Here is a 57,671-nt window from a genome sequence, read left to right on the forward strand (position 1 = left end):
CCGATGTAGTACAGGCCGTTTAGCTCAAACCGCGAGCCCATCAAGAGCAAGCCAAGCACCACCAATACTTGCAAGCTAGCGGTAATCACGCGGTCTTGATCGCCAAACAACACGGCGGTGGATTTAATGCCGATGCGCAGGTCGTCGTCGCGATCGACCATGGCGTAAAACGTGTCGTAGACGATGGTCCAGAGCACCACGGTAAAGTAAATCAGCCATGCCTGTTCGGGCACTTCACCTTGCACGCTGGCAAATGCCATGGGTATGCCCCAGGCAAAGGCTGCCCCCAGTACCACTTGTGGCAAATGGGTGTAGCGCTTCATAAAGGGGTAGCTACAGGCCAGTGCCAGCCCGCCAAAGGCCAAATACAGCGTTAGGGTGTTGGTAAACAGCACCAGAATAAAAGCCAGTAGCACTAACGCGGCAAACACCGCCCACGCCTCTTTGACGCTGACTTTGCCGGTAGCGAGCACGCGGTCTTTGGTGCGCTCAACGTGGCCGTCAAAGTTGCGGTCGGCGTAGTCGTTGATCACGCAGCCGGCCGAGCGCATAGCGATAGCGCCCACGCTGTAAATGATCACCAGATGCACCGGCGGCTTACCATCAGCGGCGAGCCACAGCCCCCACAGCGTGGGCCAGAACACCAGCAGCCAGCCAATCGGGCGGTTTAAGCGGGTGAGTTGTGCGTACAGCGTTAGGCGATGGCAGATGGTATCAATCATGTTGTCTCGTCCGGGAGTCGATCAGCGCGGGCAGAAACACTTCGCTAACCAGTAAGGTTTTACCGAATAGAAAAAATTTTGAGCGTCGGCCCCAGAGCATATCATCTCCCTGTACCACGGGGGGCACAAGCCGCTCGTGAGGTGGTAGCTGGGCGATTTGCATGGGTGAGCGCCCCAGTTGCCGATGGCTAAATAAAAAGCCTCCCAGGGGGCGGTTGGAGAGCTTGCGTAAATGGCGCAAGCGGCCGGTTAGGCTGTCGGCGGGGAATACACTGCGCGCATACACCCACGGAATGGCATCCGGCCCCAGCAATAACACCTCGCGAATCAGGGCGGTGCTGCGGCTTTGTTTAAGGGTGCAGCGCTCCGATAAGGTCGGCAGCCCCCAGTATTGGCGCAATACCTGTACTTGTAGTTGCCCGGCACTGCGCTTGCGTAACTTGGCGGTCAGCGAGCTGTCATCAAACAACCAGTGCCGTAACGGTTGGGGCACGCTAATGGTGTGGGCCGCCGGCTGCCAAAGCCCTAGCCCGCGCCGGGCAAACCGGCCAGGCGCGCCGCGTGATATTGCCGGGCGTGGTAGTAGCGCGCGCGATTGGGTCAAACGATACCTCGATCTACTGGGGTTAAACGCGGCATTTTAGCAGCTGTAGGGGTTAACAGCACAGGACAATTGCGGTTCGCTGGGGTACCCTCGCAGGTTAAGAATAAAGGCGACGAATGTGCGCCCCACGCAGTAAGAGATTGTTTATGAGTCTGACCAAAAAAATATTACTGGCCATGGTGCTGGGCATCGTCATCGGTTTGCTGCTTAACCTGTTTACCGGGCGCGAAGCGGACAGCTGGGTGCAGGTGTATCTGGTTGCGGGTTTATTTGACACGGTCGGGGCGGTTTTTGTCGCCTCACTTAAGCTGTTGGTGGTGCCACTGGTGTTTGTCTCGCTGGTGTGCGGCACCGCAACGCTAGGCAACCAGGCGCGGATGGGCGGGCTGGCAGTTAAAACCATCGGCCTGTATTTGCTCACAACCGCCATCGCTATTACCTTGGCGATTACGGTGGCCAGCCTGTTGGGGCCGGGGCTGGGGCTAAATTTAGAGGCGACTGGCGCGCTCAGCATGGACACTGACCTGTCGCTCAAGCAGACCATTATTAATATCTTCCCCAGCAACCCGGTGGCCGCGATGGCCGAGGGCAATATGCTGCAGGTGATTGTCTTCTCGGTATTGCTGGGGGTGGCCATTGCCAAAAGTGGTGACAAAGGCGAGCCGGTGGCGAGCTTTTTTGAGAACTTAAACCATGTGGTACTGCGCATGATTATGATGCTGGTACAGCTGGCCCCTTACGGGGTGTTTTGCTTGCTGGCCAAGCTGTTCGCGTCTATGGGGTTTGGGGTTTTTCAGGACCTACTGTTTTACTTTTTAACGGTGGCGGGTGTTTTAGTGTTGCAGTGCTTGGTGGTGTATCCGGGCTTGCTCAAACTGCTGTCGGGTCTTAACCCACTCATATTTTTGCGCAAAATGTACCCGGTGATGGTGTTTGGTTTTTCCACCGCCTCCAGCAACGCCACGCTACCCGTTACCATGAGCACGGTTGAGGGCAAGCTCGGGGTCGACAACAAAGCCGCCTCTTTTACTCTGCCACTAGGTGCCACCATCAATATGGATGGCACCTCAATTATGCAGGGCGTGGCGACGGTGTTTATCGCTCAGGCCTACGGTATTGATGTGGGCATCGCCGGTTATTTAATGGTGGTATTAACCGCCACCTTGGCATCAATTGGTACTGCTGGGGTGCCGGGCGTGGGTATGGTGACCTTGGCCATGGTGTTACAGCAGGCGGGCTTGCCTGTGGAAGAAGGGATTGCGCTCATTATTGGCGTGGACCGACTGCTGGATATGATCCGCACCGCCGTGAATATTACCGGGGACGCCGCTGTGACCACCGTGGTGGCCAAGAGCGAGAATCTGCTAGACGAGGATTGCTATCGCAACCGGGACGCCTAGCTTGGCTTTTTAGTTTTGGTTGAGAGCGCTGGCGATATGCTCTAAATCGTCAGACGATTCAATCACATTGGCTACAGTGGCCTCGGCTTTGGCACGGGTTAGCTGTAGTTCATCCAGCAGTGAGTCGGGGATGGATTCGCAGGGGCCGGTGCCGATATTGTGCTGGCGTAACAACATGCGCGCTAGATACACTAATTTGGCATAGATAGCGTTTTCGCCGTGGTAATTCGGGTTGCTTTGGTGACGCAGCCCGGTTACGACTTCCTCGGGCATTGACCACAACTCCATTAACTTACTGGCAATTTGATCGCGACTCATATTGAGTATATGGCGCTCAATCGTCTGTGGGGTGACGTGAGGGTTGGCCTCGCTCAGGCGGCAAAACTGTGCGTAATAGGGCGGAAACACCTCGGCCATAATCAATGCGCCAAAGTTATGCAGCAGGCCCGTAAGGTAGGCCATGCCAAAGCTGGGGCGAGACTCGCGGGGAATAGCCGTGACCAGCCCCTCGATAGTCGCCGCCATATACACCGCTTGCTGCCAATAGGGAAGCTCGCCGCTGGGGCCGTCTTTGGGCAAGTGCAGGGTTTTACCCAGCGCCAACCCAAGGGCCAAATTGAGCACCATATCAAAGCCCAATACCCGGACAATGGCATCGTGAATCGATTTAATTTTACCGGGGGCCGAATAGTAAGGCGACGCGGCCCAGCTTACGACTTGTGCGGCCAGGCTTGGGTCGGTCTCGACGATTTGTGCTAAATCCGATATGTCGGCGTTAGGGTCGACCCGCAGTTTGATAATACGCTGTGCGGTGTCCGAAAGCGGCGGCAGCTCTAAAGTCTCTTCTAAACGTTGGCGAATACGCAGCTGCGTAAAGTTGCTGATTGCGCCCTCTATTTGCGCTAAATCATCGGCGCCGCTGTCGTCGGCTTCCAGCGGCGCTAAAGGCGCCGATAGTTGGCAGACAACGGCGTCTTTTAAGATTTGTTGAAATTCATTGCCGTGCACCCGAATGAGTTGGGTGTCGTCGCCCGAGTCCAGCAGTAAGCTGTCGCGCTCGAGTAGTTGTTCATCCACCAAAGTCAGCAGGCCCGCAACCTGTGGCAGAGCTGGCACCGATTGAAATTGGTTCGCTTCGCAAAACTGTTGTAGGGCGCTCGCGTCGGCGGCGCGCAGCTCGCGGTTTAAATGCCGGTTCACGGCGGTTAAATCCAATAGCCGGTCGGCGCCCAATACGACTTGCACCCGGCCGATGTCATCCTGCAGCAGGATCGAGCGTGCCGCACCTTGCTGACGCAAGTGCTGTTGGTGCCAAATAAGCGGGTCTTCGCCCTCAAAGGCGGTCGAGGCCAAATCGTAAGTAATGTTTTGACTGCTGAGCAGTGTTTCGACACTGGTAGGTACTGGCACTGAAATTTCTCCTGGTCGTTGTGCTCATTGGGCGAACTATCGTTGTTTGCACGGCGCCCTTGCTGACAATATAAAGCCTATTTGACGCAGCGGCTACGGTTGCACTTAAAGTGTGATCTGGGTCACACTCGGTTGGTGCTTGCTTAAAACATTTTACGCGCCCAGGTAGCGCTCACGTCCACCCAGCCAGCGCTCGATAATGGCGCTGGCCCGCACGGGGTCGCGCGCAATAATTAATTCTCCGGCCTCGCGCACGGCGTCCAGCAAATGGCTATCGCGCTGGAGGTCGGCTACCCGAAACTCCATTTGGCCGGTTTGTCGGGTGCCGAGTACTTCGCCGGGGCCGCGCAATTCTAAATCTTGTTCGGCGATATAAAAACCATCCGAGCTCTCGCGCATAACTTTAAGGCGCGCCTTGCTGTTGCGCGATAGTGGCGTGCCGTACAGTAGCACGCAGTGACTGGCATCGCGTCCGCGGCCGACACGGCCACGCAGTTGATGCAATTGCGATAGCCCCAGCCGCTCGGGATTTTCGATAATCATCAAGCTGGCATTGGGTACGTCGACGCCCACCTCGATAACGGTGGTGGCCACCAATAAGTCTAGTTCAGCGGCTTTAAAAGCGCTCATCACGGCTTCTTTCTCGGCCGCCTTTAGGCGCCCGTGAACCAAGCCAATCCGCAAATCAGGGAGTTGTTCGCTCAGGTTATCGGCCGTTGCCTCGGCGGCTTGAGCCTCCAGAGACTCTGACTCTTCAATTAAGGTGCATACCCAGTACGCTTGGCGGCCCGCCGCGCAAGCGGCGCGTACGCGCTCGATGATTTGCTCGCGGCGCTGGTCGGAGATAACCGCCGTAGTGACTGGGGTGCGGCCGGGGGGGAGTTCGTCGATCACCGAGCAGTCTAAGTCGGCGTAGGCGCTCATGGCCAATGTGCGGGGGATGGGGGTCGCGGTCATAATGAGTTGATGCGGGGTGCATTCTCCGCGCGCGCCTTTCTCTCCCAGTGCTAAGCGCTGGTGGACGCCAAAGCGGTGCTGCTCGTCAATTACGGCGAGTGCCAAGTCGGCAAATTCGACCTCTTCCTGAAACAGTGCATGAGTACCTACCACCACCTGAGCCTCGCCGCTGGCGATAGCGGCCAGTTGCTCGCGCCGCGCTTTTTGCCCCAACTTGCCGCTGAGCCAGCCCAGTTTGATACCCAAAGGCTCAAGCCAAGCACTAAAGTTAACCCGATGTTGCTCGGCCAGAATTTCGGTGGGCGCCATAATGGCCGCCTGTTTGCCCGCCGCCACGGCGGCCAGTGTCGCCAGCGCCGCGACCACGGTTTTGCCTGAGCCGACGTCCCCCTGCACCAGCCGCAGCATGGGTTCGGGCTGGCGTAGATCTTTTTGTATGTCAGCGCTTACTCTTGCTTGAGCGCCTGTTAAGTCGAAGGGGAGCTGGGCTAAAAGCTGTTGTTGTAACTCGGCTGCCGGGTGCAACGGCGGCGCCCGCTGACTGCGAATACCTTGGCGAAACTGCAGCATACTCAGTTGATGGGCCAGTAGCTCCTCGAAAGCTAACCGCTGCTGAAACGGGTGAATGCCCTCTGCCAACTGGTGTAGGTCGACGTCTTTGGGTGGGTTGTGCAGTAGGACGAGCGCCTCGGCCAGGGGTATTTGCTCGAGGGTTTTACGCACGCGCTCGGGCAGCAGCTCTTCGAGTTGGTAGCGCGAGAGCAGCGCCAGTGCTTGCTGGGTAAGGGTGCGCAGTCGCGGTTGGGTCAAGCCATCGGTGGTTGGGTAGTGGGGGGTTAGGCTTTGTGCCAGCGGTTTATGGTCGCCATCGGCCAGCAGCTCGTATTCGGGGTGAACCATCTCTAGCCCGCTGGCACCGCGGCGTGTCTCGGCAAAGCAGCGCACCCGCGCGCCTTTGACCAGACGTTGTTTTTGCGCGCCGGTAAAATGAAAAAACCGCAATGTAAGGGTGCCGGTGTTGTCTTGTATTCGGCACACCAAAGAGCGACGCCGCCCGTACACCACATCGGCGGCGCGTACTTCGGCTTCAATGACGGCGCTAATGCCTGGCTGTAAGCCCCCGATAGCCTGCACGCGAGTGCGGTCAAGGTAGCGTGAAGGCAGGTGAAATAACAGCTGCTGTACGGTCCGGACCCCGAGTTTGGCGAGTTTTTCGGCCAGCGCCGGGCCCACTCCCGATAGGGTGGTAACCGGCAGGCTCGCCAGCGTGTCGGCTTGCCCGTTCACAGTTAGTTGCGCAGGCTAATCAGGGGGTTGTCACGTTGGCAGTGGCGAATGGCGGTGCGCAAGGCATCCACTGCTTTAAAACGCGGAAAGCTTGCCCGCCAGGCCAGCGCTACGGTGCGGCTGGGGGCTGGGTCGTTAAAGGGCCTGGTTACCAGTACCTCTTCGCTGTAGCGGCTTATGCCGGCGGCGGAGACGGGCAAAATAGTGATGCCGAGCCCCGACGCTACCATGTGGCGCAAAGTCTCGAGTGAGCTGCCCTCGGCCGCTGTGCGTACGCCACCACTGTGCCCTTCGACGGATGCTTTAAGGTGTGGGCACGTCTCCAGCACCTGATCGCGAAAACAGTGGCCCTCGCCCAGTAACAGGACTTCTTCTGAGTCCAGTGCGGTAGGGTCGATCGTATCGTTTTGCGCCAAGGGGTGATCTTTGCGCATGAGCACCACAAAGGGCTCGTCGTACAGCGGTTGCGTTACTACATCGGCCTCGGTAAAGGGCAGCGCCACGATAATCACGTCCAGCTCGCCTTTGCGCAGCTTGGTGCGCAGGGTGCCGGTGTAGCTCTCCTCGACGTACAGTGGCATTTTGCTCACTTCTTTTTGCAGCTCGGGGATAAAACTCGGCAGCAAATAAGGCCCAATGGTAAAGATAGCGCCGATGCTCAGCGGGCTGGAGAGCTGGTCTTTGCCCTCATTGGCGATATCTTTAATGGCGGCCGACTGCTCTAGCACTAAATTGGCTTGAGCCACGATTTTTTCGCCTAAAGGAGTGGCCGATACCCGTGATTTAGAGCGCTCAAATAAAGAGACGCCCAGCTCTTCTTCGAGTTTTTTGACTGCGATGCTCAAGGTGGGTTGGCTGACAAAGCAGCGCTCGGCGGCGCGACCAAAGTGTTGCTCCTGAGCCAAGGTGACGATATAGCGCAATTCTGTCAAAGTCATGGTTCAGGTTCCTATCGGGAATAAAAGTATCTTGATGAGTACACTAGCAAAATGGATAGCGAAAAACTATTAATAATCGGTTGTGGCGATCTCGGGCGACGTTTGGCAGGGCAGTTGGCCGGGAGCGGCATGGCCGTTACGGGGGGGCGCCGCAATCCGCCGAAAGCGACGGATGAGCTGCAATACCGCGCGTTAGATGCCTCTGACGAACGCGCTATGACGGCACTGCTGGCCGAAGGTTTTGACCATATCGTGCTGACCCTAACCCCCGCTGAACGCAGCGAGTCCGGCTATCACACGGGTTACGTGGTGCCTTGCCAGAGCTTAGTCCGCGCGCTTGCGGCGGCAGGTAAAATGCCGCGCAGGGTGTTGTTTGTCTCTAGCACCGCGGTTTATGGCGAGAATAACGCTGAGTGGGTCGATGAGACGACACCCCCTCAGCCGGCCCGCTTTAACGGTGAACAGGTGTTGGCGGCCGAGCAGGTACTGCGTGACGCTAATCTGCCGCTGAGTGTGCTGCGCTTGTCGGGTATCTATGGGCCGGGCCGCAGCCGCTTGATAGATCGTGTCCGGCACGGGAACGCCGCGCCGAAACCCTCCTGGACTAACCGTATTCACGCCGATGATGCGGCGGGGTTTATGGCCTACTTGCTGCGCGATGTACCCGAGCCGCAACCGTTGTATTTGGTCAGCGACAGCGAACCTGTCCCCTACGCCGAGGTGGTGACTTATATAGCCGATTGCTTGGGGGTGAGCTTGCCCGCCTCAGTACCGGCGGAAGGCATGAACAAGCGCATTGATAATCGCCGGCTGTGTGCCAGCGGTTATCAATTGCGCTACCGCGATTATCGCGAGGGTTTTGCCGAGCTGTTGGGTGCGACCGATACGATTATTGCTTAAGCGGCGCCCCTATGAAGTCTGTTAGCCGGCGGTGACCATAATGCCGTCGGCCTCTACTTGGGCACCTTTGGGCAGCTGGCTGATGCCTATAGCGGCACGCGCTGGGTAGGGCTCGTCAAAGTAACGAGTCATTACTTCATTAACGATGGGAAAGTTGCCCAGGTCGGTTAAATAGAGGTTGAGCTTAACCACGTCTTTTAAGTTGCCACCGGCGGCCTCGCACACGGACGCTAGGTTTTTAAATACTTGATCGGCTTCGGCGGCAAAATCACCCTCTACCATTTCCATGGTCTCGGGAATCAGCGGGATCTGACCGGATAAGTACACGGTGCCATTGACCTTAACCGCTTGAGAGTAGGGGCCGATTGCCTCGGGCGCTTGATCGGTGTGAATGATGGCTTTGTTGGGCATGGTGTTCCTTGCGCTGAATGGGAAAGCTTATAAGTATAAACCCCCTAGCGCTCAGTGGCCAAGAGCACCGCACCGATAAGGATGCGCACTGCTGGAGCTTGGTGTAATCTGGCGCGGCGCCCACCAGGTAAAAAGACTTGCGCGACAAAAAAGAACAAGGAACAGGAAGATGCAGTTACTGCTGGCATTGGTTATTTTGGCATTGCTGTACCTATTTACCCAGGTTCGTCATCTGCGTAAATCGGTAGAGTCGTTGCAACGTCAATTGCGTGAATTGGCCCGGGAGATACCCACCCGAGCTTTTGAGGATCAAACGCAAGAGGCGGCTTCTGAGCCGGACTTAGACTTAGACCCAATAGGGTTAGAGCCGGAGGCGTTAGCGGCAAGCCATTCGCCCGCAGATTCGCAGTCCGCTGTGACAACCCCGCCACCGCAAGCCGCGTTTGCCCGCGAGCAGGGTGCACCAAGCCCACAGAAGCATACGGCGACAGCGACATCGCCGGTATTTTTTGATCGAGCGTTAACGTGGCTTAAGCGCTATTTTACCGAAGGCAATGTCATTGTTCGTGTCGGTGTCATCGTGCTGTTTTTTGGTGTTGCTTTTTTGCTGCGTTATGCCAATCAGCAAGGTGTGTTACCGGTTCAACTTAAGCTGTGCTCGGTGGCCGCTCTGGGGGTTGCCTTACTGGCAATAGGCTGGCGGTTGCGCCGTATGCGTGTTACCTACGGATTAATTTTGCAAGGTGGCGGGCTGGGTATTTTATATATTACGGTATTCGCCGCGCTGCGTTTGTTCCATTTAATTCCACCGTCAATAAGTTTTGCGCTATTGGTGGTAATGGTGATTTTATCGGCGGCATTAGCGGTTTTGCAAAATGCTCGCTCATTGGCGGTGATGGCTGTCACTGGTGGTTTTCTCGCGCCAATATTAAGCGCTAGCGGACAGGGTGATCATGTCACGCTGTTTAGTTACTATGCGCTGCTTAATGCTGGCATTGTCGCCATAGCATGGTTTAAAGCTTGGCGCATTCTAAACTTGCTTGGGTTTGTATTTACTTTTGTTATTGCGAGCCTCTGGGGTGTTCTTAACTATACCCCCGCCAACCTTCCCAGTGCACAGTTCTTCTTGGTGCTGTTTTTTCTATTTTATGTGTCCATTGCCATTTTCTTTGCTCGGCGTCAGCCGCCAAACTTAACAGGCTACGTCGATGCGTCGCTAGTATTTGGTGTGCCCTTGGTTGGCTTTGGTTTACAGGCGGGCATCGTGTATCAATACCAATACGGGTTGGCATGGGCGGCGTTTGCACTGGGAGTTTTTTATAGTCTCTTGTTAATACTCTGTCGGCGCTTTGGCGGGGCCACGTATCGTTTGCTGGCTGAGGCGTATTTGGCGTTAGCGGCGGTGTTTTTATCATTGGCGATTCCCTTTGCGTTAGATGGCGAGTGGGTTGCGTCGGTATGGGCGCTAGAGGGTGCCGGCGTACTTTGGGTTAGTTTGCGTCAACGGCGTCAGCTGGGGGCGGCGTTTGCTTTGGCTCTTCAGGTGCTGGCGGGGGTGTACTTCTTAGCGGCGCAATGGCACCGCGACGGCGAGGCTTTTCTGGTTAATAGCGTTTTTTTAGGGGGAGTATTATTAGCCTTAAGTAACGGTGTTAGTAGTTATTTATTACGTCATAGCTCACCTGATATTTTACGGGTCATTAGGCGGTGCTCGCAGCCACTTTTATTATTGGCGTTAACCTGGTGGTTTTTAAATGGTGCGCAAGAGGCGCTAGCTAATATTGCGCCGATGTATGTTTATGTTGCGATGTTATTATTTGTCGCGACGTCTTGCATGGTTTTAGGGTTTTTAGAATTAAAGCTGCAATGGTCTGAGCTGCGCTTTACTGGGTTTGGGTTGCTATTGTTTATGTTGTTGGCGGCCGGGTGGGCGCTGCAAAATTTGAATCACCCCGGAGAGTCTTGGGGTTATGCTGGCTGGCTCGCATTGTTTTGCGTTTTATCCTGGCTATTGTACCTTCGCGATCGCCGGCCTCTTGCCGCCGTCAATGCGGTGGGGCTGCACTTGTTGGGCTGGCTGTTGTTTGCCGTGCTGGGGACCACGGAGCTCGTCTGGTTTGTTGTCGATACATTAAATTTAGCCGATAGCTGGGAGTGTCTGGCACTGGTCCCGGTAAGTTTGTTGCTTACGTGGTGTGTCTTGAAGCTGAATGTATGGCCTTGGACTGATCACTACGCGAGTTATTTAATCTATGGTAGTTCTCCGCTAGTGGCCTTTATGGCGTTGTGGAGCGTCGCAATAAGCGCCACGAGTGCGGGAAGTTTCTTGCCTTTACAGTATGTGCCACTTCTCAATCCATTAGACCTCACGCAATTGGCGGTATTTTTTACCGGGTTTTACTGGTGGCGCAAAGTCTGCTCGGTAGGTGTCATTAAGGTTTCTAGATCGCATGGCTGGGCTGTCATCGCGGCGCTAGTGTTTGTTTGGTGCAATGCAATGCTATTGCGTAGTTTGCATCATTGGAGTGGCGTGAGCTACGAGTTAAACGCCATTGTAAACTCGGCGCTTGCGCAGGCGGCCTTGACAATATTTTGGGCGCTGCTGGGTTTGTCGGTTATGTTTATTGCTACCCGGAAGCACTGGCGTAATACGTGGTTAGTGGCAGCTGTATTGCTTGCCGTTGTGGTGGCTAAACTATTTTTAATGGATATGCGCGATAGCAATACCCTCGAAGCCATTGTCTCGTTTATCGCCGTTGGCATTTTGTTGCTTGTGGTCGGGTATTTTTCGCCATTGCCGCCTAAGGCGAAAGTGCCGTTAGCTGAGTGATCGTAAGGCGCTGTTAATCGGCTAACGATTCATGGCGCTGTAATAAAAGCGAAGGCTGCTTTCTTAACTATAATGGCAGGAGTCTAATTACAATTCAGAAGGAGCTGGTGATGTCTGATACATATTTTCCCCGACGCATGTTGGCGTCGTTTGTGGCACTTGTTAGTGGTAGCACGGCCCTAGGCGCGCTGGCACAAGATGACGGTATGCCAAAAATGGAGGAAGTGGTGATTCTTGGCAGCCGGACCCCTGGCCGTACCGCCGAGGATATGCCGGTGCCAGTGGATAATTTTAGTGCCGAGGCGCTGTCCAGTACGGGCCAGGTTGAAGTGGGTCGTATGCTGCAGGCGATTGCCCCGTCGTTTAATTTTCCCAGCTCGTCGGTTAGTGATGGCACAGATGCGTTGCGCCCGGCGACGTTACGTGGCTTGGGGCCCGATCAAACCTTGGTGTTAATTAATGGCAAGCGCCGCCATCAGGCATCTCTTATTCATATTAATACCTCGGTTGGTCGCGGTACGGCCGGTACCGATATGAACGCCATCCCCGCAGCGGCCATTAAAAATATTGAGATTTTGCGCGACGGTGCGGCAGCGCAATATGGCTCGGATGCAATCGCCGGTATTATCAATATTGTGCTCAAAGACAACAGCGAAGGTGGCAGTGCGTCTGGTTCTTACGGTCAGTACACCGAGGGCGATGGCGAAACGGTTAACGTAAATATTAATAAGGGTTTATCGATCGGTGATAGCGGCTACGTTAGTATGACGGCCAACTATCGTGATCGCGGCCGAACCAATCGGGCCGATCCCCAAGGACTCTGTCTATACGGTGGCTGTAACGACAGCGACGGCAACGGTTATCTGGAGCCATCAACAAGCTACGCCGAACGCGAGGTTAATGGTCCCGCCCGCGATGGATTTCGCATTGGCGATGCCGACTCGACCCAGGTGGCGCTGGTGTTGAATGCCGGTGTCGATGTGGGTGTCGGCGAGCTATATGGTTTTGTGACTTACTCTGCACGTGAGAACGAATCTGGTGCTTTTTATCGCAACCCAACCGGCACGAACGGAGTTGATAGCGCACTGCTAGCCGACGGTTTAAACCCCGCTGATCCCGATGGTTTTTTACCGCTAATTTATTCTGAGATTGACGATGTTTCCTACAATATTGGTTATCAGTTTGAGCTGGCCAATAATGCTCATATGGATATCGCCTACACCTACGGCAACAACCAAATTGCTTACACGACGAAGAACAGCGCGAACTACTCTTACGCGAATTACCTGCGCTTTGGCGAAGGGCTGGACGATGCCGGTGTGCGCCAGCAGATTCCGCGCGCGGCGGATGCTTACGGCTTAGAGCTGGAGCTGCAAACGCTCAATGCCAATTACACTCAGAGTTTGGGCGATTTTCACTTGGCGGTTGGTGGCGAGCTGCGCCGCGATGGCTACCAGATTAAAGCCGGCGAGCAATACGCTTGGTTTGACTACGACACCCACCCAGAAACCGGCGCGGCACTGTACGCGCAAGACAGCGGTGGCGGTATTCAGGGGTTTAACGGTATTGCTCCGGAATCGGTGGTGGATGAAAGCCGCGATGTGCAATCTTTGTTTGTCGACGGTGAATATCAAATTACCGATGACTGGCTGGTGAGTGCCGCCATGCGTTGGGATAACTACGACGGTTTTGGCGATACAGTTAATTATAAGCTGGCGAGTAACTGGCATGTAAGTGATAGCTTTACGATGCGAGGCTCGGTGAGCACCGGCTTTCGCGCGCCCTCGATGCAGCAGTTGTATTTTAATAACGTGAGTACGCAAATTCGCGATGAAGGTGCGGTCACCGTGGGCACTTTTCGCAACGACAGTGCTGTGGTGCGCGGCTTGGGTGTGCCAGAGTTAACCGAGGAGCAATCGCAAAATATCAGTCTCGGCTTTGTCACTCATATTACCGATCGCTGGAGCCTGACCCTTGATGCCTACGCGATCAATATTGATGACCGTATCGGTATTAGCAACCAGTTAACCGCGGCCGATGACCCTGGCGACGGCTTGCTGAGCAACGCGCTGGCTGAGGCCAATGTTGCCGCCGCTCAGTTCTTTTTAAATGGCGCCGACACTGAAACCCGCGGGGTGGATATTGTTTCTAGCTACAGCGGCATCGACTTTTTGCGAGGCAACCTGGATTTGACCTTGGCGGCGAATTATACCGATACCGAGGTTACCAGCACCTATGTTCCCCGCGATGGCGCACTGTCTAGTGTTGACCCGACGCTAGTGTTTAGCGCGCAAGATATTTCTATTATTGAGTCATGGCAACCCAAAGACCGGGTGTCTTTGAGCGCCGATTATTTACTGGGCGACTTACGCGCCAGTCTAAGCGTTAATCGCTATGGTGAATACACCGTGCTTGATAGCAGTGCGCAAACCTACAGTGCCGAGTGGCTTACCGATGTTCGGCTGGGTTACTTCGTCACCGATGGGATTGAACTGTACGCCATGGGCAATAATGTTTTTGACGTTACCCCCGATCAGGTTAATAACACGAGTTCACGGGGCGGTTTATTTGAATCCAGCCCCGGCGCCGAAGATATGGCCATTGATACGGTGTTTCGTTACTCCCGCCGCAGTGCGCCATTTGGCTTTAATGGCGCGTTTTATTCCGTTGGGGTTAATTACTCGTTTTAGGCTGGAGGCTTCAAGCGTCGTGTCGGTGGGTTGCTGGGCGCTCGCCTAATCGCTGCGCTATCGTTTTGTTCAATTGATTACCTCTGGTGCAACAGCTCGATTTCTTTAGTTTTAAGGCTTAGCCAAGAGCTGGTGCTGGCCCGTCGGTACGGATCGTTAGTCTTTGTGGTTACCTACCTTACAAAATGATAGCGGTAACACTTGCAATAACATTGCACGGCGGTGTTTTAGGTGTTGTCAGGACAGTAATGATAGCGCTATCATTACTGTCCTGACAACAATAAGCTGCGTGCATGTGTGCCCTCACCTGTCGCGGACATGGAATGTGATGCCATGATTTACTCTACCGATTACGGTGCTCGCTGGAATTTACGCTCGCCAACTGATATGCCAAAGGCGGCTGGAACTTTGTGCAACCGCCATTTGCGTATAGACGCTGGATGTCGCGGCTATTTGGCGACGCGTGCTACCGAGAGTCACGCCGCCCAGGGGTTGGGTCGCTTTGTGTATCTAAAAGATGAGGTGACTGGGGAGCTATACTCGGCGCCCTATGAGCCAGTGCGCAAGGAGCCCGAGCAGTTTAACTTTTGCGTAGGTTTAAACGAGATTACCTGGGATTCGGTGTTTGACGGTTTGGATGTCCGCTTGCAGCTGTCGCTACCGGAGGACGACGCAGTAGAGTTGTGGCAGGTAACGGTGGCGAATCGCGCTACCGTTGCGCGAAGCATCAGTGTTTACCCCTGCTTTTTACTCGCGCAGCTGAGCGAGCAACACCGCAGCGCGGAATATCGGCCGGACCTTGAGGGCATAGTCGCGAGTTTTGCGGTGGCTGATACAACCTCCGAGCCATTAGCGGCTGAGTTTCTGGAAGGGAGCTATCGGCAGGTTAAAAGTTTTGTGCTGCATGAGCGCCCGCCGGTTGCCTGGCAGGTGAGACGGGCACTGTTTGAGGGTGAAGGCGGATTGCATAACCCTGACGCGCTGCGCGCTGAAGAGCTTGGTTGTGATGATGCGCGGCAATACGATGTGCCGCTCGCGGCTTTGCAGTATCGCCTACAGTTGCCTCCCGGTGGTGAAGATACGCTGCGGTTTATGGTGGGGGATGCGACGGATAAACGCCACATACGCCGTTTGCGCGATCGGTACTTATCGGCAGCGGGTTTTGCGCGAGTGCAGTCGATGCAACAAATCGACGGCGATGCGCGAGCGAACACCTTGCAAATCGACACGCCCGATGACAGCTTAAATCATTTTGTAAACCACTGGCTGCCACGTCAGCTCGCAAGCGCAAACGGTGCCGATGACGATGATTTGCAGTGGCGTATTGCTTTGGTTTACAGCCATCCTGCAAGGGCTCGCGGTGAATTTTTAGCGGCGTTACAACGCCGCCCCGGCAAAAAGGATAACGCTACGGGGGCACTGTATCGCCCACCCAATAGCGGCATTGGCTGGGTGTTGTTTTTACGGGCCTACTTGGCAGAATCGGCCGATACAGCATTGTTGCGTGAGACTATGGTGGGCACTGATGGCGTTGCGATTAGTGTGTTTGAGCGGGTTAATAATGCCATGCATGATTTGCTTGGGCGTATTGATCGCCATGGATTATTGCACACGACGCAGCCGGGGGCTGGTGGTGCGTGCGCCAACGAATCTTTATCGGCGGCCTATGCTCTGGAGCTTTGGGCAACGATCTGTGAGCGAGATATACGGTTGCTCTCGGTGGCCGGACAATACCGCGAGGGCGCAGAGGCACTGCGACAGGCGGTGAATCAACACCTGTGGGACGGCCGTTGGTACGCCCGCGGTATTACCCGATATGGCGCGACTTACGGGGTGAGTGATGACCGCGAAGGAAAGATTTTTTTGGCGCCGCAAAGTTGGGCTTTATTGGCGCAGCAGCAAGATGCGCATCGCCGTCGTTTATTGCTTGATGCCGTGGACTCGCAGCTGGTGACCACCGATGGGGTAATGAATCTTGCACCGACATTTAGTCAGGTACGCGATGATCTTAGCCATATTTCGCGCAGTCATCCCGGGTTGGGCGAAAACGGCTCAATTCACAGTTTAACGGCGGCACACTATGCTTACAGTCTTTATAGCGCGGTTGAGCCGGAGCGAGCTTTTCAGGTGTTGCGCGCGTTAATCCCCGGCCCCGATGGCGAGGGCTACCGCCAGCGCGGTCAGCTGCCAACGTTTATGCCTGACGCGGCTAGCGGTGGTGGCGAGTCATTCGCAACTCGGGCGGGTTACTCCAGCGGGGTGGCGAGTGCCGCGGCCGCTAGCTGGACGTATCTGGCGCTGATAGAGGGCTTATTAGGTGTTAAGGGCGATCGCGAGGGACTTTGGATTAACCCGCAACTGCCGGCGCACTGGCCCTATGCGCGGATGGTTAAAAAGTTTCGCGGCGCAACTTTATATATAGCGATAACCCGAGATGTGAGTGTTCAGGGTACGAGTATGAGTATTGATGGTGTCGCCCAAACAGAGAGTCGCATACGCAATCCAGAACCCGGTAAGCGCTATCAAATTGAATTGCGAGTAGGGCGTCAAGCGCGTGACTATGGCGCGCCAAATTTAGCTTTTGCGAAGCGGCAGACACCAGGTTTTTTACGGGTTGCCGGGCAGTGATGTGTTGAGCGTTTGCCGCTGCGGCTAACCGGCGCGGCGGTGAAAGCTACGAGTGTCGCTGTTAGCCGGTTGGCGCCAGCCAGTGGTCGAGCTCTTGGTGTAGGCGCGAGGTAAAGTGCCTAAAATCTACGGTTTTTTGCAGGTAGCTGTTAGCGCCTAGTTGGCGGGTCTGCACCAGATCGATGAGTTCATCAGAGGTGGTAAGAATTAACACCGGGGTGCGGCTGTATTCGGCCGAGGCGCGCATGCGCTCTAATACGCTTAAGCCGTTGCCGTTAGGCAGGTTTATGTCCAATAGTACCAAGGCGGGCTTTGGCAATCTGGGGTTGTGAGCGTAACGTCCTTGAGCGTACAAGTATTCAATAGCTTGCGCGCCATCGGTTACCAATTGAATGTCGTAGTTTTGGTTAAGGTGTCTTAGGCTTAACATCGCCAGTTCGGCGTCGTCTGGGTTATCCTCCACCAACAGTATTGTCTCTTTGCTCATCGTCCTTGTCGCCTTCCTTGAAACAAAAATAAAAGCTCGCGCCCTCGTCGGGGCTCGACTCGGCCCATATCTGACCGCCGTGTCGACTAATAATACGCTGAACCGTGGCCAGTCCGATACCTGTTCCTTCAAACTCCTCGGCTTTGTGTAACCGGGAAAAAGGAGCAAATAGACGTTCAGCATAGTTCATATCAAAGCCTGCGCCATTGTCGCGAATATAAAATACCTCTTGGCCTTGGTAAAGGCACTGGCCCGCATTAATTTGGGCGTGAGCTTTGCGGCGTGTATATTTTATGGCGTTTTCCAATAAGTTGGTCATTAGCATCGTAAAAAAGCGCTTATCGGCCCGCACCTGCAGGTTGGGCTGGATTACCAGGCTAATGTCGCGTTCGGGCTCGCGCTCGCGCAATACCGAAAATAGCTGCTGAGTTTGCTCGCTAAAATCGATTGGCTCGCGATGTAGCTCACCCAAAGTGGCTCGGGATAAATGCAGGAAACTGTCAATCATCTCGGACATTTCGCGTGTGCCCGCTTCAATGCGACCGAGGTAATGCTGACTTTGATCTGGCAGTAAGTCGCTGCAATCGTCCGCCAGCATCCGGCGAAACCCTTCAATACGGCGCAGCGGCGCGCGTAAGTCATGGGAGACCGAGTAGCAAAAGCTTGCTAGCTCGTCGTTGGCCGCCTGAAGCTCGGCCGTACGCTGTTGGACTCGGTCTTCCAGTATCGTATTAAGGTATCTGACTTCCTCTTCGGCTTTGCGACGGGCCAGAACGTCACGTGCTAAGGCGTCATTCGCCTGGCGCATGCGGTCATAGGCTTGCGTTAAATTTTTGCTTAAGCGGTTAAAGGCGCTGACGACCTGATCGAGCTCATCGTTACCGCTGTGGCGGTTACCGCGCTCAAGTTGCAGTGGCTCGGGTGATTCGCTGACGTTAAATTGGTTTACGTAGTGCGCGATGCGGACTAAATGCGCGGTAATAAGCCTGTAAACAATAAACAGGATAAACAGCGACACTAAAAACGTTTTAATGCCTTGCGTGAACAAGATAATAATTAATTTTTCCCACAGGCGAGAATAAACCTCATTAAGCGACGCCTGGACTCGCAGGGTGCCAATGTGTCGGTTACCGTCTTCGGTAGTGTGGTTAATGGCGTAATCGCGATTGATCACGCGATGCTTGGTAAATTGGCCCAGGGTAATGGTGAGCGGCTCGGCGATATCGGCCGGGTCTTCGTAAATGGCGACCGCGACCACTCCGGGCAACTGGCGAATACCCTCCATTTGCAGTTTTAGCTGACTTGGGTCCAGATTCCATAGGCTGGCACTGATACTTGCCAGGTAGCTGCTCTGCACATCGTCGAGCCGGGTTTTAATTTGCCCGACATCCCGCTGAAAGTCGACGAACAACTGAAACGCGGTAGCCACAAGCGTGACCAGTGAGCTAAACAGCACAATCGCAAACAGTAAACGACGGCCAATGCGGTCATCGGCAAGGCTCGCCCCCGGTTTTGAAAACCTGCGCATCGGCCGGCTTATAGCTCGTGCTGCTGTTGAATAGTGTCGAAGACTCCCTCGTCACGCATGTCGCGCAGTGCCTGATTGATGGCTGGCATAGCGTCCAGATGAGTGGATATTTTGGAGCACTGAAACATCAACGGAATATTGCGCAGCACTAAGGGCTCGCCAAGTTCTGCTGTGATACCTTCCATGCGAGCGATATAAAGCAGGGTCGGAATTGCGCCGACCACGACATCGACCCGCTCGCGTGCGACTTTGCGTAAACCTGTGGCGTAGTCAGTATCAAATACTTTTTCCAGCGTAGTATCGGCGTCAAAGCGCTCGCTGAGTGAGCCACCGCGCAACACGGAAATCCTTTGTCCACTTAAGTCCTCGTAGCGCTTGAGTGACAGGCCTTTGCGTGGAATCGCTCCGAGAGGGTGCTGAAAGGTTAGCTCACCAGCGATGACTTTCTCGGAGTCGAGAGGTGCCAGAATGGTGCAGTCTTGTGTCCCGCGCTCGATTTCACGGCCCGCGCGAACAAAAGGCGTAAGAGTAATATCAAACTGGTAGCCGGTGCGCTCTGTCAAAGCCTTGACGATATCGACAAACGCGCCCTCTATCTCGCCGCTCTGTACTGATTGCGATGCCCATGGCGGCGCGGCGAGCGTCACCATTTTTAGCGTTTCTTTTGGCTCGCCAGATTCGCTCGCAGCGTTGCCGAGGGGCGAGGCGAAAGCCGTTAGTAGGGCCAAGATAGGCCCCAATGGACGCCGCGCCTTTTTAAAAAAATCATTATTATTCATTAGCTTGTACCTCAGTTTGGGTGGCGCATCCCCTCGCGTATAAATCCTGCCGTCAGTATAACGTGACTTGTTCTACTCGTCAGGCCCCCTTTTTTCTGTCGCCCCACTGACACGTTTAGGTGTTTTTGGGGAGGCCTCGTACTGCCCTGTCGATATCCGATATCGGCTTCATCATAGAGCGGCATAACTCTAGCTACTATCAAAGAGCGGCGCCTTTTTCCACATTCGTGGAAATGCCGTGTTTCTGTATTTATTCCATCTAATATCTATGAGGTAACACCATGAATGATCGTATCTTATTAGTAGTTGGTGACAAATTTGCTCCGTATATCGCTCAAAAAGAAGCTATTACGGTTTCTCAGTTACACGGATTGCTTAGTTTGCCGGTGCATATACTCGGTAATCAGGAGCGCACAGTACTGGTTCCGGGACAGGGCATTGGTGACATGAGTCGCCAGAGGTTGCTGGAAGCGGCCAGTCAGTCGAGTAACATATCAGGGTTTGATTTCTCGCTGTGGCATAACTTACCTGAGCGTGCGAGCGGCGCATTGTCGCACAAGGCTGAGGTGTGCAATGTATTGGTGTCTATGCCGCGCCAGGTGTCGGCACGTGAGTATGAACTGGCGTTGCTGATCGATGAAGATTGCGAGCTGATGAAAGATCACTTGAGTGGACAGCACGTTCAAGGAATGGTGGTCATTGAGGCCGCTCGACAAGCAATGCTGGTTGTGACCGAGGCCTATTTAATGCCGAAGTCCGTTATTGATTACGCCTTTGTGTTTAACGCTTTGTCGGTTAGTTATAGCCACTATGCGTTTCCCATTAGTGCCACTATCCGTACTCATATCACTGAGTGTGCGGTAGATAACCCTAAGTTCTTAAAGTTTGCGGCCATTACCAGCGTTGAGCAGTGTGGGCGTTCTGTGGCTGAATTTACGATGTCCTTTTCGGCGATGGAGAAGTCGCGGCTTGTAAAGCAAGAGCGTATGCAGTCCGTTAAAGCGCACCGTCAGTTTGTTGCGGTGGTTGCGTCGGATATCGCTGTGCCTGAAGTACTGATTGATCAGGCGCAATAGTAACGGTTAATCAAAGGAGTTAATCATTATGCAACATACGCAATCTTTATCTGTGGCTGAGCATGGTTATGCATTTTTTGATGTAGACAATACGTTAATTGCGCTAAACAGCATGTTGAGTTTTCAGGATTACTGGTACCAATTGTATCCAGACTCTGAGGCAGAATCACTCTACCGAGCCGATCTAATGGCGCATTTGCACGAGCACGCTTGCTGGGAGACGGTTAATAAACTTTATTACCGCCACTTTGCTGGCCGGTCAGTGGCCGCGTTAGCCGATGCCGGTAATCGCTGGTTTTGCCACAAACGACGAGAAACACGATTTTACTGTCAGGCGGTATTGGCCGAATTGCGAGATCATCAAGCTCGTGGCAGTGAAGTTGTTTTGGTGTCTGGCTCGTTTCCCGCCGTACTGGAGCCTATTGCCCGTGATTTAGGCATAGCTAAAATACTCGCGGCGCAAATGGATGTGAGTGCCGGCGTCTACACCGGCTTTTTATCGGCACCGCCTATGGTGGGTGCGGGTAAACGAGAGGCGGTAAAGGCTTTGCTAAGCAGTGCCGCGTTAGCACAGGCCAGTTATGCTTACGGTGATGATGTGTCGGATATTCCGATGCTGAGTGTCGTTGGGCATCCGGTGGTTGTTGCTGGCGGACGTCTGTCATCGGCAGAAGCTGAAAAGTTGGGCTGGCGTTTAATCGCCGTGTGATTATTGTTTGATTTTGCCCCCTGCTGCTATGCGGCAGGGGGCTTTTTAATGTTTCTTTATGACGGGGCAGATTGATGCGCAATTTTTTGTTTAATCTCCTCAATCGCAACGGGGATGCTCATTAAAAACCCTTGTGCCTGCTTGCAGCCGATCTGCAGCAATAGTTCGCGCTGCTCTTCGGTTTCTATTCCCTCGGCAACGATGTCCATGCCTAAGCCCTGTGCCAGAATAAAAATGGTTTCGACCAGTCGGTAGGCATTTTCATTATCCTGTATGCCGGCCACAAAGCTGCGATCAATTTTGAGTGTATGTAGCGGGTAACGTTGTAAGTAGCCAAGTGACGAGTAGCCTGTGCCAAAATCATCCACCGATAAGCGAATACCAAGCTCAGATAGAGCCTTGATATTGTCGTTAGTGGTGTTCTCATCGTTTACTAGAACACGTTCGGTAATTTCCAGCTCTACTTGATGGGCGTGAATTCTATTGGCGTGCAGCTGATCTGCCACAAATTGTGCGTAGCCGGCGATCTCCAGCTGGCGTGGCGATATATTGATCGCCAAGCGTAACGGTGTTTCGCTATCGCGCAATAATTTAGCGGTTTCGCGGCAGGCGGTTTGCAGTACCCAGCTGTCGATATCTTGAATGATGCCGATACTTTCCGCCGCGGGAATAAAATTATTGGGCATGCGCAATGTGCCATCGGGTTGATGCCAGCGGACCAGTGCCTCAAACCCCACAATGCTATTTTCTTCGAGGTCATAAATCGGCTGGTAGTGCAATACGAGTTCGTTGCGCTTTACTACATGCCGTAATTTCGTTTCTAAATCTAACCGGTCGATGAGCTGGTTGTTGATATCTTGGGTGAAAAACTGAAATTGATTTCGGCCATGATCTTTGCATTGGTACATGGCAAGATCGGCATTGCGCAATAGTAAATGGGGGTTACTGGCATCGTCTGGATAAACGGCGATGCCAATACTGCAAGTGACAAAATAGTCGCGGCCAATAATAAAAAAGGGTTCTGAAAATTGCGCGACAATGTTTTGCGCCATTTCTGCGGCTGTGTCTTTATTGCTTAAACCGGGTAGCACGGCAACAAATTCATCGCCGCCCATGCGTGCAATCGTATCCCCGGCTCGGGTGCAGCGACTAAGCCGCTCGGCGGCTTCTTTTAGTAAGAAATCGCCAATACTGTGTCCGACACTGTCATTTACGTCTTTAAAGTGATCGAGGTCGATTCCGAGTACGGCCACCTGATGTTTATGCTGGTCAGCCTCTTGTAATGCCTGGGTGAGCCGTTCGATTAGCAAGACGCGGTTTGCAAGCCCCGTTAGATCGTCGAAGCGTGCTTGCCGCAGAAGTTGTTGCTCATAGTTGCGGCGTACGGTTATGTCCTCTTTGACCACGATATAGTGGCTGAGGGTGTTATCGATATCGGTAAGTGGTGAGACTTTGACGTTCTCCCAAAATAACTCGCCGTCGGCTCGTACGCTGCACACTTCTCCTCGCCACTGTTGGCCATTGCTAACAGTGCTGCACATTTGTTCCATTATGCGGGTGCGGTCTTCTTTCAGTAGGGTAAAGTCTAATGTGCGTCCCATCGCTTCACTGGCGGTGTAACCGCTGGCACTTTCAAAGCAGGGATTAACATATTGAATCTCACCATCGGGGTTGGTGATGACGACCGACACCGGGCTTTGCTCGACAGCTTGGGATAAAATTCGCACACGCGCTTCGGCGCTTCGGCGCTGTTGGCGCATATCCGCATCACGCAGCTCGCGCTCAATGGCAGGGACCAGTCGCGCTAGCGCGCTTTTGTCCATAAAATCGTGCGCGCCTTGTTTTAGTAGGGTAACGACGTCCTCGGCGGTAACCGCGCCCGAGGTGATAATAAAAGGTAGGTCTTTGCCGCTGGCTTTCAATGTGTCTAAGGCGGCCTCAGCGCTAAAACGGGGCATCCGATAATCGCAAATGATGAGATCCCATTGGTGCGTGCTCAGCGCATTGTGCATTTCATCGCGGGTTTCGACTTGCTGCACCTCAGGCGTAAACCCGCCGCGGATTAGCTCAGCCGTGGTGAGTTCAGTGTCGAGCTCGGAGTCCTCGACAAACAATACCTTGAGTGGTGTCCCCATGCAGCGTCCCATAATTCTAAATCAATTAGGCTAAAGTCTAATGTAGCGGCTAATCAATAAAAATGCGACCACCAAGGGGACTAATTTGAGGCGCCACAGCTGTACTAAGTTGGTGCATTCGCTGTACTTATTGCGGCGATCAGGACAAAGATCCCGGATATGGGGGCTTAAACTTTAGGGTTGCGGCGTGTGTTGTTGTGGCTCGGCGTCACCAAGCCACAGCAAAAAGATTATGGCGTAGGATAACGATTAATCAATGTGAACGTTAAACGACTGAACTTCACGATGGGGAATTCCATAAACGCTTAACGATACTTGGTAGTCGCCCGGCTCGTTGTAGTTGTGTTGCGTCACCACATCGGTGCTTTGGTGGCCATCGCCAAAGTCCCACACCAAATGCGCCCCCACGCTATTACGCGCATCCACCGCTAGGGTTTGATCGGCTATCGTGTAGTCATAAGCAAGCTCAATGGAATCATGGTAATAGCTGTCACAGCGCGTTGAGATGTAAGCGGCGGTGGTATCGCCCAGCTCGCCGTCAAACACGGTGAGCACTTGGGTGCGATAACCGTTACTCTGGGTATGGCTAGAGGTCTTGGTTAAGGGATCGCCGTCAGGGTCGTAGGATAAACCACTGGCAATTGAGACGTTGCCAGAAGAAACATCGTAAAACAGCTCGGCGACCGGTGGGCTGTTGTCGTTATCGCTATTCATCACCGTGATGGTTTGTGTTTGGCTGCTTTGTTGCTCGCCATCGCTGGCGGTTAAGGTGACGTCGTATTGACCGGCTGCCGCGTAGGTATGCCATGCGGTGGCGCTGGGGATGCTTGCGCCATCGCCAAAATCTATGTTGTAAGCCAAGTTGGCATCGGTGCCGATGGCGCTCGCCTTAATCGTCGTGCCGTGGCTTTGTACGTTAAGCTCCGCCTGTGGCAAGGGTGATACCGAGCAAAGCGGCGCGATATATTCACCAGGGTGACTGCCCAAAATACCGAAGCTGGTGCTTTGTCCTGGCTGTAGCTGGCCGTTCCAGTGAGCGTTGCTGGCGGTGGCAGTGCCATTGCCGGGAGCGACTTCCGAGTTCCAGTAATGATTGATTGTGTGCCCTTGTGCCATCTGTAAGTATACCTGCCAAGCTTCGAGCGGGCTGGGGCTTATATTCGTGACCTCTACCGTAGCGTTGTAGCCTTGCTCCCACGGCTGGCTGCTATTGACGGTGCACTGTAACGCCGGTGTTGTGGTGCCATTGCTAGCGGCACTGGATGAAGAGCAGGCAGAGCTGCTACTGGCGCTGGATTGTGACCAGCAAGGCGCCGAGATACACAATATTAAAACCAGCATCTTGGGCAGTGGGTACACAGGTTGATGAGAAAACATAACGCATCCTTTTGTTAGTCAGTGACGTCTAACGATTACTAGCAGCTGGTGCGCGGCTATGCAAAAAACAATAGTAGCAGCGTTAAATTCAGTGGGCTGGTTCACACAGTGTGAGCTTGGTGGCGGTGTTTTTGGTAGACGCGGGGCGTTTGAGTTTTTATTGTAATCGGTTACAATCTTGACCGCTTAATTGCCAATAATAATGAATGCAAATCACAGTGCTTAGTGGTTCGCCTTGGATTTGCTCAAGAGATTACACGCCCATGATATTTCGTCGTCTGATATTAATAGTCTTTTCGGCCAGCAGTCTTGTTGCTTGTGGTAGCGGGGGTAGCACGAGCGGTGGAGCAGCTGTCAGCTCAGGCAAAAGTCTCGCTGCATCAAGCAGCTCTAGTGAGAGCTTCTCTAGTCGTTCGCATAGCAGCTCGAGCGAGCTGGCCAACAGCTCGAACGCATCGTCTTCCAGTTCGGTTCTGGTGCCAGGTTTGACCCCCAATGCCGCCAGCAATGGCTCGCCCTACTGCCGTTACGATAGCGCTGCAAGCGGTTGGGGATGGGAAAACGGTGCCAGCTGCGTGGTGTACCAGTCAGCTATCGACCCAGGTGCTGGTAGCTTTGATCACTGTAAAGTGGGCAAGGAAGAGATTGCCTACTGCGCCGATGGCGCCGAGCAGTGGGGCTTTGCTAATGGTCGCTATTGTATCGCGCGAGATTTTTGCCCCGGTAATGCCCACAAAACACAAGCAGAACAGTCGCAGGCGTTAGTCACTGCCACGGCGAGTGAAGCGTCTCAAGCCGTATTCGCCTATTTAAACCGTATCTGGGGGCGCAAAATGCTTGCGGGTCAGATGGACTTAACCTGGGATGACAGCATTGATATGCGGCAACGGGTTATTGATGTCACCGGTAAGTCGCCCGCCATTATGGGTTATGACTTCATGAACTATGGCGCCTACGGCAGTATTTCGGGCCTAACGCAAACCGAGGAGGCGATCGCCCAGTGGGATGCTGGCGGCTTAGTCACGTTTGCATGGCACTGGCGAGACCCATCTGGCGAGACCGCCAATTTTTATGTGGGTCAGAGTGAGGCCAGTAAAAATACGAACTTTACCATTCCGGTTAAAGACGCCGAGCTGGACCGACAAAGTGAGGCGTTTATTGCCATAGAACATGATGTGGACTTAATTGCCAGCGAGTTGCAAAAACTCGCACAAGCCAATGTGCCGGTGCTCTGGCGGCCGCTGCACGAGGCGGCCGGTGGCTGGTTTTGGTGGGGACGAGAGCGTACCGACGGCGTCCCGGCGGGCTATGCGCAAACGTTATTGTGGCGGTACATGTACGATCGTTTAACCAATTACCATGGTCTAAACAATTTAATTTGGGTGTGGAACGGGCAAAACGCTATCTGGTACCCCGGTGATGATGTGGTGGATATTGTCAGCACTGATATTTACGACGGTGAGCGCAATACAGAGTCGCAGATTGATTATTATCAGTTGACCGCCGCTTACCCCCACCAGGAAAAAATGGTTGCCCTGAGCGAGAACAGCAATATCCCCGACCCGGATTTAATGCAGGCAGACGGCGCGTGGTGGCTGTGGTTTATGGTGTGGAATGATGGTGCGGTGAACACCACAGAGGACCACTCCAGCAATTTTTGGACGGGTGAATACTACAACACGGATGCTCACAAAAAGCATGTGTACAACCATGAGTTGGTGATTACTCAGGACGAGCTTCCGAGCTTTTAATCTTGTTAATAACAGGCAATAAAAAAGGGCAAGCCTTATGGGGCCTGCCCTTTTTTTAAGCGCCAGTGATTATATCAATGAGCGCTTAAGTCAGACACTTTGCAGCGTCTGCTCGCTTACAGAACGTAGCTACTTATACAGCAACAATGTTCTCAGCTTGTGGGCCTTTTTGGCCTTGAGTTACGGTGAACTCAACTTGCTGACCTTCGGTCAGGGTTTTAAAACCTGAACCTGAAATCGCGCTAAAGTGAGCAAATACATCTGGGCCGCCCGAGCTTTGCTCGATAAAACCAAAACCTTTTGCTTCGTTGAACCACTTAACGGTTCCTTGAGTAGTATTAGACATAACAACATCCTGAAATTTAGATATAAAAGTGCCCATAAGAGGCTTGAATAGCATAAAAGGTAGACTGATATTTAAAACTGCAGGACGAGGTGTTACGAATAAAACGTCGAAATGTAGAACTAAACGCAAGGTCGATCTCTAGCTGATGAGCACTGTATAGCGATTATCTCGGGTTGTCTATGTTTATTTTCCGTTGTTTACGCCTTTGCAGCCGCGCAACCACCTAACGCGGCCGGTAATGGTTAAGCTGGGCGGCGGATAAGCGCTTATCCTTGATGGTCTTGAGGAGCGCCAAACTAAGCATCATCAATAGGGCTGACCAATGAATTGCGCCGCCACCGCCATTTGTATTGTGGTGAGAGATCTTGACGCTATCGTCTTGTTTGACCCTCTTTTTGAACTGCTCAAGCTCACTGGCTAAATTGATCGACATATCGTTCATGGCCAGCTTAAAACCTTCTTCTCGTGTTTCCCGGTTCACCTCGTGCATTTCAACCAGTGTAGAATTGTTTTGTGTTTCGCTGATGCCGGGAGCGCGGAAAAGTATTTTGCGTGAGTTAACGTCAAACACGGCGGTATCGACAAAGGTGGTTGCCTGGTTTTTACTGCCTTTAACCACATAAGAGCCGACGATGGTCCAATACAGGAGTGAGCTTTTTCTGCCTGATGAGATGGCGACTTGATCGTAGGAGACGAGCGCAATAACGTCTAAGTTATAAAGGCGCGCAATTTGATCTATGCCGGCAAAGCCTTTTGAGCTGCGCATGTATGTATCTGGAATGACGACAATATCGCGAACGTAGTTTAAGTCCGAAAACTTTTGTTTTACTTGAGTTAAAAGCTGAGTCTTTTTGGCCTCTGGCAACATATTGGCCGCGCCATGTCGGCTGGGGATAAAGGCAAGCCCCACGGTGAGTGGCAGCTTTAAGTGCGGTGTGGCGTCTTTTTGTACCGAGGGTATTTCTCCGTCGGGGTATAAATAATCGACTAAGCTGCTTGAAACACCGGTACGAGATTCATCATTGAAAAAGCTGCAAGAGCAGGCAAGTAAGCTAAGAGAAAAAACAATAAAAATTTTGAGCAGGTGAATCATTATATATCCTTATACAATATCGTCCATTTTTAATAGAGTTACCGTTTACGCATCCATGCGTTAGGAAAATCCGTTTATATTACATCCGCGGTGTAACCTGACGGCGCTGTATTAACCTTTAGCACGCTCTTCTAAAATTTCAACCGCCGGCAGTTTTTTGCCTTCGACGAATTCTAAAAACGCGCCGCCGCCGGTAGAGACGTAGCTGATTTTGTCGGCCAGGTTCCACTTGTCGATCGCGGCCAGAGTGTCACCGCCACCGGCGACCGAGAAGGCTTCGCTGTCGGCAATGGCGCGTGAGATCACTTCGGTGCCTTTGGCAAAGGCGTCGTATTCAAATACGCCGCAGGGGCCGTTCCATAAAACGGTTTTGGCGTTTTTGATAATCTCGGCAACCCGTGCCGCTGTCTCCGGACCGTAATCGATGATCTCTTCGTCGGCCTGGATTTCGCTGGCGTCTTTGACTTCGGTTTTGCTGTCGTGGCTCCAGTCGCTAAAGCCGTCTTTGGTGGTGCGCACGTCGGTGGCAAAAATCACGTCGGTGGTTTCGCGCAGGCGCTTGGCTTCGGGGATCAAGTCTTCCTCGTACAAAGAGTTGCCCACTTCGTTGCCGGCCGAGGCAACAAACGTGTTAGAGATGCCGCCGCCAACTACGAGGGTGTCGGCAATTTTAGACAGCGCATCCAGCACGCTTAATTTGCTTGATACTTTAGAGCCGCCGACGATAGCGACCAGCGGGCGAGCTGGGTTATCCAGCGCTTTGCCCAAAGCGTCCAGCTCGCTGGCGAGTAACGGGCCGGCGCAGGCGATGGGCGCGTATTTGGCAACACCGTGGGTCGAGGCTTGGGCGCGGTGGGCGGTGCCAAAAGCATCCATGACAAACACGTCACATAGTGCGGCCATTTTTTTCGCCAGAGATTCATCGTTGGCTTTTTCGCCGGCGTTAAAGCGGACGTTTTCCAGCAGGACAACGTCGGCACTGCCCATGTCGACGCCATCGACCCAATCCTTAATCAAAGGTACGTCGCGGCCTAACTGCTTGCCAAGCTCGGCGGCTACTGGTGCCAGTGAGGCAGACTCGTCATAGCTGCCTTCTTCCGGGCGGCCCAGGTGCGACATCAGCATCACTTTCGCGCCGGCATCCAGTGCCGCTTTGATGGTGGGAATCGAGGCTAAAATACGCACCGTGCTGGTGATGTTGCCGTCTTCCAGGGGGACGTTAAGGTCTTGACGAATCAGGACGCGTTTGCCAGCCAGATCCTGATCGCTCATCAATTTTACGTTCATGTGTAGCTCCAAATAGTGATGCGCTTACGCGACTAAAATTAAATAGCACAGAGTGTCAGTAGAACAATAGGGGGGAAAGTGCCACACCGCCAGAGTGCGGTGTGGCGAGCCGTAAGGCTTAGTCGAGCAGTTCTTCTGCGGTGGCAACAATGTTGTCAACGGTAAAGCCAAAGTACTCCAGAAGATCTGGGCCCTTAGCGGATTCACCGAAGCTGTTCATGCCCACAACGCGGCCGTCGATGCCCACGTACTTCCACCAGAAGTCGACGTGTGCGGTTTCTACCGCTACTCGCGCTGAGACTTCTAACGGTAGTACCGACTGACGGTACTCGGCGTCTTGCTGATCAAACAGGCTGGTGCTTGGCATAGACACCACACGTACTTTTTTGCCGCTGGCGCTCAGTTTATCGGCCGCTTCAACGGTAACCGGTACTTCTGAGCCGGTGGCAATCAGGATCACGTCGGGGGTGCCGGCGCAATCTTTAAGAATGTAGCCACCTTTGGCGATGTTGGCCACTTGATCGTCGGCACGCTCGACGGTATCGATGCCCTGACGGGAAAACACCAGTGCGCTGGGACGGTCGGTTTCTTCGATGGCCGATTTCCAGGCTACCGCGGTTTCGGTGGCGTCACAGGGGCGCCAGGTGTTTAGATTTGGCGTCATGCGCAGTGTGCCGAGTACTTCAATCGGCTGGTGCGTGGGGCCGTCTTCACCCTGACCAATAGAGTCGTGGGTGTAAACAAATACGTTGCGCAGCTTCATCAGGGCCGACATGCGCACCGCGTTGGCGGCGTACTGTTGGAACATTAAGAAGGTGGCGCCGTAGTTGATAAAGCCGCCGTGCGCGCTCATACCGTTCATGATGGTGCTCATGCCGAATTCGCGTACACCGTAATAGATGTAGTTGCCATCGGCGTTAACGCCGCTAACGGGCTTGGAGCCTTCCCACATGGTGAGGTTAGAGCCGGCCAAATCCGCCGAGCCGCCGACCATTTCTGGCAGCAGTTTGTTGTAGGCGGCAATGGTGTTTTGCGAGGCTTTACGCGAGGCCAGTTTTTGCGGGTTTTTGTGACATTCCTGGATAAAAGCATCGGCTTTTGCCGCAAAGTCGGCAGGCAGCTCACCTTTGATAACGCGGCGCTCGTACTCGGCGGCGTCTTCTGGGTAGGCGGCTTTATAGGCCTCGAACTTCTCGTTCCAGCTTTTCTCGGCGCTTGCGCCTTTTTCTTTGGCGTCCCAACCGGCGTAAACATCGGCGGGGATTTCAAACGGACCCGGCTCCCAGTTGAGGAACTTGCGGGTCGCGGCCACTTCATCGTCACCCAGTGGGGCGCCGTGACAGTCGTGCGAGCCAGATTTGTTAGGCGAGCCAAAACCGATAGTGGTTTTGCAGCAAATCAGGGTGGGCTTTTGATCTTCGGCTTGTGCCGCTTCAATCGCCAGTTTAATGGCTTCGGGGTCGTGGCCGTCTACGTGAGAGATAACGTGCCAGCCATACGACTCAAAGCGCTTAGGGGTGTCGTCGGTAAACCAGCCCTCTACGTGGCCGTCGATCGAGATGCCGTTGTCGTCCCAAAAGGCGATCAGCTTGCCAAGGCCCAGGGTGCCGGCCAGCGAGCAAGTTTCGTGTGATACGCCTTCCATCATGCAGCCATCGCCCATAAAGCAATAGGTGTAGTGGTCGACGATGTCGTGGCCATCGCGGTTAAATTGTGCGCCCAGCATACGCTCGGCCAGCGCCATACCTACGGCGGTACTGATACCCTGGCCCAGCGGGCCGGTGGTGATTTCAACACCGGGGGTGTAGCCCAGCTCTGGGTGACCCGGGGTTTTTGAGTGCAGCTGGCGGAAGTTTTTCAGCTCTTCCATCGGCAAATCGTAGCCAGACAAATGCAGCAGCGAGTAGACCAACATCGAGCCGTGGCCGTTAGACAGCACGAAGCGGTCGCGGTCGTTCCAGTTAGGGTTGGCTGGGTTGTGTTGTAAAAAGTCGTTCCACAGGACTTCGGCGATATCAGCCATGCCCATCGGGGCACCTGGGTGGCCACTTTGGGCTTTTTGGACGGCATCCATACTTAATACACGGATGGCGTTTGCGAGTTCATAGCGAGACGGCATAGGGGTCAAGGCTCCTTAAAAGTAGCTGTTGTGAGTTCAGAAATGACCTCTAGCGGGCCTAAATCAGTTTTGCGCAACCTTGTCTAATCTGGGCTAACGGGCGGGTTGTTGGTCTCGTACCCCGTCCGGAGGCGCCACAAATGGTGCGGTATTCTCTCGCAACCGGCGCCATCAGTAAAGGCGCCGGTGTCTCAGGTGGCATTTTTAGAGCAATCTCGACAACCTATATCAAAATATTTTGATATAGGTTGGGTTCGCTGCTATTATGCCGCCATGACAAATTCCCGTGCGTTAGCGGCCGAGGCCGACATTCCCAGTCCTGAGCTAGACTCAGAGGCGCTGGTTGCCCAGCTAAAGGCGGCGGCCGATCCGTTGCGGGTAGAAATCTTGGCCGTTCTGGCGCAAAACTCCTATGGGGTGTCTGAGCTGGCTCGCATTTTTGCGGTGGGCCAGTCGGGCATGAGCCATCATTTAAAGCTGTTAACGAGCGCAGGCCTCACGACCACCCGCCGTGAAGGCAACTCGATTTTTTACCGCCGCGCCATGCTCGCGCCCGAGCAGCCTTTGGCGGGTTTGCAGCAGGCGCTGTTTGCCAGCGTCGATCAGCTTGAGCTGCGCGCCGAGGTTTGCACCCAGTGTGAGGCGATTACCCTAGAGCGTGCCACAGCTTCGCAGCAGTTTTTTGCCGCCAATGCCGATAAGTTTCGCGCCCAGCAAGATTTGATTGCGAGTTTTCCAGTGTACGGAGAACAAGTGTCACAATTGTTAAACAACACGCCTCTTAGCAGTCGTCATTTGGCGCTAGAGGTGGGGCCGGGTCAGGGCGAGTTTTTACCCGTGTTGGCGCGTCGTTTTAGTCAGGTAATCGCATTGGATAACGCCGATGAGATGCTGGCGCACTCGCGCGCTGCAGCGGAAACCGCCGGCTTAGGCAATGTCGAGTTTATCTTGGGGAGTACCGACAATCTCGCCGACCATAAAGTGCTGGCCGACTGTATCGTGATGAATATGGTGCTGCACCACACTCCGTCGCCGGCAGATATCTTTAAAGATTTAAGTCGCGCGCTGGCGCCCAATGGTGCGTTAATTGTGACTGATTTGTGTCGTCATGAGCAGGATTGGGCGCGCGCCAATTGCGGCGATTTGTGGCAAGGCTTTGAGCCGGCTGATTTTACCGGCTGGGCGAAAGAGGCTGGCCTGCGTGAAGGCCAGAGTTTATACATTGCGTTGCGCAACGGCTTTCAGGTGCAGCTGCGACAGTTTTTTAAACCTTCTATTTAATCTACTTTATTGCTTAGCAGGAGCTACGCTATGGCCGAATATGCATTATTTACTTCCGAGTCAGTGTCGGAAGGCCACCCCGATAAGCTGGCGGATCAAATATCCGATGCGGTACTGGATGCAATTTTAAAAGACGACCCGGAATCCCGCGTCGCGGTAGAGACGCTGGTAAAAACCGGTATGGCGGTTGTGGCAGGTGAGGTGCGCACCTCGACTTACGTCGACTTGGAAGATCTGATCCGTCAGGTGATTTTAGATATTGGTTACGACAGCTCCGACGTTGGTTTTGACGGCGCCTCTTGTGCCGTGCTTAACGCCATTGGCAAGCAATCGGCTGATATTGCTGTGGGCGTTGATGAAGCCACCGATAAAGATCAGGGCGCGGGCGACCAAGGGTTAATGTTTGGTTATGCCTCGGACGAAACCGATGTGCTTATGCCGGCGCCGATTTACTTCGCCCATCGCTTGGTAGAAAAGCAAGCCGAGCTGCGTAAAAACGGAAAGCTCGATTGGTTGCGCCCCGACGCCAAAAGCCAGGTGACGTTACGTTATGAAAACGGCAAGCCGGTAGCGGTTGATGCCGTGGTGTTATCCACTCAGCACGATCCGAGCGTTAACCTGGCCGACTTGCAAGAGGCGGTGCGTGAAGAAATTATCAAGCCCGTGTTGCCCGGCGAATGGCTGCACGACGAAACCCTGTACCACATTAACCCCACTGGCCAATTTATTATTGGCGGTCCGGTAGGCGATTGTGGTTTGACCGGTCGCAAAATTATCGTCGATACCTACGGCGGTATGGCCCGTCACGGCGGCGGCGCTTTCTCGGGTAAAGACCCTTCTAAAGTCGATCGCTCGGCGGCCTATGCCGGTCGCTATGTGGCCAAAAACATTGTTGCGGCCGGCTTGGCTCGCCGCTGCGAGATTCAGGTTTCTTACGCCATTGGCGTGGCCGAGCCGACGTCTATTTCCATCAATACTTTTGGTACTGGTAAGTTACCCGATGGGGAAATTGCCACTTTAGTGCGTGAACATTTTGATCTGCGTCCGCGCGGCTTGATAGAAATGCTCGACCTCAAGCGTCCCATCTATCGCCAGACGGCCGCTTACGGTCACTTTGGCCGCGAGCTTCCCGACTTTACCTGGGAGAAAACCGATAAGGCTGAACTGTTGAAGAAGTATGTGTAATGGTGACGTCAGATGTCTGAGGTCGGATGTCTGACGAAAAACCTGATCACAAGGAGGTGTGCATGGAGAGAAAGTATCAACAACTGAAAGTCTGGACGGAATCTATGCTGTTGGCGGAAATGGTTTATAAGTCGCTCGTCGACTTACCCGCTTCTGAGCGTTTTGGGCTTGCAGGCCAATTGCGTCGAGCCTGCGTGAGTATACCGTCTAATATTGCCGAAGGCGCTGGGCGAGGGAGCGATCGCGAATTTGTTAGATTTTTGCAAATCGCCAAAGGCTCTTTGCAGGAGCTAGAGACGCAGCTACTGCTTTGCACGCGACTAAAGTTGTTATCGAACACAAAGAGTTTATTAGAAGCTACAAATAGAGTGTTTGCATTGCTAAGTGCTTTTATTAATAAACTGAAACAGTATTTTTAATACATCAGACGTCCGACATCAGGCGTCCGACATTAAACACGAGGACATTATGACTATCGCCACCTCTTTTACCGACTACAGAGTCGCTGCCGGCTCTGCCGAAGAGTTTCAAAAATTGGCTCAGTGGGGCCGTATGGAAATCGACATCGCCGAAGGCGAAATGCCTGCGCTGATGGCGCTGCGCACTCAGTACGCGGCGCAACAGCCGTTGGCGGGCGCCAAGATCATGGGTTGTATTCACATGACCATTCAGACCGCGGTGTTGATTGAGACGCTGGTGGCGCTGGGTGCCGAAGTGCGCTGGTCGAGCTGTAATATCTTTTCAACCCAAGATCACGCCGCTGCGGCCATTGCTGCCGCTGGTATTCCGGTGTTTGCCTGGAAGGGCGAAACTGAAGAAGAGTTTTGGTGGTGCATCGAACAAACCGTGGTTAAAGACGGTGAGGTATGGGATGCCAACATTATTTTGGATGATGGCGGTGACTTAACTCAGTTGGTTCACGAGAAGTTCCCCGATCTTCTGGACAATATTCACGGCATCTCAGAAGAAACCACTACCGGTGTTCATCGTCTACAGGATATGTTGAATAAAGGCACGCTTAAAGTGCCGGCCATTAATGTTAACGATGCGGTAACTAAAAGCAAAAATGACAACAAATACGGTTGTCGACACAGCTTGAACGATGCCATTAAGCGCGGTACCGATCACTTGTTGTCCGGTAAAAAAGCCCTGGTTATCGGCTATGGCGATGTGGGTAAAGGCTCGGCGGCCTCGCTGCGTCAAGAAGGTATGATTGTAAAAGTCACCGAGATCGATCCTATCTGTGCCATGCAAGCCTGTATGGACGGCTACGAGGTGGTATCCCCCTACAAAAACGGTGTTAACACCGGCAATGCCGCCGATATCGATGTAGAAGTGCTGGGCAAAACTGATTTGTTGGTCACCACCACGGGCAACTCGAATGTGTGTGATGCCGCGATGCTGCAAACCCTTAAGAATGCAGCGGTGGTATGTAATATTGGCCACTTTGATAACGAAATTGACACCGCTTACATGCGTGAAAACTGGGAGTGGGAAGAAGTAAAACCCCAAGTGCACAAAATCTACCGCGATCGCAAAGCGGGCGATCACTTACTGCTTTTGTCTGAAGGTCGTCTGGTTAACCTTGGCAATGCCACTGGCCACCCGTCGCGTATTATGGACGGCTCGTTTGCCAATCAAGTACTAGCGCAAATTTATTTGTACGATCACAAATTTGCCGATTTATCGGCGGCTGATAAGCCTGCAGGCGTTTACGTTAAAGTACTGCCTAAACAGCTCGACGAAGAAGTCGCGCGCCACATGGTCGAAGGCTTTGGCGGTGTGATTACCCAGCTGCGTCCCGAACAAGCCGAGTACATTGGCGTGCCCGTTAACGGCCCTTACAAACCAGAAAGTTATAAATATTAATTGGTGAGGTACGTCAGACGTCTGGTGTCGGACGTCTGACACGGAACCATAGGAAACGATTATGAGTGAAGATTCTTTACGCCTCAGCTTTGAGTTTTTTCCGCCCAAAACCGACGAGGGCCGGATTAAACTCGCGGCGGTACGGGATAAGCTGGCTGAGTTTGCGCCCGATTTTTTCTCGGTGACCTACGGGGCTGGTGGCTCGACCCGCGATAACACCAAAAATCTGGTAAAGCAGTTTAACGCTTTGGATGCGCCGGTAGCACCGCACTTGTCGTTTGGCGGTGACGATGAGCAAACCATCAAGGCGTTGTTGGGTGAGTATCGCGATGCCGGCGTCGAGCGCATTGTTGCCCTACGCGGCGATATGCCATCGGGCGTGGGTGGCTCGTACCAGCTGGTTTACGCGAACGAGTTGGTGGCGTTTATCCGCGAGCACTTTGGCGACGCTTTCGAGTTAGAGGTGGCGGCTTACCCCGAGATACACCCGCAGGCTAAAAGCTACGAAGATGACGTGCGCTATTTAAAGGGAAAATTTGACGCTGGTGCCGATAATGCTATTACCCAGTACTTTTTTAACCCCGATGCGTATTTCTACTTTTTAGACCAATGTGCCAAAGTGGGCATTGATAAGCCGATATATCCTGGCATTATGCCTATTATTAACTTCCGTAATCTAATGCGTTTTTCTGACTCGTGTGGCGCTGATATTCCACGTTGGTTGCGTAAGCGGTTAGAGAGTTATGAGCACGACCCCGAGGCGTTGCGCGACTTTGGTGAAGAGCTAATTACCGAGCTGTGCGAAACCTTACTCGAGGGCGGCGCACCTGGTTTGCACTTTTACACCATGAACCAGGCCGAGCCTATTGCTCGGGTTGTGAACAACCTCGGCCTGAGCGAGTAATCGCGCTGAGGCCGATGAAGGTGCCTGAACGGTGATGTGCGGTTTATGGCGTGTACTGTTGATCGCGAATAGTAAATAGGAGCTAAATATGCGAGTTCCCTTGTTGCTGGCCTCTATGCTCGTGCTGGCAAGTTGTAGCTGGGTTGATTTAGAAGATGCCGCGCGCCAAGTCGCGCTGGTTGGGCCGCAGGATATTACCGAGTGCCAGCAGCTGAGCCATGTGACCGCCAAGGTGATGGATGGCATGGGCCCGTTCTCCCGCAATAAGGCCAAGATGGGCGAAGAGCTGGCGACTATTGCCCGTAATGAGGCCGCGCGTCTTGGTGGCGATACGGTGGTGCCCTCCTCCAGCATTGTCGATGGCCGACAGCATTTTACGGTTTATCGCTGCAACCAATAACCCAGGGTGATGGGCCCTCTCAAGCAGGATAGTTGGCGCTTGTCTGACTTATTTCTGTCATAATTTGGTCATATTCTGGGGCGATGTATTTTCGGCGCCCAGAGCATGGCTGGGCCCCAACAGGAGGTTGTTGTGTCAGAGCACTTTTTCAATCGCGAGTTAAGCCTACTGGAGTTTAACCGGCGGGTTTTGTATCAATCTTACGATCGCTCCTTGCCGCTGTTAGAACGTTTGCGCTTTTTGTGTATTTTTTCCACCAACCTTGATGAATTTTTTGAGGTTAGAGTGGGTGGCTTGGTGCAGATGCTGGAAGTCGGCACCAGTGCGATACCGTCCGATGGTTTAGGCCACGCCGATAACCTGGCGGCTATTGCTCAGATATCCCATCAGTTAGTCTCCGAGCAATACAGCATCCTGAACAAAGAGATTATTCCGCTGTTGCGCGAGCGGCATGTTTATATCGTTCGTCGCGATGAGTGGACGGATACGCAAGTTGCGTATTTGCGTGATTACTTTGCAACCGAAGTCATGCCGCTGCTAAGCCCTATTGGCTTGGACCCCGCGCACCCTTTTCCGCGAATTTTGAATAAGTCACTTAACTTTATTGTTAAGCTTGATGGTAAAGATGCGTTTGGCCGCAATTCGGGGCGCGCTATTGTGCAGGTTCCGCGCTCCTTGCCGAACATGGTTGAGCTGCCCGACGGTGTTGCCAAGGCCGGTCGCGAGTTTGTCTTTATGTCGTCGATCATTCACCATTTTATGGGCGAAATTTTTGTCGGCATGGAGGTGATTGACTGCTTCCAGTTTCGTTTGACACGCAATTCGGATATTTTTCTTGATGAAGAGGAGACCGATGATTTACTTCGCGCGGTGCAGGGTGAGTTGGTTTATCGTCAATACGGCGACGAGGTAAGGCTAGAGATTACCGGTACGTGCCCAACGGACATTGAGGAGTTTTTGCTCGGTCGCTGTGAGATTAATAAACGTGATTTATACCGCGTGGATGGCCCGGTTAATTTAAATCGCCTGTCTGATTTGTTTGATTTGGTCGATGACTCGGACTTGTTTTTTAAGCCGTTTGTACAATCGATGCCCAAGCTGCCTAAGCGCGCCGATAATTATTTCCAAGCATTAAAAAAGAACGATCTATTACTGCACCATCCGTTTGATTCCTTTCAGTCTGTTGTAGATTTTTTGCGTGAAGCAGCAATGGACCCGCACGTGCTGGCGATCAAACAAACGCTCTATCGCACCGGATCAAACTCGCCAGTGGTCGATGCGCTGGTCGCGGCCGCTAAGGCGGGCAAAGAAGTGACGGCTATTGTCGAGTTGCGGGCGCGGTTTGATGAAGAGCAAAATGTCGCGCTGGCTGAGCGTTTACAGCGTTATGGTATTCACGTTATTTATGGTGTGGTGGGTTATAAAACCCACGCTAAAATGCTGTTGGTTGCTCGCCGCGAAGAAAAAAAGCTGCGCTACTATGTGCACTTGGGCACCGGGAACTATCATCCTAAGACGACCAAGCTTTACACGGACTATGGTTTAATGACGTCGGACGCTGATATCTGCGCCGATGTGTACCGAATTTTTATTCAGCTATCAAGCATGGGTAAAGCGTCAAAAATGAGCGAGCTGATGTATGCTCCTTTTACCCTGCATAAGGGGATGCTTAAATACATTCAGCAAGAAACCGAGAATGCCCGCAACGGTATTCCCGCACGTATTATCGCTAAAATGAACTCGCTGTACGAAGAGCAACTAGTGCTGGCGCTTTACGAGGCATCTAATGCTGGGGTACAGGTAGATTTGATTGTGCGCGGCGTATGTCAATTGCGTCCAGGCGTTCCCGGTCAGTCCGAGAATATCCAGGTTCGTTCCGTGGTGGGCCGTTTTCTGGAGCACAGCCGGGTATTTTATTTTGAAAACCACGGCAATCCCCATGTGTTTTGCTCCAGCGCCGACTGGATGATTCGCAACATGTTTCATCGGGTGGAAACATGCTTTCCCGTTAAAGCGAAAAAAATCCGCGATCAGATTGTCAGTGATATGAAGTTGTATCTTGCTGATAATACCCATGCTTGGTTGCTGCAAAGCGACGGCAGTTATGTGCATATACAGCCAGAAGACGGTCAAGAAGCCATTAATGCTCAAGATCAACTGCTAGAGCAGTGGGCGCTGAGCAATTAATGTTCGGCTCTTGGTGGCGCCGTTAAAGCTGCTTTTTTGAAAAGGCTTCAGAAACTATTGGGTTTAAAAACAGTGCCGAAGAGTTTTTAAAGCCTATCTAAGCTAGACGCTGTTGGCTAAAAACAAAAGCGATTGATGTGATCGTTATGTTTCCTGTTGCTCATCGGTAATAATGTGCAGCTGATAGCCGGCTTTGTTTAAGTAATTCGCCTCCGACTCTAAATCAGCTAGCACCAGTGGGTTAGCGTCCAGCCAGTTTTGCGGCAGGCGTAGGCTGAGTTTTTTCTTTTTCTTGGCGCTCAGTTCAATACCTTCTGGCAGGCTGTGGCGGCGGGTGCGATTAAAGATAACAGCTAAGCGCAAAAGCATTGCCAGGTGCAGTAACTCATCGCCATTTTCGGTGAGTTGTTTTTCTTGTAAGCTTTTGCGGTGGGTGCGGGCGAGTAGGGCGAGCTGGGTTTGCTCGGCACGGGAGCAGCCGGCAATATCAACGTTTGCGACAATATAGGCGCTGTGCTTGTGATAATCGCTGTGCGAAATATCCAAACCAACAGGCGCCAAGTGGGCGGCCCAGCTCAGCATCTTGCCGGCATCAATAGGCTCAAGCGCCCAGTCCTCGCTGACTTGCGACAATAATTTTTGTGCGGTCTGGGCGACTCGTTCGGCCTTGGGGATATTAACGTGGAAGCGCTCGGCTAAGGCCACGACGCTGGCTTGGCGAATGTCGTGATCTTCTAGACGACCTTTTAAATCGTAGAGTAACCCTTCGCGCAGGGCCCAGTCTGAGGCCAGCATGGTGTCGATGTCGAGGGTATCAAACAGTGCCGCCAGAACGATTGCGCCGCCTAAAAAAACCGGCTGCCGATCGTCTGAGACACCGTCTAGGGCAAGGTCGGTGGCGCCGTGCTTGGCGTAGGCGGCAATAATTTTGTCGAGGGATTTTTTGGTGATTTCGCCGTCGCTCCAGCCCGCCTGTTGGCACACGTTGGCAACGGCTTTAATCGTGCCGGATGCCCCTAGAACTTCTTGCCAAGGCTTGTCGCTGTACTCGTCGGCCACCGGTGCAATTTCTTGGCCGGCGGCGATGCGCGCTTTTTTAATAGCTTTGTCAGTGACTTTGCCATCGGCAAAAAAGCGCTTCGTCATGGCGACGCAGCCCATGCTTAGGCTTTCTTTGACGCTTGGGTGCATACCAGTGCCGACAATCACCTCGGTGCTGCCGCCGCCGATATCAATTACCAGTCGACTTTTGTCGTCTGGCGCGATCGAGTGGGCGACGCCTAGGTAGATGAGGCGCGCTTCTTCCTCGCCCGAGATAATCTCGACCGGGTGGCCGAGTTTTTCTTGAGCAAGCTTTAAGAATTCTTTGGAGTCGGTAATTGAGCGCAGGGTTTTGGTACCGACGGCTCTGACGCTGCCGGAGGGAAAGTTGCGCAGTCGCTCCCCAAAGCGCTCGAGGCAGGCGAGGGCTCGGTCGCGGGCCTCGTCGCTCAAACTGCCGTCTTCCTCTAGGCCCCAGCCCATGCGCACCGGCTCACGCAGTTTGTCTTGCAGGGTAATGTGTTGATTCTCCCAGCGCGCGATGATCATGTGAAAGCTATTGGAGCCGAGGTCAATCGCGGCGATTTGGCTCGCGCCGGAGCGTAAAATACGGGAAATATTAAACATGAATTAAAATAAGCCCTGTTAATGAATCCTGTATGAGTATACGCAGATGTACCGTGCTTTGCCGAGAGCTACTTATGACTATAGACAAAAAAGCCCACAGCGGGCTGTGGGCTTTTAAGGTGCGGGCAGCAGGCTGCGATTAAGCGTCCGCTTGGGCGCTCTCGGCAGCGGCTTGCTGTTGTTGCTGTTGTTGAATGGCTTGCGCAAATACCGCATCAAAGTTGATCGGTGGCAGCATCAGAGCGGCAAAGGTGCCGCGTGATAATACGCTGTCGATAGTCTCGCGCGCGTAAGGGAACAAAATGTTGGGGCATGTAGAGTTGATGGTTTGCGCCATCTGTACGCCCTGAAGGCCCGAGATGTTGAATACACCAGCCTGTTTAACCTCGATCAAAAACGCGGTGCGCTCTTCAACTTTGGCGGTAACGGTAAGCAGCAGCACGACTTCGTGGTGGGCGTCGTCAATTTTAGTCACTTGCACGTTTAGCTCTTGCTCAACTTTTGGCGGTTGCTGTTGGTTGAACGCCTCAATACCCATTGGTGTTTCAAACGACAGGTCTTTGAGGTAAATGCGCTTGATGGAAAATGCCGGTTTTGCTTGTTCTTCGCCGGCGGCTTCTTGGGTGTTGTTTTCTTCTGACATAGCTCTGTCTCTTTCGTCGGTAAGTGGGGGCGATTAGGATGCTAGCAACGGATCCAGTTCGCCGCGTTTGTCCAAGGCACTGAGGTCGGTAAAGCCGCCGACGTGGCGCTCGCCAATCCAGATCTGTGGAACTGTGCGTTGACCGCTTTTGGCCATCATCTCTTTGCGCTTGGCCGGCTCGCGGTCGACGCGGACTTCGGTAATATTCACGATACCTTTGCTGGCCAGTAAGCGTTTAGCGCTGACGCAAAAAGGGCATATCGCAGTGGTGTACATGGTAACTTTGGCCATAGGGGCTCCGCTATTTTACCAGTGGCAGACCTTGGTTTTGCCACTCGCTGATGCCGCCGGTCAGGCGTCGTACATCAAAGCTTTTTCCGCCCAATAAGCGGCCGGTACTGCCTGCGTGCTGGCCGAGCTTGTCGACCACAATGATAGTTTTGTCACGGTGCTTTTCCAGCTCGTTCAGGCGCTCGGCAACTTTGCCGTGGGGGATGTTGATGGCGTCAACCATATGTCCGGCGTCAAACTCTTTGGTCTCGCGCACGTCCAGCCAGATGGCGGTGTCGGCATTAATCAAAACAGTCGCCTGCTGAGTCGTCACGGGCTGGCCGTTTTTGATCCGTTCGCGCCAGCCATAAATAAGAATAAGCACCGCCAGCATGCTGACCAGCATCCACTCTTGATTGAGAAAAGCAATAATCTCCACCGAACCACCTTTGGTTATCGAGCTATCTGAATTGTTGTGATTGTCTCGGGCCGCGAGCCCTATGGCGACAAAGGCGGGGAGTATACACCAAGATCGCCCATTTTCTCAGCCTTTCAGGCGCTCCCCCATAGAGTTGTGGCCCCATAGCAGTTAGAATAATGGCCTTTATTGAGCATAATGCCTGTCTAATTTGTACGATACATAAGCGACGATTACCTATGACTGCCAAGAAAAAACCTATGGTATTGCTGATCCTCGATGGATTCGGCCACTCAGAGAACACCGAACACAACGCCATTTACAGCGCCAAGACCCCCGTCTGGGACCGCATTTGGAACAACAGTCCGGCCAGCTTGATCGGCACATCTGGGTTGGCTGTGGGTTTGCCTGAAGGGCAGATGGGCAACAGCGAAGTGGGCCATATGACATTGGGTGCTGGCCGCGTTGTGTATCAGAACTTTACCCGTATTAACAAGGCGATTGAAGATGGCGAGTTTGCCACCAATCCCGCTTATGCCAACGCCATCGACAAGGCCAATAGCGCCGGCAAAGCCGTGCATATTATTGGTTTGTTGTCAGAAGGTGGTGTGCACGCTCACGAAGATCACATCTTTGCGATGATCCGCGCGGCGGTAGAGCGTGGCGCTAAGCAAGTGTATCTGCACGCCTTTTTGGATGGTCGCGATACGGCCCCGCGCAGTGCCGAGGGCCCCTTGGCAAAAGCCGAGGCGCTATTTGCCGAGTTGGGCACCGGGCGTGTGGCCAGTATTTGCGGTCGTTACTTTGCGATGGATCGCGACAATCGCTGGGATCGCGTCGAGCAGTGCTACAACGTGATGGTGACTGGCGATGCCGAGTACGACGCCGAAACCGCGGTGGCGGGTTTGCAGGCGGCTTACGCTCGGGATGAAAACGACGAGTTTGTCAAAGCTACCGTGATTGTGGGTGAAGGTGAAGAAGTCGCTACCATCAACGATGGCGACTCCGTGATCTTTATGAACTTCCGCCCCGACCGTGCCCGCGAAATTACCCGCGCCTTGACTGAGCCCGACTTTGACGGCTTTGAGCGCAAATTGGTACCGCAGCTGGCTGACTTTGTAACCACCACAGAATACGCCGCCGACATTAAAGCCAGCGTCGCTTTCCCGCCGCAAGAGCTGGTGAACTCGTTTGGTGAGTACATGCAAAATGAGGGAAAAACTCAGCTGCGTATTGCCGAGACTGAAAAATACGCCCATGTCACCTTCTTTTTTAACGGTGGTAAAGAGGCTGAATTTAACGGTGAAGATCGCATTTTGATCCCTTCTCCCGATGTTGCCACTTATGACTTGAAGCCTGAGATGAGTGCACCAGAGGTGACCGATAAACTGGTCGAGGCGATCGAATCCGGTAAGTACGATGCCGTTATCTGTAACTACGCCAATGGCGATATGGTGGGTCACTCGGGGGTGTTTGAGGCCGCCGTGGCCGCTGTCGAAGCTGTCGATGAATGTGTGGGTCGGGTCCTAGAGGCGGCCGCAAAAGCTGGTGGCGAAGTGTTAGTAACGGCCGATCACGGTAACTGCGAAGAGATGTTTGACCCGGACTCGGGTCAGGTAAGCACGCAACACTCGACGTTGCCGGTTCCTCTGGTGTTTGTCAGCAACCGCAAAGGCACCATTGCCGAGGGGGGCTCGCTGGCGGATGTGGCGCCAACCATGCTGCATTTAATGGGCATGAAACAGCCCGCCGAGATGACCGGCCGCAACTTAATTACTCTGGCTGAGTAATTAGGCTGAGCTCGCCGCGTCTAGTGTTTAAGTTCGTGCAGGTACTGACTGCCAAGACCTTAGCGCCTGGCTATCGGGCGCTGGGGCTTTTGTGTCTGTTGGCGGTATGCTGCGCCCTTTTTATGGCGGCGCCAGCACTGGCGGCAGACGATGCCGCCGAGTACCAAAAAAAACTGGAAGCGCTGCGGGACAACATCGAGCAACTGAAAAAAGAGCTGGACGAGGTCAAAGGGCAGCGCGGCCAATTGCAAAAAGACTTGGAGAAATCCGAGACGCACATTGGTGAGCTGGAAGAAAAAGTCGAGACTATTGGCGATGAAATAAAAGCGCAAGACGCCGATTTACAGTCGCTGCAACAGCGTCAGCGCGAGCTAGAAAGCAGTCGCCAAGTGCAGCGCACCCAAATCGCCAGCCAAGTGCGCAGTGCGTATCAGTCTGGCCCGCAAAGCCCGTTGCGATTATTGCTGAACCAACAGTCCCCCGAGCGTATTACCCGCCTTAGCAAATACCACGATTACCTTTTGGCGGCGCGCAACGACAAGCTTAAATCTTACTTGGCGACGCTGGCAAAACTCGACCAGCTTGAGCCCGAAATTATTGCCCGGCGCGATAGCTTGCGCGAGCGGCGCGATCAGCTCAGTGAGCGCCAGCGGCAATTAAACGCTCAACAACAGGAGCGTACCGCTACGCTCGCCAAACTTGCTAAAGTAATCGACAGCAAAGACGCCAAGCTGGTGGCCGAGCGCCAAGACGGCAAGCGTTTGCAGGCGCTGCTGGATGAAATGACAGCAACGATCGGCCAGGCTGCACCCGCCGGTGCCGCGTTTAGTGGTTTGCGCGGTAAGCTCCCCTGGCCCGCCGACGGCAAGCTGCGCCACCGCTACGGTAGCGATCGCGTGGGCAACCAGCTCGCCTGGGAGGGCGTTGTGATTGACGCCCGCGCCGGCAGCCCCGTGCTGGCGGTGCACAGCGGGCGGGTTATTTTTGCCGAGTATTTGCGCGGCCACGGATTGCTGATTATTGTCGACCACGGCGAGGGCTATATGAGCCTTTACGCCCATAACCAGACTCTGTTAAAACGCCCGGGCGATCGAGTCAATGGCGGTGAAGTGATTGCCCGAGTGGGCAACAGCGGCGGCCAAAGTTACAGTGGCCTGTATTTTGAGATACGTCATAATGGTCAGCCGACTAACCCCAGTACTTGGTTGGCTCGGGCGTGATCTGTCCCCCTATTAACGCTAATGAGCCATCGGCTCAGTTGCAGGAGAAACACATGCTGTTTGCCACTTGCCAACGATTGTTCTGCCTGTTGGCTCTGACCGGGTTATTGTCGTTGCCGGCAGCGGCGCAGAATACCGCGCCCGATGTGGCTTCGGATGATGAAGCTAATGCGCCTTCAAAAGGGCTGTTGCCGTTAGAGGATTTGCGCACCTTTACCCGTGTTTACGATCATATCCGCAACAGCTATGTCGAGCCGCTGAGTGACTCAGAGCTATTGGAGTATGCCATTAAAGGCATGATGGCCGAGCTGGACCCGCACTCCGCTTACCTCGATGCCGAGTCGTTTGAAGACTTGCAAGTTAATACCTCGGGTGAGTTTGGTGGTTTGGGTATTGAGGTGGGGATGGAGAACGGCTTTGTTAAAGTCATCTCACCTATTGACGATACCCCCGCGCAAAAAGCCGGTATTGAAGCGGGCGATCTTATTATTCGCCTGGATGAAAAGCCGGTTAAAGGTTTAAGCCTGAGTGAGGCCGTCACTCTGATGCGTGGCCCTAAAGGCAGCCCCTTAACGGTTACGATTGTGCGCGAGGGGGTTGATCAGCCGTTTGAGCTGGTTATCGAGCGCGACATTATTAAAGTGCGCAGCGTGCGCACCAAAATACTCGATGACGATTACCTGTATTTGCGTATTGCGCAATTTCAGATTGGTACTGGCGACGATGTGGCGAGTCGATTGCAAAAAACTCTGGGCGAGCACAGCAACATAAAAGGTGTGATTCTCGATTTACGCAACAACCCAGGTGGCGTATTGCAGGCCTCGGTGGATGTGGCCGATGCTTTTATGGACGGTGGTTTGGTGGTTTATACCGAGGGCCGGCTGGAATCTAGCTACAGCCGCTATGAGGCCAACCCCGGTGATCTAACCGATGGTTTGCCGGTCGTGGTACTTATTAACGATGGCTCGGCCTCGGCCTCAGAAATCGTCGCCGGTGCCCTGCAAGATCAAGGGCGCGCGGTCATTATGGGCACGCGCAGCTTTGGTAAAGGCTCAGTGCAGACCGTCGTGCCCATCTCCGAGAGTCGCGCGATTAAACTCACCACGGCGCGCTATTACACCCCTAGCGGTCGCTCGATTCAGGCGCAGGGAATCGAACCCGATGTTCAAGTCGAGCGCGCTAAAGTAACGGCGGTTAAGCCGCGCCTGCGTACCACCGAGGCCGACCTGGCAGGCCACTTAGGCAACACTAACGGCGAAGACGAGAGCGATAGCAAGAGTCGCGACCAAGCGCGTAGCGCGCAACAATCGCTGTTGAGCAACGACAACCAGCTCCACGAAGCCTTGAACTTGCTTAAGGGGCTTAATATCTTGCGTCAGCCAAAGCTGGCCGAGCCACAGGACGGCGCCGGTATTGCCCCGCCGAATGCGGCTAGCGATGAGATTCCCAGCCCAGACGATATTCCCGAAGCGCCATGAGCGCTTGCGTCAGCCCGATGCTGGCGCGTGTGGGCGCACTGGTGCTAATGGCACTGGGTTTAGTCGTACCTGTGGTGGCCGAGCCGGTTAACTCACCTGCCCGAATCGCCATTATTATCGATGATGTCGGCTATAACCTCGCCCTAGGGCGCCGCGCGGCCGAGCTGCCGGGTGCCTACACCTTAGCTTTACTCCCCATGACGCCGCACACCCGCGAGTTGGCCGAGCTTGGCCGTGAGCGCGGCAAAGAGCTAATGCTGCATGCCCCTATGGCCAACGAGCGCGGTTTGCCCCTTGGCCCCGGTGCGTTAGAGTTAAGTATGACTCGTGCCGAATTGTTGCAGAGTTTGCGCGCCAGCTTAGCGTCTCTGCCCGAGGTGGTGGGGGTTAATAACCATATGGGCAGTGCGCTGACAGCGCAGCCGCAGCCGATGGGCTGGGTTATGAGCGAGCTGGTGCGGCGCGACTTGTTTTTTGTTGATAGTCGCACCACGGCGGCGAGCGTTGCAGAGCGAGTAGGACGTGACTACGGTCTTAAAACGGCACGGCGCGATGTATTTTTGGATCACGAGCGCAGCCCCACGCACATTCAGCAGCAGCTAGAGCGTGCCCTGCACTTGGCGCAGCGACGCGGCTGGGCGGTTGCCATTGGTCACCCGCACCCGGAGACGCTGGCCGTGTTAGAGCGTGCCGCCCCCTTAATGGCAGAGCAAGCGGTGCAGCTGGTCAGCGCTTCGGCTTTAGTGCAGCGCGCACGTTTTGGCGCCGGATACTGTCCTTTGGCGCCTGACAGTCTGCGCGACTATCGGCCGCCGGCTGGTCAAATGCCGCCCTCGATCGTCAGTGTGCGCTGGTGGAACTGGAAAAGTTTGATAAACTGGAGTTATCAGCCCGCAGCGAAGCTAGAGAAACACGGTATAAGCAATTCGGGGTGAAGGCTAGAAAATCACACACGAGCGTTAAAATTTGCTCCATAATGCAAATAGTAACTAATGCGGGAATCACAACGATTAGGATGATGCCCACGTCAAGGATTGATTAATACTGTAGGTGAAGACTATGACGCTAGAACACAGAGATGGCGAACAGGGCGAAGTCCCAGAGCGCAGCGGCCGGTTTTTAGAAAAGTCCGGCTACTGGTACTATCAAACTCGCGAAGGTGTCGATATTGGCCCGTTTGACAGCCGCCGTGATGCGGAGGTGGGAGTGGGTGAATTTATAGATTTTATCTGTGCCTCGGCGCCGGAAGCGGCAAAGATTATCGAGCGCTATCGCGCGGCATAAAAACCTCTAGCCAAGCGCGAAACTTACCTGAGCGGCTTTGTTGTCGTGCTTGGTTGCCCCTCTTTTGTAGCCGAGGATCTCGGCTACCGTTCCTTTTATGCATTGCCCTCCAGATTTACACGCTATTCGCAACGCCCTGAAAACAGACTCGCCGGGTTATCTGGCGCCGCTGTTTAATACCGTTTGGCGCGCCTAAAACAGGCGCGCATGGCAGGAGCAGGTATACGCCGTACCGCACAAATAACAGACACCTTGTTGCACTCCATTTTCCTGGCTTTACTCTATTTTATGGCTGTAGCTCTTGACTAACGCTTAGTTATCGTTAACATTAACGATATAATTGATCGAAGATTCGATAATCCCAAGAAACAACAAGGCCTCCCGCTGAGGGCGATTGCCGCAACGGATGCGGGGTGAGGTTGATTAAGGCAATAATCCATGACGACCCGTGTAATACATAATCCCATACTGCCCGGTTTTAACCCCGATCCTTCTATTGTTCGTGTTGGCGATGATTACTATATCGCTACATCGACCTTCGAATGGTACCCAGGGGTGCAAATCCATCACTCCAAAGATTTGGTCAACTGGCGTTTAGTGGCGCGGCCGTTAAACCGCCCCGAGTTATTGGATATGACCGGGGAGCCAGATTCCTGCGGCGTGTGGGCACCGTGTCTGAGTTACGCAGATGGTAAGTTTTGGCTGGTTTACACTGACGTAAAACGTTTCGATGGCAACTTTAAAGACACCCACAACTACCTCACAACCTGTGAACAAATCGACGGCGAGTGGTCTGCTCCTACCTACCTAAACAGCAGTGGCTTTGATCCGTCGCTCTTCCACGACGATGACGGTCGCAAGTGGCTGCTGAACATGATTTGGGATCACCGCCCCGATCGCACTTTTTTTGGCGGCACTATGTTGCAAGAGTTTGACCCAACAAAAGGTGAGCTGATCGGTGAGACCCAAAACATCTTTCCTGGCTCCGAGCTTGGTTTTACCGAAGGCCCGCATATTTATAAGCGCGAAGGGTTTTACTACTTACTCACCGCCGAGGGCGGCACTGGCTATAACCACGCGATGACGCTGGCGCGCTCACGCCAATTAGATGGCCCCTACGAGTTAGACCCTGCCGGCCATTTTATTACCGCCAAAGACAGCCCAGAGCTTGAGTTACAGCGTTGCGGCCACGGAGACTGGGTTGAAACCCAAAACGGTGAATTCTATGCCGTGCATTTATGCTCGCGCCCGCTTGCGCCCGAGCAACGCTTTAGCCCGTTAGGGCGCGAGAGTGCGATTCAAAAGGTGGCGTGGAATGCCGACGGCTGGTTGCGTTTAGCCGATAGCGCTGAGCCGGCCTCGGCCGTCACGGCGCCTAACCTGCCGCTCCACCCGTGGCCGCAAGAGTCGACGCACTTTAAGTTTAATGACCCCCGTTTACCGGCGGCGTTTCAGTGGTTGCGCACGCCCTATCCAGATAAGTTGTTTAGCCTTACCGCGCGCCAGGGTTGTCTGCGCTTAATCGGGCGGGAGTCTTTGGGTAGTTGGAATTTGTCGTCACTGGTGGCAATGCGCCAGAGTGCTCTGCGTTTTACCGCGCAAACCTGTATCGAGTTTACCCCTGCAAGCTTTCAGCAGATGGCGGGGCTGGTGTGCTATTACAACTCGCAAAAGTTTCACTATTTATACCTTAGCTGCGATGACAATGGCCAGCGGCACATTGGCATCATGTCGTGCTTGGCCGATATTGGTTTGTCGGCTAGCTTTCCGTTGGCCCCGATAAATATTAAGCAAGAGGGCGAGGTACACTTAAAAGCAGAGGTGGACCGAGCGCAACTGCGCTTTAGCTATAGTTACGATGGTACAGATTGGGTCACGCTGCCCGGTGAGCTCGATTACCGTTTGTTGTCGTGTGAAGCGGGTAAAGGCGAGGGGGCCAGCTTTACCGGTGCATTCGTCGGTATGGCCTGCCAAGACATGACTGGCCGTCAGCGTTCGGCTGACTTTCATTATTTTAACTACGATGAGCCGGAGGTTTTATGAACCGCATTTCCACTGTGTTCGCCTTTGTCGGTTTATGTGTATTAAGCGGCACCGTTATGGCGGATACGCCAGAGCCCGCAGACGGGGTCTTGGTGCTGGCGGGGCAAAACCTGCGTGCTACCCACGCCTACTATTACGACGAGCGGCTCCCCAAACCTGCGGGTTTTTCTGATTATATTTCCTATGATGTAGATCAGCCCTACGCGGCTAACGCCCCCGATGCCCCCCGATCCTATCGGGGCAATGAAGCCTTGTTAGCACCGACCAACTGGGGGGCTGGTGTGCAATGTGTCGACTGTATTTTGCAAGAGCCCGCGCTTGACCCGGCGGTGGTCAATATTGGTTTTTACATGGCTGGGCCAAAAGACGTTGATGGTCAGCAATGTCGCGGTACGCCCAAGTGTAATGCCTACAAAATCGCCAGCGGTGAATACGATGCCTACTTAGATGAGTTTGCCCATTGGGCCAAAGGCCTAAATGCTTTGGTACTGTTACGCATTGGTTACGAGTTTGACGGCGAGTGGAATAACTACGACCCTGCGCAATTTAAAGCGGCGTTTAAATACATACACCAGTACATGGATAAAAAAGAGGTGAATAACATTGAGTATGTGTTGCACTCGGTGGGGGCAGCCAGTCGCGAAACTCTATTGGCGTATTACCCAGAGCCCGACGAGGCCAGTAGCAAATATGTCGATTGGATCGGGTACTCGTATTTTACGATTGACCCGGAGTCCCGCGGTGTAAATGAGTTGGCCCTGGCCCGCGAACGTGGCATCAAAGCTTTTATCGGCGAGGCGGCGCCACACACGGGCGATTGTACCAAGCAAATTGATATAGCGACCAACCCGGCATTGGCTATGCGGTGGATCGACGGTTTTATCTCTCACATCGAACGCAATAAAGACGTTATTGGCGCTATCGCCTATATCAATGCTGACTGGTCCGACACCGTTTACTCACCTATGTGGACCGAACAGACAGATCAAGGCTGCAATGGTTTTTTTGCCCAATCAAACTCGCGTTTAAACGATAACGATCAAGTGATTCGCTATTGGGCCAAAAAAATCAGTGCCCCGCTTTTTATTAACCAGGATCGCGCCCGCGAGTGGCTTAAGAAAACCTCGAGGTCATTATGACAGCGTTAAATTATCAGGATTTGGCAAAGCAGTTTTGGCGCGATGGCTATTTAGTCATAGAAGATTTTTTTGACTTGACGCTAATGGATCGCTATCAGCAGCTGATAGTTGAACATTTTGGTTCGTCTCCCGAATTTTTGCACACAGATGAATTTCTACAAAAATCGGCCACTGAAGTGATTCCTTGGTTTCCGCAAAAAGAGGGTGTTGACGAGTTTGACACGGTGGAAAATGACCATCGCCTAAAAGCGTTGACCGAAGCTATTCTCGGCGAGGGTTGGTACCACCTTTATTGCATGACGATGTTTTCTCGCCAAGGCACTAAAGGGCAGGCATGGCATCAGGACTGTGACCCGGAAGAAGACGAAAACCGCTTTAACGTCAACCGCTTAGTTTATACCGCCGATATCACCCCGGAAATTGGCGGCCAAACCTTAGTGGTACCAGGCTCGCACCGTCGCGGTACTATCACGGTGGGTGACGTTAACGAAGAGTTTTCCGATCAAGTGGTACTTTCGCCGGCGAAAGGCACTTTAGTGTTGTTGCACGGCCACACCTGGCATCGGGTGAGGCCTGTCACTGGCGGTTATCGCGTCTCGACTAATTACCGCTGTTGCCCTAAAGGGACGCCCGAGGGGATAACCGATGTCTGTGTCTATCGCAATATGCGTTACCAGTTTGCCACCAGTTCCGTTATTGAAGATCGTCTGTTGCGCAACGCTTACTAGAATAATCCTGGCAGGATGCCCGAACTTTACGAAACGCCGACAAGAGTATAAAAAGTAATGATTCAATCAAGTTACGCATTTCGTCTGGCCATTATTGTCTCGCTCGGTGGCTTTTTATTCGGTTTTGACGCCTCGGTTATTTCTGGTGCGATCAACTTTATTGGTGCCGACTTTAACCTGACCGATTGGCAGTTGGGCTTAGTGGTGGGTGCGCCGACGTTAGGCGGTATTATTGCCGGCGCCTGTTCCGGCCCTCTGAGCGACCGCTTTGGTCGCAAGCCGGTACTGCTGCTTATTGCCATTTTGTACACTATCTCGGCGGCGTTTTCGGCGCTGGCACCCGATTACTTTACCATTTCACTGGCGCGTTTTATTGGCGGTTTGGGCTTTGGGGCCTTGAGTTTAGCGCCTATTTATATCGCCGAAATCTCCCCGCCTGCTCAGCGCGGCCGGATGGTGTCTATTAATCAGCTAAATATTGTTTTGGGTTTTTCGGCGGCGTATTTTGCCAACTACTTTATTTTGCAGTTAGCTAATTCTGGCGCGCAATGGACGCAAAGCTTAGGCTTAGATCAGCACACGTGGCGCTGGATGCTGGGCATTGAAGTTGTTCCTGCGACTATCTACGTTTTTATGCTTATACTGATTCCCGAAAGTCCGCGTTGGCTCGTGCTAAACAGTAAGCCCGCCAAGGCCCGCACCGTGATTGCTAAATTGTTGCCTGATGCTGATCCCGACGTTGAGGTAAGTGCTATCGGCGCGACCAATCACACTAAACTTGAGCCTTTTATTCAGCGTTTAAAGCAGTTGTTTAAGCCCAATGTCCGTTTGGCGCTTGTGGTTGGTGTGGTGCTCGGTATTGCTCAGCAAATTACGGGCGTTAATGTCATTTACTTTTATGCTCCCACTATTTTCGAGCAGACCGGGATTGGTACCAATGCGGCTTTTGCTCAGGCAATTTGGATCGGTGTGACCAATGTGGTGTTTACCATTGTCGCTATGGTACTTATCGAGCGGCTCGGCCGCCGGCCGCTGCTGATTGTAGGCCTGGCGGGGGTTATGATCAGCATGGCCATTTGTACCTATGGCTTTAAACAGGCAACGTATGTCATCGACGATGTTGCCGCGATTGAGGTAAGCGATACCGAGTTGCGCGACCGGTTGCGGCCCCTTGAAGGTCTGACGTATAACGATGACGTGGTATTTAAGATTGCGCTGCGTAATCACTTGTCTGAGACTGAGCTGCGCACGCACCAAGGGCAAATCATTGCCGCCGCCACCAATATGAACCCCTATTTAATTCTTATTGGTATTCTCGGGTTTGTCGCTTCATTTGCGGTGTCTTTAGGGCCGGTAATGTGGGTATTATTGTCCGAGATTTTTCCCAACCATTTGCGCGGGGTGGGTATGGCATTTGTAGGTATGCTTAACAGTGCGGTTAGTTACGGGGTGCAGGTGGTGTTCCCGTGGCAACTGAGTCATTACGGCTCGGCGATAACCTTCTTTATCTATGGTTTTTTTGCGCTGATAGGTTTGGTGTTGGTGTATTGGTTACTGCCAGAAACCAAAGGTAAAACACTTGAGCAGCTAGAGACGGAGTTTAAACGTTAAGCTATGAAGAAAGTTCGTTGGGGTATTGTCAGTACCGGTCGTATTGCCGGGCAATTTGCGCAGGATTTTAGCGCCGTAAAAAACGCGCAGCTGCATGCTGTAGCCGCGCGCAATCTCGATAAAGCAAAACAGTTTGCTTTTGCGCACAATATTACCAATGCCTACAGTAGCTACGAGGCGCTGTTTAGCGATCCAAATATCCATGTGGTTTATATCGGCACCCCGCACAGCTTACATTACCAGCACGCTCGTGCAGCGCTTGAAGCTGGCAAAGCGGTACTGTGTGAAAAACCGCTAACCGTGAGTGTCGCTGAATGCGAATCGCTGCAAGCAATGGCGCGGGATAACGGTGTTTATTTAATGGAGGCCATGTGGACTTACTTTTTACCCGCCCTGCGCAAAGCTAAGCAGTGGGTCGATGAAGGCCGCATCGGTAATATCAAGCACATAAAGGCAGATTTTGGTTATCCGCAGTTGCCGTTTGACCCCAAAAAACGAGAGTACGACGCCGATTTAGCGGGCGGTTGCTTACTGGAGATGGGCGTTTACCCAGTGGCGTTAGCATGGTTGTTTATGCCGCAAACCCCCGATGATGTGCAAGTGATCAGTCGCTTTGCCCCCAATGGGGTGGAGGATGACCTGGCCATTCACTTTAATTATCGCGATGCGGTGGCAAGTCTCGGTACGTCGTTTCGTTGCAAGTTACAAAACTGGGCTTATATTATTGGCGACGAAGGTTATATCGCAATCCCTGACTTTTGGCGCGCCAGTGAGTGCTCCCTGTACGTGCTGGATGAGCAGGTGGATAAGTTTATCGATAATCGTCAAGAGCAAGGGTTTTGCTTTGAGGCGCAAGCGGTAACCGATGATTTAATTGCTAAACGGCTTGAATCGCAAACGGTATCCTTTGCCGATAGCCTGGCGTTTGCGCGCCATATGGATTTGATTCGAGAGACGTTTAAGCGGTAGCCGGGTGTTAGCAATTAGCCACCAAAAAAGGCACGCCAACCGGCGTGCCTTTTTTGGTGGCGCTATTGAACATAAGAGTGGGCTACAAGCGCACTTCGATGCCGCGCTCTTGCATATAGGTTTTTGCCTCTAGTACCGAGTACTCACCAAAGTGAAAAATACTCGCCGCCAATACCGCGTCGGCGTGGCCGTCGGTAACGCCATCCACTAAATGCTGCAAGTTACCCACGCCACCGGAAGCAATAACCGGTATCGGCACCGCCGCGCTAATGGCGCTTGTTAGCGGCAGATCAAACCCATTTTTGGTGCCGTCGCGGTCCATGCTGGTAAGCAGTATCTCGCCGGCGCCGTACTCGCTCATGCGCGCGGCCCATTCGATGGCGTCAATGCCGGTGGGCTTGCGGCCCCCGTGAGTAAAAATCTCCCAGCGCAAAGGCTCGCCCGGCGCACTCACTTGTTTTGCGTCAATCGCCACCACAATACACTGGGCGCCAAAGCGGTCGCTGGCGGCTTTGACAAAATCTGGGTTGTGCACCGCCGCCGAGTTAATGCCAACTTTATCGGCACCGGCGTTTAGCATACGGCGAATATCCTCGTTGCTGCGAATACCACCGCCCACGGTTAACGGGATAAACACTTCACTGGCGATCCGCTCGACCGTGTGTACCGTGGTGTCGCGCCCTTGGTGGCTGGCGGTAATATCGAGAAAGGTAATCTCGTCAGCACCGGCCTCGTTGTAACGCTTGGCGATCTCGACCGGATCGCCGGCATCGCGAATATCGACAAACTGCACGCCTTTAACCACACGGCCGTTGTCCACATCAAGGCAAGGGATAATGCGCTTGGCCAAACCCATAACTTACTCCGCGTTGTCGCAGTATTGTTGTGCTTCGGCCACGTCGAGTGTGCCCTCGTAAATCGCGCGACCGGTAATGGCGCCGCAAATGCCTTTGTCGCTGGCCGCGTTAAGCGCGCGAATGTCGTCCATGTTGGTAATACCGCCCGAGGCAATCACCGGGATACTCGATGCCTGCGCCATGGCCACGGTGGCCTCGACGTTTACGCCTTGCATCATGCCGTCGCGGGCGATGTCGGTGTACACAATCGAGCTGACGCCGTCGGCTTCAAAGCGTTTGGCCAAATCGGTGGCTTTAACGTTAGAGACTTCGGCCCAACCGTCGGTGGCAACCCAGCCGTCTTTGGCATCCAGCCCAACAATAATATGGCCGGCAAACTCGCGGCAAATATCAGTAATAAACTCGGGCTCTTTTACCGCTTTGGTGCCGATAATCACATACTCGACGCCGGCGTTTAAGTAGTGCTCAATGGTTTCTTTGCTGCGAATACCGCCGCCGATTTGAATCGGCAGTTTAGGGTAGGCTTTGGCAATTGCGGTGACCACTTCGCCATTAACCGGTGCCCCGGCAAACGCGCCGTTTAAATCCACTAAGTGCAAGCGGCGGCAGCCGGCCTCGACCCACTGGGCGGCCACGGCCACCGGATCGTCAGAGAAAACCGTAGAGTCGTCCATCAGGCCCTGGCGTAAACGGACACACTGGCCGTCTTTTAAGTCGATGGCGGGAATAATTAACATGTTAAGTCTCTCTTAATGCGTTAGCTCTGACCGTTCCAGCGGACAAAATTGTGAAGTAACTGTAAGCCGGCGGTGTGGCTTTTTTCGGGGTGAAATTGCACCGCAAAAACATTGTCGCGACCGACCGCCGCGGCAAAGCTGACACCGTAATGGCAGCTGGCCATGACCTGTTCGGTGTTGGCGCTTTGTACGTAGTAGCTGTGCACAAAATAAAAGCGGCTGTCTTGCGCGATGTCGGCCCACAGCGGGTGATCGTTGTGATGCACTTGGTTCCAGCCCATGTGCGGCACTTTTAGCACTTCGCCCTGATCGCCTTTTAGCTGGTTGCCAAAAAATTCGACATTGCCGGCAAATAAGTCGATGCACTCGGTACCGCCGCTTTCGGCGCTGCTGCTCATCAGTGCCTGCATGCCGACGCAAATACCCAGTACGGGTTTACCGCTGGCCACTTGCTCGCGTAGCACTGCATCAAAACCGAGGCGTTTGATCTCGCCCATGCAATCGCCAATAGCGCCCACCCCCGGGAATATCACCCGGTCAGCGCGGGCGATCTCGGCCGGATCGCTGGTGACTAGCACTTGGTGGTCGCACACTTTACCCAGTGCGCTGGCAACCGAGTGCAGGTTGCCCATACCGTAATCAATAACCGCTACTGTTTCGCTCATAAAACCTGCTTATAAACTGCCTTTGGTGGAGGGCATAATACCGGCCATGCGTGGGTCTGGCTCGAGCGCCATACGCAGGGCGCGGCCAAAGGCTTTAAACACGGTTTCTATTTGGTGGTGGGCGTTGTCGCCGCGCAGGCTGTCGATGTGCAGCGTGACTTGCGCGTGATTGACAAAGCCGTGAAAAAACTCTGAGAACAGTTCGGTATCGAATGCGCCGACGCGTTTTTGCGTAAAGGGCACCTTCATGATCAGACCCGGGCGGCCGGAAAAGTCGATCACCACCCGCGATAGGGCTTCGTCCAGTGGCACATAGGCGTGGCCGTAACGGCGAATGCCCTTTTTGTCGCCCACAGCGCGGGCAATCGCCTGGCCGATGGTGATGCCAATGTCCTCGACGGTGTGGTGATCGTCGATGTAGGTGTCGCCCTTACACTTAACGTTCAGATCGATCATGCCGTGGCGGGCGATCTGATCCATCATGTGCTCTAAAAAGGGCACGCCGGTATCAAAGGTGCCGCAGCCGGTGCCGTCGAGGTCGAGCTCGACACTGATCTGGGTTTCCAGAGTATCGCGTGATACTTGCGCTTGGCGCTCAGACATGGGTGTTCTCCGAAGTCGCAGTCGGGCTGCGTGGAAGCAAAGCGCGAATTATATCGGCAAGTGGCCAACAATTCACGGTTTGCGAAAAATTGGGGTTTTAGTGCATGCGATGTGGATCGAGTTGTACGGTCTCTACCCGGCGGCCGAGCATAATCACACGGCCGGTATAGCGGTCCTCGCCGGTGGCGGTAAATTCAAAGTAAAAGGCGCGCCACAGCGCCATTGCACCGCGGCTGTTACGCTTAAACCACAGGCGGC

At 53.5% G+C, this 57,671-nt stretch carries 49 protein-coding genes (2 of these 49 cut by a window edge); 25 read left to right on the plus strand and 24 right to left on the minus strand.

Features of this window, described 5'->3' with window-relative positions:
* A protein-coding gene (gene ubiA, locus AACY82_RS09905) for a 4-hydroxybenzoate octaprenyltransferase (protein WP_339616650.1) crosses the window boundary here: on the minus strand, positions 1-722 show its 5' portion. The gene continues 148 nt to the left of window position 1, outside the view; only the first 722 of its 870 coding nucleotides appear in the window; it begins with the start codon at positions 720-722; its stop codon lies off the left edge, out of view.
* A complete protein-coding gene (locus AACY82_RS09910; RefSeq protein WP_339616651.1) occupies positions 715-1,326 on the minus strand; it encodes a chorismate lyase in 612 nt (203 codons plus the stop codon). The genes ubiA and AACY82_RS09910 overlap by 8 nt, the downstream gene beginning before the upstream one ends.
* Before the next feature lie 146 nt (positions 1,327-1,472).
* On the opposite strand from AACY82_RS09910, the gene AACY82_RS09915 reads away from it, so the two are divergent.
* Positions 1,473-2,726, plus strand: a complete 1,254-nt coding sequence (locus AACY82_RS09915; RefSeq protein WP_339616652.1) for a dicarboxylate/amino acid:cation symporter — start codon at positions 1,473-1,475, stop codon at positions 2,724-2,726.
* Positions 2,727-2,735: 9 nt separating this feature from the next.
* Here the strand turns inward: AACY82_RS09915 and AACY82_RS09920 are convergent, their stop codons facing one another.
* The 3 genes from AACY82_RS09920 to AACY82_RS09930 all read right to left on the minus strand — a co-directional run bounded on the left by AACY82_RS09920 (position 2,736) and on the right by AACY82_RS09930 (position 7,318).
* Positions 2,736-4,136 carry an HDOD domain-containing protein gene (locus tag AACY82_RS09920; protein ID WP_339616653.1) on the minus strand — a complete coding sequence of 467 codons (1,401 nt, stop codon included), beginning with the start codon at positions 4,134-4,136 and terminating at the stop codon, positions 2,736-2,738.
* 153 nt (positions 4,137-4,289) lie between these two features.
* The gene (recG, locus tag AACY82_RS09925; RefSeq protein WP_339616654.1) at positions 4,290-6,380 is read right to left on the minus strand and encodes an ATP-dependent DNA helicase RecG; all 2,091 of its coding nucleotides are present in this window, start codon (positions 6,378-6,380) and stop codon (positions 4,290-4,292) included.
* A gap of 2 nt (positions 6,381-6,382) precedes the next feature.
* Positions 6,383-7,318, minus strand: coding sequence for a LysR substrate-binding domain-containing protein (locus tag AACY82_RS09930; RefSeq protein WP_339616655.1), 936 nt, complete (start codon positions 7,316-7,318; stop codon positions 6,383-6,385).
* Between the two features lie 51 nt (positions 7,319-7,369).
* On the opposite strand from AACY82_RS09930, the gene AACY82_RS09935 reads away from it, so the two are divergent.
* Positions 7,370-8,218, plus strand: a complete 849-nt coding sequence (locus AACY82_RS09935) for an SDR family oxidoreductase (protein ID WP_339616656.1) — start codon at positions 7,370-7,372, stop codon at positions 8,216-8,218.
* A gap of 21 nt (positions 8,219-8,239) precedes the next feature.
* Here AACY82_RS09935 and AACY82_RS09940 read toward each other — a convergent pair whose 3' ends face one another.
* Complete coding sequence (locus tag AACY82_RS09940) at positions 8,240-8,629, minus strand: RidA family protein (RefSeq protein WP_339616657.1); 390 nt, start codon at positions 8,627-8,629, stop codon at positions 8,240-8,242.
* A 169-nt stretch (positions 8,630-8,798) separates the two neighbouring features.
* Here AACY82_RS09940 and AACY82_RS09945 point away from each other — a divergent pair, with 169 nt between their 5' ends.
* The 3 genes from AACY82_RS09945 to AACY82_RS09955 all read left to right on the plus strand — a co-directional run bounded on the left by AACY82_RS09945 (position 8,799) and on the right by AACY82_RS09955 (position 16,777).
* Positions 8,799-11,459, plus strand: a complete 2,661-nt coding sequence (locus AACY82_RS09945; protein ID WP_339616658.1) for a DUF2339 domain-containing protein — start codon at positions 8,799-8,801, stop codon at positions 11,457-11,459.
* A 110-nt stretch (positions 11,460-11,569) separates the two neighbouring features.
* Positions 11,570-14,149, plus strand: coding sequence for a TonB-dependent receptor (locus AACY82_RS09950; RefSeq protein ID WP_339616659.1), 2,580 nt, complete (start codon positions 11,570-11,572; stop codon positions 14,147-14,149).
* A 333-nt stretch (positions 14,150-14,482) separates the two neighbouring features.
* Complete coding sequence (locus tag AACY82_RS09955; protein ID WP_339616660.1) at positions 14,483-16,777, plus strand: NdvB protein; 2,295 nt, start codon at positions 14,483-14,485, stop codon at positions 16,775-16,777.
* Positions 16,778-16,838: 61 nt separating this feature from the next.
* On the opposite strand, the gene AACY82_RS09960 is transcribed toward AACY82_RS09955, so the two are convergent.
* Genes AACY82_RS09960 through AACY82_RS09970 form a run of 3 tightly spaced genes read right to left on the minus strand, consistent with a single transcriptional unit; the run spans position 16,839 to position 19,571 of the window.
* Positions 16,839-17,264, minus strand: a complete 426-nt coding sequence (locus AACY82_RS09960) for a response regulator (RefSeq protein ID WP_339616661.1) — start codon at positions 17,262-17,264, stop codon at positions 16,839-16,841.
* The gene (locus AACY82_RS09965; protein WP_339616662.1) at positions 17,230-18,792 is read right to left on the minus strand and encodes an ATP-binding protein; all 1,563 of its coding nucleotides are present in this window, start codon (positions 18,790-18,792) and stop codon (positions 17,230-17,232) included. The genes AACY82_RS09960 and AACY82_RS09965 overlap by 35 nt, the downstream gene beginning before the upstream one ends.
* Positions 18,793-18,800: 8 nt before the next feature.
* Positions 18,801-19,571, minus strand: coding sequence for a transporter substrate-binding domain-containing protein (locus tag AACY82_RS09970; protein ID WP_339616663.1), 771 nt, complete (start codon positions 19,569-19,571; stop codon positions 18,801-18,803).
* Between the two features lie 281 nt (positions 19,572-19,852).
* On the opposite strand from AACY82_RS09970, the gene AACY82_RS09975 reads away from it, so the two are divergent.
* Together AACY82_RS09975 and AACY82_RS09980 are read left to right on the plus strand one after the other, a co-directional pair.
* Positions 19,853-20,647 carry an AfsA-related hotdog domain-containing protein gene (locus AACY82_RS09975; protein WP_339616664.1) on the plus strand — a complete coding sequence of 265 codons (795 nt, stop codon included), beginning with the start codon at positions 19,853-19,855 and terminating at the stop codon, positions 20,645-20,647.
* Positions 20,648-20,675: 28 nt separating this feature from the next.
* On the plus strand, positions 20,676-21,356 hold the full coding sequence (locus AACY82_RS09980; RefSeq protein WP_339616665.1) for an HAD-IB family hydrolase: 681 nt from the start codon (positions 20,676-20,678) through the stop codon (positions 21,354-21,356).
* 56 nt (positions 21,357-21,412) lie between these two features.
* On the opposite strand, the gene AACY82_RS09985 is transcribed toward AACY82_RS09980, so the two are convergent.
* Both AACY82_RS09985 and AACY82_RS09990 read right to left on the minus strand, forming a co-directional pair.
* Complete coding sequence (locus tag AACY82_RS09985; RefSeq protein WP_339616666.1) at positions 21,413-23,491, minus strand: EAL domain-containing protein; 2,079 nt, start codon at positions 23,489-23,491, stop codon at positions 21,413-21,415.
* A gap of 249 nt (positions 23,492-23,740) precedes the next feature.
* Entirely contained in the window at positions 23,741-24,868 is a 1,128-nt protein-coding gene (locus AACY82_RS09990; protein WP_339616667.1) for a PKD domain-containing protein, read from the minus strand.
* Between the two features lie 476 nt (positions 24,869-25,344).
* On the opposite strand from AACY82_RS09990, the gene AACY82_RS09995 reads away from it, so the two are divergent.
* A complete protein-coding gene (locus tag AACY82_RS09995; RefSeq protein ID WP_339616798.1) occupies positions 25,345-26,619 on the plus strand; it encodes a glycosyl hydrolase in 1,275 nt (424 codons plus the stop codon).
* Between the two features lie 133 nt (positions 26,620-26,752).
* Here the strand turns inward: AACY82_RS09995 and AACY82_RS10000 are convergent, their stop codons facing one another.
* From AACY82_RS10000 to tkt, 4 genes are all read right to left on the minus strand, one after another.
* Positions 26,753-26,965, minus strand: a complete 213-nt coding sequence (locus AACY82_RS10000; protein ID WP_339616668.1) for a cold-shock protein — start codon at positions 26,963-26,965, stop codon at positions 26,753-26,755.
* Positions 26,966-27,188: 223 nt separating this feature from the next.
* On the minus strand, positions 27,189-28,058 hold the full coding sequence (rhlP, locus tag AACY82_RS10005; protein ID WP_339616669.1) for a rhombotarget lipoprotein: 870 nt from the start codon (positions 28,056-28,058) through the stop codon (positions 27,189-27,191).
* Positions 28,059-28,169: 111 nt separating this feature from the next.
* A complete protein-coding gene (locus AACY82_RS10010) occupies positions 28,170-29,345 on the minus strand; it encodes a phosphoglycerate kinase (protein WP_339616670.1) in 1,176 nt (391 codons plus the stop codon).
* 118 nt (positions 29,346-29,463) lie between these two features.
* Entirely contained in the window at positions 29,464-31,464 is a 2,001-nt protein-coding gene (tkt, locus tag AACY82_RS10015; protein WP_339616671.1) for a transketolase, read from the minus strand.
* Between the two features lie 273 nt (positions 31,465-31,737).
* On the opposite strand from tkt, the gene AACY82_RS10020 reads away from it, so the two are divergent.
* The 7 genes from AACY82_RS10020 to ppk1 all read left to right on the plus strand — a co-directional run bounded on the left by AACY82_RS10020 (position 31,738) and on the right by ppk1 (position 39,290).
* Positions 31,738-32,745, plus strand: a complete 1,008-nt coding sequence (locus AACY82_RS10020) for a metalloregulator ArsR/SmtB family transcription factor (protein WP_339616672.1) — start codon at positions 31,738-31,740, stop codon at positions 32,743-32,745.
* Between the two features lie 30 nt (positions 32,746-32,775).
* The gene (metK, locus tag AACY82_RS10025) at positions 32,776-33,930 is read left to right on the plus strand and encodes a methionine adenosyltransferase (RefSeq protein WP_339616673.1); all 1,155 of its coding nucleotides are present in this window, start codon (positions 32,776-32,778) and stop codon (positions 33,928-33,930) included.
* A gap of 26 nt (positions 33,931-33,956) precedes the next feature.
* Complete coding sequence (locus AACY82_RS10030; protein WP_339616674.1) at positions 33,957-34,349, plus strand: four helix bundle protein; 393 nt, start codon at positions 33,957-33,959, stop codon at positions 34,347-34,349.
* Between the two features lie 49 nt (positions 34,350-34,398).
* A complete protein-coding gene (gene ahcY / locus AACY82_RS10035; protein ID WP_339616675.1) occupies positions 34,399-35,799 on the plus strand; it encodes an adenosylhomocysteinase in 1,401 nt (466 codons plus the stop codon).
* 61 nt (positions 35,800-35,860) lie between these two features.
* Complete coding sequence (gene metF / locus AACY82_RS10040; protein WP_339616676.1) at positions 35,861-36,703, plus strand: methylenetetrahydrofolate reductase [NAD(P)H]; 843 nt, start codon at positions 35,861-35,863, stop codon at positions 36,701-36,703.
* A gap of 88 nt (positions 36,704-36,791) precedes the next feature.
* Complete coding sequence (locus AACY82_RS10045; RefSeq protein ID WP_339616677.1) at positions 36,792-37,103, plus strand: DUF4156 domain-containing protein; 312 nt, start codon at positions 36,792-36,794, stop codon at positions 37,101-37,103.
* Positions 37,104-37,208: 105 nt separating this feature from the next.
* Positions 37,209-39,290 (plus strand): polyphosphate kinase 1, encoded by a 2,082-nt coding sequence (gene ppk1 / locus AACY82_RS10050; RefSeq protein WP_339616678.1) that lies wholly within the window; start codon positions 37,209-37,211, stop codon positions 39,288-39,290.
* Between the two features lie 144 nt (positions 39,291-39,434).
* Here the strand turns inward: ppk1 and ppx are convergent, their stop codons facing one another.
* The 4 genes from ppx to AACY82_RS10070 form a co-directional block, all read right to left on the minus strand.
* Complete coding sequence (gene ppx, locus AACY82_RS10055; RefSeq protein ID WP_339616679.1) at positions 39,435-40,958, minus strand: exopolyphosphatase; 1,524 nt, start codon at positions 40,956-40,958, stop codon at positions 39,435-39,437.
* 139 nt (positions 40,959-41,097) lie between these two features.
* Positions 41,098-41,601, minus strand: coding sequence for a protein-export chaperone SecB (gene secB, locus AACY82_RS10060; RefSeq protein ID WP_339616680.1), 504 nt, complete (start codon positions 41,599-41,601; stop codon positions 41,098-41,100).
* A 33-nt stretch (positions 41,602-41,634) separates the two neighbouring features.
* Positions 41,635-41,892, minus strand: a complete 258-nt coding sequence (gene grxC, locus AACY82_RS10065; protein ID WP_339616681.1) for a glutaredoxin 3 — start codon at positions 41,890-41,892, stop codon at positions 41,635-41,637.
* 10 nt (positions 41,893-41,902) lie between these two features.
* Complete coding sequence (locus AACY82_RS10070) at positions 41,903-42,310, minus strand: rhodanese-like domain-containing protein (RefSeq protein ID WP_339616682.1); 408 nt, start codon at positions 42,308-42,310, stop codon at positions 41,903-41,905.
* A gap of 218 nt (positions 42,311-42,528) precedes the next feature.
* Between AACY82_RS10070 and gpmI the strand changes: the two genes are divergently transcribed.
* The 10 genes from gpmI to AACY82_RS10120 all read left to right on the plus strand — a co-directional run bounded on the left by gpmI (position 42,529) and on the right by AACY82_RS10120 (position 54,551).
* Positions 42,529-44,079 carry a 2,3-bisphosphoglycerate-independent phosphoglycerate mutase gene (gene gpmI / locus AACY82_RS10075; RefSeq protein ID WP_339616683.1) on the plus strand — a complete coding sequence of 517 codons (1,551 nt, stop codon included), beginning with the start codon at positions 42,529-42,531 and terminating at the stop codon, positions 44,077-44,079.
* 35 nt (positions 44,080-44,114) lie between these two features.
* Positions 44,115-45,299 carry a peptidoglycan DD-metalloendopeptidase family protein gene (locus tag AACY82_RS10080; RefSeq protein ID WP_339616684.1) on the plus strand — a complete coding sequence of 395 codons (1,185 nt, stop codon included), beginning with the start codon at positions 44,115-44,117 and terminating at the stop codon, positions 45,297-45,299.
* A gap of 53 nt (positions 45,300-45,352) precedes the next feature.
* Positions 45,353-46,777: a S41 family peptidase gene (locus tag AACY82_RS10085; protein WP_339616685.1), complete on the plus strand. Its 1,425-nt coding sequence runs from the start codon at positions 45,353-45,355 to the stop codon at positions 46,775-46,777.
* Complete coding sequence (locus AACY82_RS10090) at positions 46,774-47,712, plus strand: divergent polysaccharide deacetylase family protein (RefSeq protein WP_339616686.1); 939 nt, start codon at positions 46,774-46,776, stop codon at positions 47,710-47,712. The genes AACY82_RS10085 and AACY82_RS10090 overlap by 4 nt, the downstream gene beginning before the upstream one ends.
* A 124-nt stretch (positions 47,713-47,836) precedes the next feature.
* Positions 47,837-48,061, plus strand: coding sequence for a DUF6316 family protein (locus AACY82_RS10095; RefSeq protein WP_339616687.1), 225 nt, complete (start codon positions 47,837-47,839; stop codon positions 48,059-48,061).
* Positions 48,062-48,499: 438 nt separating this feature from the next.
* Positions 48,500-50,104 (plus strand): glycoside hydrolase family 43 protein, encoded by a 1,605-nt coding sequence (locus tag AACY82_RS10100; protein WP_339616688.1) that lies wholly within the window; start codon positions 48,500-48,502, stop codon positions 50,102-50,104.
* Positions 50,101-51,243, plus strand: coding sequence for a hypothetical protein (locus AACY82_RS10105; RefSeq protein WP_339616689.1), 1,143 nt, complete (start codon positions 50,101-50,103; stop codon positions 51,241-51,243). The genes AACY82_RS10100 and AACY82_RS10105 overlap by 4 nt, the downstream gene beginning before the upstream one ends.
* Positions 51,240-51,971, plus strand: coding sequence for a phytanoyl-CoA dioxygenase family protein (locus AACY82_RS10110; RefSeq protein WP_339616690.1), 732 nt, complete (start codon positions 51,240-51,242; stop codon positions 51,969-51,971). The genes AACY82_RS10105 and AACY82_RS10110 overlap by 4 nt, the downstream gene beginning before the upstream one ends.
* Before the next feature lie 57 nt (positions 51,972-52,028).
* Positions 52,029-53,582, plus strand: coding sequence for a sugar porter family MFS transporter (locus AACY82_RS10115; protein ID WP_339616691.1), 1,554 nt, complete (start codon positions 52,029-52,031; stop codon positions 53,580-53,582).
* A gap of 3 nt (positions 53,583-53,585) precedes the next feature.
* A complete protein-coding gene (locus AACY82_RS10120) occupies positions 53,586-54,551 on the plus strand; it encodes a Gfo/Idh/MocA family oxidoreductase (RefSeq protein ID WP_339616692.1) in 966 nt (321 codons plus the stop codon).
* 82 nt (positions 54,552-54,633) lie between these two features.
* Here the strand turns inward: AACY82_RS10120 and hisF are convergent, their stop codons facing one another.
* From hisF to AACY82_RS10145, 5 genes are all read right to left on the minus strand, one after another.
* Positions 54,634-55,407, minus strand: a complete 774-nt coding sequence (hisF, locus tag AACY82_RS10125; RefSeq protein WP_339616693.1) for an imidazole glycerol phosphate synthase subunit HisF — start codon at positions 55,405-55,407, stop codon at positions 54,634-54,636.
* A 3-nt stretch (positions 55,408-55,410) separates the two neighbouring features.
* Positions 55,411-56,145, minus strand: coding sequence for a 1-(5-phosphoribosyl)-5-[(5-phosphoribosylamino)methylideneamino]imidazole-4-carboxamide isomerase (hisA, locus tag AACY82_RS10130; RefSeq protein ID WP_339616694.1), 735 nt, complete (start codon positions 56,143-56,145; stop codon positions 55,411-55,413).
* A 20-nt stretch (positions 56,146-56,165) separates the two neighbouring features.
* Complete coding sequence (gene hisH / locus AACY82_RS10135) at positions 56,166-56,810, minus strand: imidazole glycerol phosphate synthase subunit HisH (RefSeq protein WP_339616695.1); 645 nt, start codon at positions 56,808-56,810, stop codon at positions 56,166-56,168.
* Between the two features lie 9 nt (positions 56,811-56,819).
* Complete coding sequence (gene hisB / locus AACY82_RS10140; RefSeq protein WP_339616696.1) at positions 56,820-57,413, minus strand: imidazoleglycerol-phosphate dehydratase HisB; 594 nt, start codon at positions 57,411-57,413, stop codon at positions 56,820-56,822.
* A gap of 97 nt (positions 57,414-57,510) precedes the next feature.
* On the minus strand, positions 57,511-57,671 hold the 3' portion of the coding sequence (locus AACY82_RS10145; RefSeq protein ID WP_339616697.1) for a DUF3301 domain-containing protein. Its footprint extends 157 nt past the window's final position; only the last 161 of its 318 coding nucleotides appear in the window; its start codon lies beyond the right edge, outside the window; the stop codon is at positions 57,511-57,513.

The organism is uncultured Gilvimarinus sp. (genome assembly GCF_963972205.1).
Taxonomy (GTDB): domain Bacteria; phylum Pseudomonadota; class Gammaproteobacteria; order Pseudomonadales; family Cellvibrionaceae; genus Gilvimarinus; species Gilvimarinus japonicus.

Coding starts and splice junctions, on each gene's coding strand:
- AACY82_RS09915 (WP_339616652.1), top strand. CDS start 1,473: ATGAGTCTGACCAAAAAAATATTACTGGCCATGGTGCTGGGCATCGTC.
- AACY82_RS09930 (WP_339616655.1), bottom strand. CDS start 7,318: ATGACTTTGACAGAATTGCGCTATATCGTCACCTTGGCTCAGGAGCAA.
- AACY82_RS09935 (WP_339616656.1), top strand. CDS start 7,370: ATGGATAGCGAAAAACTATTAATAATCGGTTGTGGCGATCTCGGGCGA.
- AACY82_RS09940 (WP_339616657.1), bottom strand. CDS start 8,629: ATGCCCAACAAAGCCATCATTCACACCGATCAAGCGCCCGAGGCAATC.
- AACY82_RS09945 (WP_339616658.1), top strand. CDS start 8,799: ATGCAGTTACTGCTGGCATTGGTTATTTTGGCATTGCTGTACCTATTT.
- AACY82_RS09950 (WP_339616659.1), top strand. CDS start 11,570: ATGTCTGATACATATTTTCCCCGACGCATGTTGGCGTCGTTTGTGGCA.
- AACY82_RS09955 (WP_339616660.1), top strand. CDS start 14,483: ATGATTTACTCTACCGATTACGGTGCTCGCTGGAATTTACGCTCGCCA.
- AACY82_RS09960 (WP_339616661.1), bottom strand. CDS start 17,264: ATGAGCAAAGAGACAATACTGTTGGTGGAGGATAACCCAGACGACGCC.
- AACY82_RS09965 (WP_339616662.1), bottom strand. CDS start 18,792: ATGCGCAGGTTTTCAAAACCGGGGGCGAGCCTTGCCGATGACCGCATT.
- AACY82_RS09970 (WP_339616663.1), bottom strand. CDS start 19,571: ATGAATAATAATGATTTTTTTAAAAAGGCGCGGCGTCCATTGGGGCCT.
- AACY82_RS09975 (WP_339616664.1), top strand. CDS start 19,853: ATGAATGATCGTATCTTATTAGTAGTTGGTGACAAATTTGCTCCGTAT.
- AACY82_RS09980 (WP_339616665.1), top strand. CDS start 20,676: ATGCAACATACGCAATCTTTATCTGTGGCTGAGCATGGTTATGCATTT.
- AACY82_RS09985 (WP_339616666.1), bottom strand. CDS start 23,491: ATGGGGACACCACTCAAGGTATTGTTTGTCGAGGACTCCGAGCTCGAC.
- AACY82_RS09990 (WP_339616667.1), bottom strand. CDS start 24,868: ATGTTTTCTCATCAACCTGTGTACCCACTGCCCAAGATGCTGGTTTTA.
- AACY82_RS10000 (WP_339616668.1), bottom strand. CDS start 26,965: ATGTCTAATACTACTCAAGGAACCGTTAAGTGGTTCAACGAAGCAAAA.
- rhlP (WP_339616669.1), bottom strand. CDS start 28,058: ATGATTCACCTGCTCAAAATTTTTATTGTTTTTTCTCTTAGCTTACTT.
- AACY82_RS10010 (WP_339616670.1), bottom strand. CDS start 29,345: ATGAACGTAAAATTGATGAGCGATCAGGATCTGGCTGGCAAACGCGTC.
- tkt (WP_339616671.1), bottom strand. CDS start 31,464: ATGCCGTCTCGCTATGAACTCGCAAACGCCATCCGTGTATTAAGTATG.
- AACY82_RS10020 (WP_339616672.1), top strand. CDS start 31,738: ATGACAAATTCCCGTGCGTTAGCGGCCGAGGCCGACATTCCCAGTCCT.
- metK (WP_339616673.1), top strand. CDS start 32,776: ATGGCCGAATATGCATTATTTACTTCCGAGTCAGTGTCGGAAGGCCAC.
- AACY82_RS10030 (WP_339616674.1), top strand. CDS start 33,957: ATGTCTGACGAAAAACCTGATCACAAGGAGGTGTGCATGGAGAGAAAG.
- ahcY (WP_339616675.1), top strand. CDS start 34,399: ATGACTATCGCCACCTCTTTTACCGACTACAGAGTCGCTGCCGGCTCT.
- metF (WP_339616676.1), top strand. CDS start 35,861: ATGAGTGAAGATTCTTTACGCCTCAGCTTTGAGTTTTTTCCGCCCAAA.
- AACY82_RS10045 (WP_339616677.1), top strand. CDS start 36,792: ATGCGAGTTCCCTTGTTGCTGGCCTCTATGCTCGTGCTGGCAAGTTGT.
- ppk1 (WP_339616678.1), top strand. CDS start 37,209: ATGGCTGGGCCCCAACAGGAGGTTGTTGTGTCAGAGCACTTTTTCAAT.
- ppx (WP_339616679.1), bottom strand. CDS start 40,958: ATGTTTAATATTTCCCGTATTTTACGCTCCGGCGCGAGCCAAATCGCC.
- secB (WP_339616680.1), bottom strand. CDS start 41,601: ATGTCAGAAGAAAACAACACCCAAGAAGCCGCCGGCGAAGAACAAGCA.
- grxC (WP_339616681.1), bottom strand. CDS start 41,892: ATGGCCAAAGTTACCATGTACACCACTGCGATATGCCCTTTTTGCGTC.
- gpmI (WP_339616683.1), top strand. CDS start 42,529: ATGACTGCCAAGAAAAAACCTATGGTATTGCTGATCCTCGATGGATTC.
- AACY82_RS10085 (WP_339616685.1), top strand. CDS start 45,353: ATGCTGTTTGCCACTTGCCAACGATTGTTCTGCCTGTTGGCTCTGACC.
- AACY82_RS10090 (WP_339616686.1), top strand. CDS start 46,774: ATGAGCGCTTGCGTCAGCCCGATGCTGGCGCGTGTGGGCGCACTGGTG.
- AACY82_RS10095 (WP_339616687.1), top strand. CDS start 47,837: ATGACGCTAGAACACAGAGATGGCGAACAGGGCGAAGTCCCAGAGCGC.
- AACY82_RS10100 (WP_339616688.1), top strand. CDS start 48,500: ATGACGACCCGTGTAATACATAATCCCATACTGCCCGGTTTTAACCCC.
- AACY82_RS10105 (WP_339616689.1), top strand. CDS start 50,101: ATGAACCGCATTTCCACTGTGTTCGCCTTTGTCGGTTTATGTGTATTA.
- AACY82_RS10110 (WP_339616690.1), top strand. CDS start 51,240: ATGACAGCGTTAAATTATCAGGATTTGGCAAAGCAGTTTTGGCGCGAT.
- AACY82_RS10115 (WP_339616691.1), top strand. CDS start 52,029: ATGATTCAATCAAGTTACGCATTTCGTCTGGCCATTATTGTCTCGCTC.
- AACY82_RS10120 (WP_339616692.1), top strand. CDS start 53,586: ATGAAGAAAGTTCGTTGGGGTATTGTCAGTACCGGTCGTATTGCCGGG.
- hisF (WP_339616693.1), bottom strand. CDS start 55,407: ATGGGTTTGGCCAAGCGCATTATCCCTTGCCTTGATGTGGACAACGGC.
- hisA (WP_339616694.1), bottom strand. CDS start 56,145: ATGTTAATTATTCCCGCCATCGACTTAAAAGACGGCCAGTGTGTCCGT.
- hisH (WP_339616695.1), bottom strand. CDS start 56,810: ATGAGCGAAACAGTAGCGGTTATTGATTACGGTATGGGCAACCTGCAC.
- hisB (WP_339616696.1), bottom strand. CDS start 57,413: ATGTCTGAGCGCCAAGCGCAAGTATCACGCGATACTCTGGAAACCCAG.